This is a genomic window from Leifsonia sp. Leaf336 (assembly GCF_001423695.1).
Classification (GTDB): domain Bacteria; phylum Actinomycetota; class Actinomycetes; order Actinomycetales; family Microbacteriaceae; genus Leifsonia.
The window spans coordinates 1,234,618-1,291,704 of sequence record NZ_LMOZ01000001.1 but is presented as its reverse complement, the minus strand read 5'-3'; the positions used below and the strand labels follow the sequence as shown (position 1 = coordinate 1,291,704).

At 69.8% G+C, this 57,087-nt stretch carries 55 protein-coding genes (2 of these 55 cut by a window edge); 15 read left to right on the top strand and 40 right to left on the bottom strand.

Annotation, left to right across the window (positions count from 1 at the left end; all coding sequences use genetic code 11):
* The 13 genes from ASF88_RS06285 to ASF88_RS06225 form a co-directional block, all read right to left on the bottom strand.
* A protein-coding gene (locus ASF88_RS06285) for an FtsQ-type POTRA domain-containing protein (RefSeq protein ID WP_055915599.1) crosses the window boundary here: on the bottom strand, positions 1–549 show its 5' portion. The gene continues 492 nt to the left of window position 1, outside the view; the window shows 549 of its 1,041 coding nt (coding positions 1–549); it begins with the start codon at positions 547–549; its stop codon lies beyond the left edge, outside the window.
* 6 nt (positions 550–555) lie between these two features.
* Positions 556–1,968: a UDP-N-acetylmuramate--L-alanine ligase gene (gene murC, locus ASF88_RS06280; RefSeq protein WP_055915597.1), complete on the bottom strand. Its 1,413-nt coding sequence runs from the start codon at positions 1,966–1,968 to the stop codon at positions 556–558.
* Positions 1,969–2,088: 120 nt separating this feature from the next.
* The gene (locus ASF88_RS06275) at positions 2,089–3,159 is read right to left on the bottom strand and encodes a UDP-N-acetylglucosamine--N-acetylmuramyl-(pentapeptide) pyrophosphoryl-undecaprenol N-acetylglucosamine transferase (protein WP_055915596.1); all 1,071 of its coding nucleotides are present in this window, start codon (positions 3,157–3,159) and stop codon (positions 2,089–2,091) included.
* Positions 3,156–4,415 (bottom strand): putative lipid II flippase FtsW, encoded by a 1,260-nt coding sequence (gene ftsW, locus ASF88_RS06270; protein ID WP_055915594.1) that lies wholly within the window; start codon positions 4,413–4,415, stop codon positions 3,156–3,158. The genes ASF88_RS06275 and ftsW overlap by 4 nt, the downstream gene beginning before the upstream one ends.
* Positions 4,378–5,922 (bottom strand): UDP-N-acetylmuramoyl-L-alanine--D-glutamate ligase, encoded by a 1,545-nt coding sequence (gene murD / locus ASF88_RS06265; protein WP_157498249.1) that lies wholly within the window; start codon positions 5,920–5,922, stop codon positions 4,378–4,380. The genes ftsW and murD overlap by 38 nt, the downstream gene beginning before the upstream one ends.
* Positions 5,919–7,031 carry a phospho-N-acetylmuramoyl-pentapeptide-transferase gene (mraY, locus tag ASF88_RS06260; RefSeq protein WP_055915589.1) on the bottom strand — a complete coding sequence of 371 codons (1,113 nt, stop codon included), beginning with the start codon at positions 7,029–7,031 and terminating at the stop codon, positions 5,919–5,921. The genes murD and mraY overlap by 4 nt, the downstream gene beginning before the upstream one ends.
* On the bottom strand, positions 7,028–8,479 hold the full coding sequence (locus ASF88_RS06255) for a UDP-N-acetylmuramoyl-tripeptide--D-alanyl-D-alanine ligase (protein WP_055915586.1): 1,452 nt from the start codon (positions 8,477–8,479) through the stop codon (positions 7,028–7,030). The genes mraY and ASF88_RS06255 overlap by 4 nt, the downstream gene beginning before the upstream one ends.
* A complete protein-coding gene (locus ASF88_RS06250; RefSeq protein ID WP_055915584.1) occupies positions 8,479–10,023 on the bottom strand; it encodes a Mur ligase family protein in 1,545 nt (514 codons plus the stop codon). The genes ASF88_RS06255 and ASF88_RS06250 overlap by 1 nt, the downstream gene beginning before the upstream one ends.
* 43 nt (positions 10,024–10,066) lie before the next feature.
* Positions 10,067–11,809 carry a peptidoglycan D,D-transpeptidase FtsI family protein gene (locus ASF88_RS06245; protein ID WP_055915582.1) on the bottom strand — a complete coding sequence of 581 codons (1,743 nt, stop codon included), beginning with the start codon at positions 11,807–11,809 and terminating at the stop codon, positions 10,067–10,069.
* Positions 11,810–11,848: 39 nt separating this feature from the next.
* Positions 11,849–12,529, bottom strand: a complete 681-nt coding sequence (locus ASF88_RS06240) for a hypothetical protein (protein WP_235493303.1) — start codon at positions 12,527–12,529, stop codon at positions 11,849–11,851.
* Entirely contained in the window at positions 12,526–13,476 is a 951-nt protein-coding gene (gene rsmH, locus ASF88_RS06235) for a 16S rRNA (cytosine(1402)-N(4))-methyltransferase RsmH (protein WP_200935236.1), read from the bottom strand. The genes ASF88_RS06240 and rsmH overlap by 4 nt, the downstream gene beginning before the upstream one ends.
* Before the next feature lie 106 nt (positions 13,477–13,582).
* Entirely contained in the window at positions 13,583–14,014 is a 432-nt protein-coding gene (mraZ, locus tag ASF88_RS06230; protein WP_055916780.1) for a division/cell wall cluster transcriptional repressor MraZ, read from the bottom strand.
* Positions 14,015–14,263: 249 nt separating this feature from the next.
* Entirely contained in the window at positions 14,264–14,644 is a 381-nt protein-coding gene (locus tag ASF88_RS06225; protein ID WP_055915578.1) for a DUF3040 domain-containing protein, read from the bottom strand.
* Between the two features lie 78 nt (positions 14,645–14,722).
* Between ASF88_RS06225 and ASF88_RS06220 the strand changes: the two genes are divergently transcribed.
* Entirely contained in the window at positions 14,723–15,841 is a 1,119-nt protein-coding gene (locus tag ASF88_RS06220) for a polyprenyl synthetase family protein (RefSeq protein ID WP_055915576.1), read from the top strand.
* 39 nt (positions 15,842–15,880) lie between these two features.
* On the opposite strand, the gene ASF88_RS06215 is transcribed toward ASF88_RS06220, so the two are convergent.
* Positions 15,881–16,222 carry an Rv2175c family DNA-binding protein gene (locus ASF88_RS06215; protein ID WP_055915574.1) on the bottom strand — a complete coding sequence of 114 codons (342 nt, stop codon included), beginning with the start codon at positions 16,220–16,222 and terminating at the stop codon, positions 15,881–15,883.
* Positions 16,223–16,374: 152 nt separating this feature from the next.
* On the opposite strand from ASF88_RS06215, the gene ASF88_RS06210 reads away from it, so the two are divergent.
* Both ASF88_RS06210 and pknB read left to right on the top strand, forming a co-directional pair.
* A complete protein-coding gene (locus ASF88_RS06210) occupies positions 16,375–17,502 on the top strand; it encodes a LysM peptidoglycan-binding domain-containing protein (protein ID WP_055915572.1) in 1,128 nt (375 codons plus the stop codon).
* Between the two features lie 85 nt (positions 17,503–17,587).
* Positions 17,588–19,498, top strand: coding sequence for a Stk1 family PASTA domain-containing Ser/Thr kinase (gene pknB / locus ASF88_RS06205; protein ID WP_055915570.1), 1,911 nt, complete (start codon positions 17,588–17,590; stop codon positions 19,496–19,498).
* Between the two features lie 88 nt (positions 19,499–19,586).
* Here pknB and ASF88_RS06200 read toward each other — a convergent pair whose 3' ends face one another.
* From ASF88_RS06200 to ASF88_RS06190, 3 genes are all read right to left on the bottom strand, one after another.
* Complete coding sequence (locus tag ASF88_RS06200; RefSeq protein ID WP_157498278.1) at positions 19,587–20,915, bottom strand: class II 3-deoxy-7-phosphoheptulonate synthase; 1,329 nt, start codon at positions 20,913–20,915, stop codon at positions 19,587–19,589.
* Between the two features lie 149 nt (positions 20,916–21,064).
* Positions 21,065–21,751, bottom strand: a complete 687-nt coding sequence (locus tag ASF88_RS06195; RefSeq protein ID WP_055915566.1) for a lysophospholipid acyltransferase family protein — start codon at positions 21,749–21,751, stop codon at positions 21,065–21,067.
* A 43-nt stretch (positions 21,752–21,794) separates the two neighbouring features.
* Positions 21,795–22,742 (bottom strand): ROK family glucokinase, encoded by a 948-nt coding sequence (locus ASF88_RS06190; RefSeq protein WP_055915564.1) that lies wholly within the window; start codon positions 22,740–22,742, stop codon positions 21,795–21,797.
* A gap of 163 nt (positions 22,743–22,905) precedes the next feature.
* Here ASF88_RS06190 and ASF88_RS06185 point away from each other — a divergent pair, with 163 nt between their 5' ends.
* On the top strand, positions 22,906–24,735 hold the full coding sequence (locus ASF88_RS06185) for an AMP-dependent synthetase/ligase (protein WP_055915563.1): 1,830 nt from the start codon (positions 22,906–22,908) through the stop codon (positions 24,733–24,735).
* A 2-nt stretch (positions 24,736–24,737) separates the two neighbouring features.
* Here the strand turns inward: ASF88_RS06185 and ASF88_RS06180 are convergent, their stop codons facing one another.
* The 5 genes from ASF88_RS06180 to ASF88_RS06160 all read right to left on the bottom strand — a co-directional run bounded on the left by ASF88_RS06180 (position 24,738) and on the right by ASF88_RS06160 (position 31,946).
* Positions 24,738–25,541: a hypothetical protein gene (locus ASF88_RS06180; RefSeq protein ID WP_157498248.1), complete on the bottom strand. Its 804-nt coding sequence runs from the start codon at positions 25,539–25,541 to the stop codon at positions 24,738–24,740.
* A gap of 208 nt (positions 25,542–25,749) precedes the next feature.
* Positions 25,750–26,598 (bottom strand): NAD-dependent epimerase/dehydratase family protein, encoded by an 849-nt coding sequence (locus ASF88_RS06175; protein WP_055915558.1) that lies wholly within the window; start codon positions 26,596–26,598, stop codon positions 25,750–25,752.
* 21 nt (positions 26,599–26,619) lie between these two features.
* Entirely contained in the window at positions 26,620–27,111 is a 492-nt protein-coding gene (def, locus tag ASF88_RS06170) for a peptide deformylase (protein ID WP_055916776.1), read from the bottom strand.
* Positions 27,112–27,157: 46 nt separating this feature from the next.
* On the bottom strand, positions 27,158–28,483 hold the full coding sequence (locus tag ASF88_RS06165) for a MinD/ParA family ATP-binding protein (protein WP_200935235.1): 1,326 nt from the start codon (positions 28,481–28,483) through the stop codon (positions 27,158–27,160).
* A gap of 58 nt (positions 28,484–28,541) precedes the next feature.
* Positions 28,542–31,946, bottom strand: coding sequence for a pyruvate carboxylase (locus ASF88_RS06160; protein ID WP_055915554.1), 3,405 nt, complete (start codon positions 31,944–31,946; stop codon positions 28,542–28,544).
* Positions 31,947–32,016: 70 nt separating this feature from the next.
* Here ASF88_RS06160 and ASF88_RS06155 point away from each other — a divergent pair, with 70 nt between their 5' ends.
* Positions 32,017–32,835, top strand: a complete 819-nt coding sequence (locus ASF88_RS06155) for a ParA family protein (protein WP_200935234.1) — start codon at positions 32,017–32,019, stop codon at positions 32,833–32,835.
* A 99-nt stretch (positions 32,836–32,934) separates the two neighbouring features.
* Here the strand turns inward: ASF88_RS06155 and ASF88_RS06150 are convergent, their stop codons facing one another.
* From ASF88_RS06150 to ASF88_RS06135, 4 genes are all read right to left on the bottom strand, one after another.
* Positions 32,935–33,486, bottom strand: a complete 552-nt coding sequence (locus tag ASF88_RS06150; protein ID WP_055915552.1) for a MerR family transcriptional regulator — start codon at positions 33,484–33,486, stop codon at positions 32,935–32,937.
* 121 nt (positions 33,487–33,607) lie between these two features.
* A complete protein-coding gene (ftsR, locus tag ASF88_RS06145; RefSeq protein WP_055915550.1) occupies positions 33,608–34,309 on the bottom strand; it encodes a transcriptional regulator FtsR in 702 nt (233 codons plus the stop codon).
* Positions 34,310–34,320: 11 nt separating this feature from the next.
* A complete protein-coding gene (locus ASF88_RS06140; RefSeq protein WP_055916769.1) occupies positions 34,321–34,770 on the bottom strand; it encodes an FHA domain-containing protein in 450 nt (149 codons plus the stop codon).
* Between the two features lie 61 nt (positions 34,771–34,831).
* Positions 34,832–35,461 carry a CDP-alcohol phosphatidyltransferase family protein gene (locus ASF88_RS06135; protein WP_055915548.1) on the bottom strand — a complete coding sequence of 210 codons (630 nt, stop codon included), beginning with the start codon at positions 35,459–35,461 and terminating at the stop codon, positions 34,832–34,834.
* Positions 35,462–35,523: 62 nt separating this feature from the next.
* Between ASF88_RS06135 and ASF88_RS06130 the strand changes: the two genes are divergently transcribed.
* Positions 35,524–36,351 carry a DUF1295 domain-containing protein gene (locus tag ASF88_RS06130; RefSeq protein ID WP_055916766.1) on the top strand — a complete coding sequence of 276 codons (828 nt, stop codon included), beginning with the start codon at positions 35,524–35,526 and terminating at the stop codon, positions 36,349–36,351.
* Here ASF88_RS06130 and ASF88_RS06125 read toward each other — a convergent pair.
* The gene (locus ASF88_RS06125; protein ID WP_055915546.1) at positions 36,335–36,832 is read right to left on the bottom strand and encodes a hypothetical protein; all 498 of its coding nucleotides are present in this window, start codon (positions 36,830–36,832) and stop codon (positions 36,335–36,337) included. The genes ASF88_RS06130 and ASF88_RS06125 overlap by 17 nt on opposite strands.
* Positions 36,833–36,904: 72 nt before the next feature.
* Between ASF88_RS06125 and ASF88_RS06120 the strand changes: the two genes are divergently transcribed.
* From ASF88_RS06120 to ASF88_RS06110, 3 genes are read left to right on the top strand one after another with little or no spacing between them, the layout of a single operon-like run.
* Positions 36,905–37,405, top strand: coding sequence for a hypothetical protein (locus tag ASF88_RS06120; protein WP_055915544.1), 501 nt, complete (start codon positions 36,905–36,907; stop codon positions 37,403–37,405).
* On the top strand, positions 37,402–37,764 hold the full coding sequence (locus tag ASF88_RS06115) for an RNA-binding S4 domain-containing protein (RefSeq protein WP_055915542.1): 363 nt from the start codon (positions 37,402–37,404) through the stop codon (positions 37,762–37,764). The genes ASF88_RS06120 and ASF88_RS06115 overlap by 4 nt, the downstream gene beginning before the upstream one ends.
* Positions 37,764–38,573 (top strand): DUF72 domain-containing protein, encoded by an 810-nt coding sequence (locus ASF88_RS06110; protein WP_055915540.1) that lies wholly within the window; start codon positions 37,764–37,766, stop codon positions 38,571–38,573. Before ASF88_RS06115 ends, ASF88_RS06110 begins: the two co-directional genes overlap by 1 nt.
* A gap of 24 nt (positions 38,574–38,597) precedes the next feature.
* Here ASF88_RS06110 and ASF88_RS06105 read toward each other — a convergent pair whose 3' ends face one another.
* Both ASF88_RS06105 and ASF88_RS06100 read right to left on the bottom strand, forming a co-directional pair.
* The gene (locus tag ASF88_RS06105) at positions 38,598–38,987 is read right to left on the bottom strand and encodes a VOC family protein (RefSeq protein WP_055915538.1); all 390 of its coding nucleotides are present in this window, start codon (positions 38,985–38,987) and stop codon (positions 38,598–38,600) included.
* A gap of 727 nt (positions 38,988–39,714) precedes the next feature.
* Entirely contained in the window at positions 39,715–40,659 is a 945-nt protein-coding gene (locus ASF88_RS06100; protein ID WP_055915537.1) for a DnaJ domain-containing protein, read from the bottom strand.
* 135 nt (positions 40,660–40,794) lie between these two features.
* Here ASF88_RS06100 and ASF88_RS06095 point away from each other — a divergent pair, with 135 nt between their 5' ends.
* Positions 40,795–41,175, top strand: a complete 381-nt coding sequence (locus ASF88_RS06095) for a glyoxalase superfamily protein (RefSeq protein WP_055915536.1) — start codon at positions 40,795–40,797, stop codon at positions 41,173–41,175.
* 4 nt (positions 41,176–41,179) lie between these two features.
* Here the strand turns inward: ASF88_RS06095 and ASF88_RS06090 are convergent, their stop codons facing one another.
* The 6 genes from ASF88_RS06090 to ASF88_RS06065 are packed head-to-tail and all read right to left on the bottom strand — an operon-like array spanning position 41,180 to position 46,403.
* Positions 41,180–42,064 (bottom strand): prenyltransferase, encoded by an 885-nt coding sequence (locus ASF88_RS06090; protein ID WP_055915534.1) that lies wholly within the window; start codon positions 42,062–42,064, stop codon positions 41,180–41,182.
* On the bottom strand, positions 42,061–42,378 hold the full coding sequence (locus tag ASF88_RS20310; protein ID WP_055915532.1) for a lycopene cyclase domain-containing protein: 318 nt from the start codon (positions 42,376–42,378) through the stop codon (positions 42,061–42,063). Before ASF88_RS20310 ends, ASF88_RS06090 begins: the two co-directional genes overlap by 4 nt.
* Positions 42,375–42,767, bottom strand: a complete 393-nt coding sequence (locus ASF88_RS06080; RefSeq protein ID WP_055915530.1) for a lycopene cyclase domain-containing protein — start codon at positions 42,765–42,767, stop codon at positions 42,375–42,377. The genes ASF88_RS20310 and ASF88_RS06080 overlap by 4 nt, the downstream gene beginning before the upstream one ends.
* Complete coding sequence (crtI, locus tag ASF88_RS06075) at positions 42,764–44,383, bottom strand: phytoene desaturase family protein (protein WP_055915528.1); 1,620 nt, start codon at positions 44,381–44,383, stop codon at positions 42,764–42,766. Before crtI ends, ASF88_RS06080 begins: the two co-directional genes overlap by 4 nt.
* Before the next feature lie 11 nt (positions 44,384–44,394).
* Positions 44,395–45,297, bottom strand: a complete 903-nt coding sequence (locus ASF88_RS06070) for a phytoene/squalene synthase family protein (RefSeq protein WP_055915526.1) — start codon at positions 45,295–45,297, stop codon at positions 44,395–44,397.
* Positions 45,294–46,403 (bottom strand): polyprenyl synthetase family protein, encoded by a 1,110-nt coding sequence (locus tag ASF88_RS06065; protein WP_055915524.1) that lies wholly within the window; start codon positions 46,401–46,403, stop codon positions 45,294–45,296. The genes ASF88_RS06070 and ASF88_RS06065 overlap by 4 nt, the downstream gene beginning before the upstream one ends.
* Before the next feature lie 73 nt (positions 46,404–46,476).
* On the opposite strand from ASF88_RS06065, the gene ASF88_RS06060 reads away from it, so the two are divergent.
* Positions 46,477–47,034 (top strand): MarR family transcriptional regulator, encoded by a 558-nt coding sequence (locus ASF88_RS06060; protein WP_055915522.1) that lies wholly within the window; start codon positions 46,477–46,479, stop codon positions 47,032–47,034.
* Here ASF88_RS06060 and ASF88_RS06055 read toward each other — a convergent pair.
* Entirely contained in the window at positions 47,015–48,601 is a 1,587-nt protein-coding gene (locus tag ASF88_RS06055) for an SDR family oxidoreductase (RefSeq protein WP_082518771.1), read from the bottom strand. The genes ASF88_RS06060 and ASF88_RS06055 overlap by 20 nt on opposite strands.
* On the opposite strand from ASF88_RS06055, the gene ASF88_RS06050 reads away from it, so the two are divergent.
* Positions 48,600–48,941, top strand: a complete 342-nt coding sequence (locus ASF88_RS06050; RefSeq protein WP_055915520.1) for a DUF7882 family protein — start codon at positions 48,600–48,602, stop codon at positions 48,939–48,941. The genes ASF88_RS06055 and ASF88_RS06050 overlap by 2 nt on opposite strands.
* Before the next feature lie 87 nt (positions 48,942–49,028).
* Positions 49,029–49,214 carry a hypothetical protein gene (locus ASF88_RS06045; RefSeq protein WP_055915518.1) on the top strand — a complete coding sequence of 62 codons (186 nt, stop codon included), beginning with the start codon at positions 49,029–49,031 and terminating at the stop codon, positions 49,212–49,214.
* Positions 49,215–49,249: 35 nt separating this feature from the next.
* On the opposite strand, the gene ASF88_RS06040 is transcribed toward ASF88_RS06045, so the two are convergent.
* Positions 49,250–50,161, bottom strand: coding sequence for a sigma-70 family RNA polymerase sigma factor (locus ASF88_RS06040; RefSeq protein ID WP_055916755.1), 912 nt, complete (start codon positions 50,159–50,161; stop codon positions 49,250–49,252).
* Between the two features lie 268 nt (positions 50,162–50,429).
* Here ASF88_RS06040 and ASF88_RS06035 point away from each other — a divergent pair, with 268 nt between their 5' ends.
* Positions 50,430–51,848 (top strand): MFS transporter, encoded by a 1,419-nt coding sequence (locus tag ASF88_RS06035; protein WP_055916752.1) that lies wholly within the window; start codon positions 50,430–50,432, stop codon positions 51,846–51,848.
* On the opposite strand, the gene ASF88_RS06030 is transcribed toward ASF88_RS06035, so the two are convergent.
* The gene (locus tag ASF88_RS06030; protein WP_055915516.1) at positions 51,849–52,817 is read right to left on the bottom strand and encodes a DNA topoisomerase IB; all 969 of its coding nucleotides are present in this window, start codon (positions 52,815–52,817) and stop codon (positions 51,849–51,851) included.
* Positions 52,814–53,710, bottom strand: a complete 897-nt coding sequence (gene ku / locus ASF88_RS06025; RefSeq protein WP_055915513.1) for a non-homologous end joining protein Ku — start codon at positions 53,708–53,710, stop codon at positions 52,814–52,816. The genes ASF88_RS06030 and ku overlap by 4 nt, the downstream gene beginning before the upstream one ends.
* A gap of 104 nt (positions 53,711–53,814) precedes the next feature.
* Here ku and ASF88_RS06020 point away from each other — a divergent pair, with 104 nt between their 5' ends.
* The gene (locus tag ASF88_RS06020; protein WP_055915509.1) at positions 53,815–56,250 is read left to right on the top strand and encodes an ATP-dependent DNA ligase; all 2,436 of its coding nucleotides are present in this window, start codon (positions 53,815–53,817) and stop codon (positions 56,248–56,250) included.
* A gap of 10 nt (positions 56,251–56,260) precedes the next feature.
* Here the strand turns inward: ASF88_RS06020 and ASF88_RS06015 are convergent, their stop codons facing one another.
* A protein-coding gene (locus ASF88_RS06015; protein WP_082518770.1) for a bifunctional phosphatase PAP2/diacylglycerol kinase family protein crosses the window boundary here: on the bottom strand, positions 56,261–57,087 show its 3' portion. Its footprint extends 736 nt past the window's final position; only the last 827 of its 1,563 coding nucleotides appear in the window; its start codon lies off the right edge, out of view; it ends in the stop codon at positions 56,261–56,263.

Below are 57,087 nucleotides of genomic sequence, written 5' to 3'. Positions count from 1 at the left end.
ATCGAGCAGGGCGAGCGGCTTGCCCACCTGGTCGTCGAGCTTCGTCGCGATCGCCGCGGGGTCGAGGCGCGAGGCGCCCACGACCTCCACGTGACGCAGGGCGAGCAGCGGGGAGAGTCCGACCAGCACGACGCCGAGCACCAGGGCCACGACCACGCCCGCCCCACCCAGCCAGAGCATCCGGCGATGGCGGGAGCGTTTGGTGAAGCGCCGCACCTCGCCGCGCTCGACGCGCTTGCGCTCGGCGCGCGCCGCCCGCAGAGCGCGGGAGATCTCGCGGTTGCTCGGGATGCGGCCGATCGCCGCGTCGGCGTAGCGCCGCGCGGCACGGTCCGCCTCGGATGCCTCGCGTGGCGTCTCGCGCTCCGGCTCGCGCGGCGTCGCAACGACGTCCTGACGCACGATCGGGATGGGCTCCGTGACCGTGCCGACCGCGGCCGGGCGCTCCGGCGAGCTCTCCGGCGAGCTCTCCGGCGCGGCGGGGGCCGGAGCGTCCGGCACGCCCGCGCGCGGCGCGACGGGCCGGTCGAAACCCTGGGGACGCTTCACCGGCGACTACTCCCGGACGCGGCGGAGCGAGTCGAGGAGCTGCGGGACGATGCGGTAGACGTCGCCGCAGCCGAGCGTGATGACGAAGTCGCCCTCGCGGGCGATGCTGGCCGTGTGGTCGGCGGCCGCCTGCCAGTCGGCGATGAACGCGACGTGCTCGGGATGCTCGAAGCGGTCGGCGACGAGCGCGCCCGTCACGCCCGGCTCCGGGTCTTCGCGCGCGCCGTAGACGTCGAGCACGACGGTCTCGTCGGCATAGGTCTCGAGCGTCTCGGCGAACTCGCGGGCGAACAGCCGGGTGCGGCTGTAGAGGTGGGGCTGGTGCACGGCGATGATGCGTCCGTCGCCCACGACCGTCCGCGCCGCCGACAGGGCGGCCGCGACCTCGGTCGGGTGATGCGCGTAGTCGTCGTAGACGCTCACGCCGCCCACGGTGCCGTGCAGCTCGAAGCGACGCTCGGTCCCCCCGAACTCGGCGACGGCGGCCAGCGCGGCGGCCGGGTCGAAGCCGAGGCCCGTCAGGACGGCGAACGCGCCGCCCGCGTTGATGGCGTTGTGCCGCCCTGGCACGCGCAGACGCGCCGCGTACTCCTCGCCCCGATAGCTCAGCGAGAACGCCACAGGTCCGTCGGTGACGATCGAGTGGACACGGACGTCTGCGTCCTCGGCCTCGCCGAAGGTGATCACGCGCTTGTCGGGAGCGACCTCGCGCAGCCGGCGGTGCACGTGGGTCGCGCCGGCGTCGTCCGAGGACACCACGACGAACTCGTCCGCCTCCTTCGCAAAGGTCACGAAGGCGTCCTCGAACGCCTCCAGCGAGCCGTAGTGGTCGAGGTGGTCGGGGTCGACGTTGGTGATCAGGGCGACGGCCGTGTCGTAGAGCAGGAACGAGCCGTCCGACTCGTCGGCCTCGACGACGAACAGCTCGCCGCTTCCGGTCTGCGAGCTCTTGCCGAGCGAGGCGATCACGCCGCCGTTCACGAAGCTGGGGTCTTCGCCGAGCCCGAGCAGGCCGGTGATGATCATGCCCGTGGAGGTCGTCTTGCCGTGCGCGCCGGCCACCGCGACGAGCCGCTTGCGGTTGATCAGCCACGCGAGCGCCTGCGACCGGTGGAGCACAGGGAGGCCCTTCTCGAGCGCCAGCTGGTACTCCGGGTTGTCCTGCCACAGCGCACCGGTGACCACGACCGTGTCGGCGTCGCCGACGTTCGCGGCGTCGTGGCCGATCGTGACGGTGGCGCCGAGCGCGCGCAGCGCGTCGACGTTCGCCGAGTGCCGGACGTCCGACCCGGTCACCGTGTGACCCGACTCCAGAAACAGACGGGCGATGCCGCTCATCCCCGAACCGCCGATCCCGACGAAGTGCACTGCACCCAGGTCGTTGGGGATGGTGGCGCTGAGGTCGGGTTTGATCGTCACAGGTGCTGCTTTCGGTCCGCGAGTCGGTTGAACAGAGTACAGGCTACGCGGCGAACCTCAGGATTCGGCCAGGGCACTCCGATTAGCGCAGCGCACTCCGATTAGCGCAGCGCACTCCGATTAGCGCAGCGCACTCCGGATCAGACCGACCATCCGGTCCGAGCCGTCGCGCACGCCCGTGGTCGCGGCCCGTCGGGCCATCTCGTCGACCGCCGGCCGATCCGCCAGCAGCGGAAGCAGGCGCCCGTCGACCCACGACGGGAGGAACTCCGCGTCGTCGACCAGGATTCCGCCTCCGGCCTCCACGACGCCGGCCGCGTTGAAGCGCTGCTCGCCGTTGCCGATCGGGAACGGCACGTACACCGCGGGAATGCCGAGGGCGGCGAACTCGCACACGGTCGCCGCTCCCGCCCGCGCCACGGCGAAGTCGGTCAGCGCGAAGGCGAGGTCCATGCGGTCGCAGTAGTCGAGGAGGCGGTAGTGCTCGATGCCCGGATCGCTCAGCTCGCCGCGGCCACCCTGGATGTGCAGCACCTGCCACCCGGCGGCCGTCAGGGCGGCTGCACGATCGGCGATGGTCCCGTTGAGGCGCCGGGCGCCGAGCGAGCCGCCGGTGACCAGGAGGGTCGGGCGGTCGTCGACCAGCCCGAACTCGTCGAGTGCGACGGGACGTGCTGCAGCACGGTCGAGCTCCTCGATCTCCGGTCGAAGCGGCATCCCCACGAAGCGGGCGTGCGGGAGTCGCGTGCCGTCGAAGGCGACGCCCACCCAGGGCGTCGAGCGTGCACCGAGGCGGTTCGCCAGCCCCGGTCGCGCGTTGGCCTCGTGGAGGGCGTACGGAACTTTCGCGCTGCGCGCGGCCGAGTACGCGGGGGCGGCGGCGTAGCCTCCGAAACCGACCACGACGTCGATGCCGCGATCGCGGATCAGGTCGGTCACCGAGCGCACCGCCCGGCGGTACTCGCCGGGGAACCGCAGTGCCGCACCGTTCGGGCGACGCGGGAACGGGAGCTTGGGGATGGTCGCGAGCTCGTAGCCGCGGGCCGGAACCAGCCGCGACTCCAGCCCCTCCTTCGTGCCCAGCACGACGACCTCCGCCGACGGGTCGTCGCGGCGCAGCCGATCGCCGACGGCGAGCAGGGGGTTCACATGGCCGGCGGTTCCTCCGCCGGCGAGGAGGTACCGGCTCACGCGGCGGACCCCGAACGGACGGCGGATCCCTTGGCACGACGGGCGTCGCGGGAGTTCTGGCGGGCGAAGGACAGCACGATGCCGATTGCGATCATGGAACTGATCATCGCAGTCCCTCCCGCAGAGATCAGTGGGAGCGGGACCCCGAGCACCGGGATGACGCCGAGCACGACGGCGATGTTCACGAACGCCTGGAAGATGAGCCACACCATGATCGCCGCGGTCGTGACGCGCGGGAACGGGTCGGTCGAGGAGTGGATGATGCGCAGGAAGACGATGGCGAGCATCACGAACAGCAGGAGCACGACCACCGCCCCGATGAGGCCGAGCTCCTCCCCGATGATCGCGAAGATGAAGTCGGTGTCGGCCGCGGGCAGCCACGACCATTTGGAGTGCGAGTTGCCGAGGCCCACGCCGAACACGCCCCCGGAGGCGAGCGCGTAGAAGCCGTTGTCGATCTGCCAGTTGACGTCCGGATTCGCGGCGCTCGCGCCGCCGAAGAGCGCGGCGATGCGTCCCATCCGGCTGGCGCTGGACATCGCGACGAACACCGCGACGACCGCGACCCCGGCCAGCCCGGCGAACAGGTAACGGACCCGCACACCGGCGAAGAACAGTCCACCGAGCACGAACGCGGCCATGACGACCGTCGTGCCGAGGTCTCCGCCGAGGACGACCAGGCCGATGGCGCCTCCCGCGATCGGCAGGATCGGCAGCGCCACGTGCCGCCAGTCGTCGATGAGATCCTGCTTGCGGGCCAGCACGACCCCGAGCCAGACGACCAGTGCGAGCTTGATGGCCTCCGACGGCTGCCCCACGAACCCGCCGACGCGGATCCAGTTGCGGTTGCCGCCGATCTCGACGCCGAGGGGCGTGACCAGCACCAGCAGCTGCAGGAAGCACGCGGCGCCGAGGATGAACCAGATCGAGCGCTTCCAGAACGTCATCGGGATGCGCGAGACGATGAACATCAGCGGGAGGCCGACGAGGGTGTACGCCCCTTGCGACCAGAACCGCGAGAAGAAGTTGTCGGTGTCGTTGTGCGACTCGACCGACGAGGACGACAGCACCATCACGAGCCCGAAGACCACCATGAACAGGGTGATGCCGAGCAGGAGGAAGTAGTCGGAGGACTCGCTGTTCATGGCGCGGCCCAGCGAGATCCGCGCCGTCAGGGCGCCGATCCGCGACTCGGGCTCGCGTTCGGAGTCGGAGCCGTCAGGCGCCGGGCGGAGCCGAGGCGGAGTCGTCGTCATCCGCCCCACCTCCAAAAAACTCGTTGACGGCCGCCTGGAAGAGGCGACCACGTTCTGCGTAGTCGGCGAACTGGTCCATCGACGCCGCCGCCGGCGCGAGCAGTACGGTGTCGCCCTCGCGGGCGAGACCGCCGGCCAGCCGCACCGCCGTCGGCATGACACCTTCAGTCTCGTCGGCGTCCACCTCCAGCACCGGCAGCCCGGGGGCGTGTCGCTCGAATGCCGCGAGCAGTGCGGAACGGTCCGTACCGATCAGGACGGCGCCACGGAGCCGGTCGGCGTGCGCCGCCACGAGCTGCTCGACATCGACACCCTTGAGGAGGCCGCCGACGACCCAGACGACGGAGGGATACGCACGAAGAGAGGCGTCCGCCGCGTGCGGGTTGGTGGCCTTGGAATCGTCCACCCAGCTGACACCCGCCTCCACGCGGACCAGCTCGATTCGGTGGGAGTCGAGCCGGAACGCCGTGAGCACATCGCGGACGACCTGCGGCTCGACGCCGTAGGAGCGCGCGAGGGCGCTGGCGGCGAGGATGTTCGCCACGACGTGCGGCGCGGCCAGCCCGGCCTCCGCCAGCTCGTCGAGCGTGGTGAGCTCGATGGCGCTGTTGCGGCGGTCCTCCAGAAAGGCGCGGTCGCACAGGATGCCGTCGACGATGCCGAAGTCGCTCGGGCCGGGCACGTCGAGACCGAAGCCGATGGCGCGGGCGCCCTCGACGACGTCCGCCTCCTCGACCATCCGGCGCGTCGTGAGATCGGCGCGGTTGTAGACGCACGCGACCTGGGCGTTGTCGTAGACCTTCGCCTTGGCGGCGATGTACGCCTCCAGCGAGCCGTGCCAATCGAGGTGGTCGTCCGCGATGTTCAAGCAGGCCGCCGAGTAGGGCGAGAGCTCGCCTCCGCGATTGCGGTTCACCCAGTGCAGCTGATAGCTCGACAGCTCGACCACGAGCACGTCGAAGCCCTGCGGATCGCGGATCGCGTCGAGCACCGGCACGCCGATGTTGCCGCACGGGGCGACGCGGGAACCGCCGGCGAGCAGCATCGTCGCCGTGAGCTGCACCGTGGTCGTCTTGCCGTTCGTGCCCGTGACGCAGATCCAGTCGGCGGGGCTTCCGTCGGGGCCGGTGACCTTGTCGCGGAGGCGCCACGCCAGCTCGATGTCGCCCCAGACGGCGACGCCCTCCTGCTCGGCCCAGAGCAGCAGCGGGTGGTCCCAGTGGAATCCGGGAGAGACGACGATGAGCTCCGGCGCGAATTCGACCAGCCGCCCAGGTGGGGCGCTCAGGTCGGGCTCTTCGAGCAGCTCCGCCCCGATGACCTCCAGCAGCATCGCGCGCTCGGCGTCGGCGCGGGAGGCCACCACGAGGACCTCGGCCCCGAGCTCGGCCAGCGTGTCGGCCACCGAGAAGCCCGTGACGCCGAGGCCGAAGACGGCGACCCGCAGCCCGCGCCAGTGGTGGTGCCAGCTGGTGAGGGCCTCCAGGCGTTCGCTGACCGACGTCACGTCGCGAGCCACTCGAGGTAGAACGAGCCGACGCCCGCGGCGACGAGGAGGCCGCCGATGATCCAGAAGCGCACGACGACCGTGATCTCGGCCCAGCCCTTCAGTTCGAAATGATGATGGATCGGACTCATCAGGAAGATACGTTTGCCGTGCGTGAGCTTGAAGTAGGCCCGCTGGACGATGACGGATCCGGCCTCGATGACGAACAGGCCTCCGATGAGCACGAGCAGGAGCTCGGTGCGGCTGAGGATCGCGAGGGCCGCAACAGCGCCGCCGAGCGCGAGCGAACCGGTGTCACCGAGGAAGATCTGGGCGGGCGACGTGTTCCACCAGAGGAAGCCGACCACCGCTCCCACGATCGCCGTGGCGACGATCGCGAGGTCGAACGGATCTCGCACGTCGTAGCACTTGGCGATGTTCTCGGGGTTTAGGGTGGGGCTGGCGCACGACTGGATGGACTGCCAGAACCCGATGATGATGTACGCGCCGATCGCCAGGATGCTCGCGCCGGACGCGAGACCGTCGAGGCCGTCCGTGACGTTAACCCCGTTGGAGGTGGCTGCGACGATGAAGTTGATCCAGATCAGGTAGAGCCCGTATCCGACGAGGACACCGATCACGCCGAACTTGGTGATCGAGCCGAAGTCGATGGGCAGGTCCCGGATGAACGAGACGCTCATGGTCGCCGGCGTGTACCCGCGCGAGTCGGGGAACCGGATGGCGAGGAACGCCCACACGGTCGCGACCACGACCTGGCCGGCGACCTTGGCCCAGCCCGTGAGCCCGAGGCTGCGCTCCCGGCGCGTCTTGAGGAAGTCGTCCACGAATCCGACGACGCCGAGGCCGACCATGAGGAACAGCACCAGCAGCGCGGACACGCTGGTCTCGTCGCCGGTGAGCAGGAGCGCTGTGAAGTAGCCGAAGAGCGTGCCCAGGATGACGACGATGCCGCCCATGGTCGCCGTTCCACGCTTGGCGTGGTGGCTCTGCGGCCCGTCGTCGCGGATGAACTGGCCCCACTGGAGGCGCCGGAAGAGCCGGATGAAAAGCGGAGTGAGGAACAGCGTGAACGCCATCGACAGCGCGCCGGAGGTCAGAAGGGCTCTCACGAGAAGAATTCTCCCAGTCGGTCGCCGAGGAACCGGAGCCCCGCGGAGTTGGACGACTTGACGAGCACGGTGTCACCGGCGCGCAGCGTCGAGGACAGGTGGTCGAAGGCCGCGTCCTGGGTCTCGAAGAACAGCGACTCGCCGTCCCACGACCCCTCGTTGATGGCGGTGATGTGCATGCGGCGGGCGGACGGCCCGACGATCACCAGCTGGTCGATCCCGAGGCGGACCGCGAGGAGTCCGATGCGGTCGTGCTCCTCACCGGAGAACTCGCCCAGCTCGCTCATCTCGCCGAGGACCGCGACGGTCCGCTCCCCCGGCTCGGCGATCTGCGCGAGGGTCTTGATGGCCGCGGCCATGGAGTCCGGGCTGGCGTTGTATGCGTCGTTGATGACGGTGACGCCGCGGGCGCCGCCGAGCACCTCCATGCGCCAGCGTTCAGCGCGCTGCACGGTCTCGAGCGCGGCCACGATCGAGTCGATGTCGACACCGAGCGTATGTGCGGCGGCGGCCGCCGCCAGGGCGTTCATCACGTGATGCTCGCCCAGCACCTGGAACTGCACCGGGCGGGACTCGCCTGCGCCCTCTCCGCCGTCGACGGCGGGCAGGTGCAGGGTGAACGACGTCCCGCGTGACGTCGAGCGCACGTCGGTGGCCCGCACGGCCGCGCGCTCGTCGAGGCCGAACCACACCACCCGGGCGACCGTCTTGTCCTCCATGGAGGCCACGCGAGGGTCGTCGAGGTTGAGCACCGCGACGTCGGACTCCAGCAGGTCGCTGACCATCTCGGTCTTGGCCGCGAGCGTCTTCTCGATGCCGCCGAACTCGCCGGCGTGAGCCAGGCCGACCTTGAGGACGATGCCGATGTCGGGACGCGCCATGCGCACCAGCCGGGCGATCTCGCCGATCCCGCTCGCGCCCATCTCGGCGACGAGGTACTGGGTCTCCTCCGTCACCTCGAGCATCGTGACCGGGGCCCCGACCTCGTTGTTGAAGGAGGCCCGAGGGGCGATGGTCGGGCCGAGCTGCTCGAGGATCGCGCGCAGCAGGTTCTTGGTGGTCGTCTTGCCGTTCGATCCGGTGACGCCGACGATCTTCAGGGTGCCGAGCGCGCGGACGCGCGCGATGACCTCGGTGGCGAGGTCGCCCAGAGCGACCACGGTGTCGGGCACGAGCAGCTGCGGCACCGGCAGGTCGAGGGCATGGTCGACGACGAGCAGCGCCGCGCCGGCCTCGACGGCCTGGGGAGCGAACAGGTGGCCGTCGGTGACCTCGCCCGGCTTGGCGAAGAAGATCGTGCCGGGCACGACCTCCCGCGAGTCGGTGGTGGAGAGGCCGTCGACCAGAGTCTCGGGCGTCGCAGCAGTGCCGTCGGGCAGCAGGGCGCCGTCGAGCAGCAGAGTGCCGCGGGTCGCGGCGGCGATCTCGGCGAGAGTGAGGGCGATCACTACAGCCACCCGGCCTCTCGCAGCGCCAGTCGCGCATCGTCGCGGGCCGAGTACGGGAGGCGCTGGCCGGCGACCTCCTGATAGTCCTCGTGGCCCGGGCCGGCGTAGAGCACCACATCGCCTTCGCCGGCGAGGGCGAGGGCGGCGCGGAAGGCGGCGCGCGGGTCGGCGATCTCGTAGAGCTCCGCGTCGGGAACGGCGGCACGGGCGCCGTCGAGGAGGGCGGCGCGGATCACGGCCGGGTCCTCGGAGCGGGGGTGGAAGTCGGTGATGACGACCGCGTCGGCGCCGCGGGCAGCGATCGCGCCCATGTCGGCGCGCTTGGTCGTGTCGCGGTCGCCGTCGGCGCCGAACACCATGACGATCCGCCCGTCGGTGACCCGGCGCAGCGCGTCGAGGAGCGCCTGGAACGCGTCAGGTGTGTGGCCGTAGTCGATGAAGACGACAGGGCCGTGCTCGCCGGAGAGGCGCTCGGTGCGGCCGGGGACGTACGCGTCGATGCCGCCGTCGCGGTGGAGGGCGGCGCCGATGGCGTCGAGATCGTACCCGGACTCCACGAGCATGACGATCGCGAGCGCGGCGTTCGCGGCGTTGTAGGCGCCGAGCAGCGGCACCCGGGTCTCGAGGCGGCGGCCGTCGGGACCCGCCAGCTCGAACGCCGTCTCGGTGAGCGTCTCCTCGACGACCGTGAGCGTCCAATCGGCGTCGACGCCGGGAACGCTGGCCAGCGTGGAGACCTGGATGCGCGACTGCTCGACGAGAGCACGACCCCACTCGGAATCCACGGTGACGACCCCGCGGCGGGCACGGTCGGGCTGGAACAGCTCGAGCTTGGCGGCGAAGTAGTCGTCCATCGCGGCGTAGTCGTCGAGGTGGTCGTGGCTGAGGTTGGTGAAGCCGACGACGTCGAACTCGATCCCGTCGACGCGGTGCCGGCTCAGCGCCTGCGCGGACACCTCCAGCGCGACGGCGCGGACGCCCTCCTCGCGCATACGAGCCAGCAGAGCGTGCAGCTCGCTGGCCTCGGGGGTGGTGAGCTTGCTCGTGATCGCGTGCTCGCCGATCCGGCGCTCCGCCGTCGACGACAGGCCGGCGACGACGCCGAGCTGGCCGAGGATCGCGTAGAGCAGGTAGACGACGCTCGTCTTGCCGTTCGTGCCCGTGACGCCGAACAGCGTCGCCGCGTTCTCGTCGGTGCGGTAGATCCACGCGGCGACCGCGCCGAGGGCGGCGCGCGGGTCGGAGGTGACGATGACCGGGAGGCCGGAGTGGGCGGCGAGCTGCGCGCCCGCCTCGTCCGTGAGCACGGCGACGGCTCCCGCCTCGGCGGCGGCCGCGGCGAAGCTCGCGCCGTGCGCGTTCTTGCCTGGAACGCCGACATAGAGATCGCCTGGCTCGACCGCCGAGCTCGCGAGGGCGGCGCCGGTGACCTCGACGGCGTCGAGATCACCCCGCACGTCCAGCCCGAACTCCGCGACCAGCTGGGCGAGCGGGCGGGCGACGGGATGCTCGGGGCGCAAAGAGGAGGGCGCCGGTCCTGTCACGGGGCTCACTTTCAGTAGACGGGCAGTGCTCAATCGGCCGTTCTCAGTAGTACGGCGGGTAGTCGGCCGGGCTCGACGTCGAAGGCTTCACCCGGTAGGTCTTCAGCACCTGACTCATGATCGTGTGGAACAGCGGAGCGGCGGCTGCCGACGAAGTAATGGTAGTCGGGAACCCGAGGTTGACCGAAACGACGTACTGCGGGTCGTCCACGGGCGCGACGCCCATGACCGACACGTAGTACGACGGCAGGTAGCCTCCCTTGCCGTCCGCCTGCTGGGCCGTTCCGGTCTTCGCGGCGACGCGGTAGCCGGGGATCTGCAGCTGCTTAGCGAGCTCGCCCTTGGTGGTCACCGACTCCATCATCCCGAGCGTGGTGTTGGCGGCGTCGGCCGAGACCACCCTCACGGGCGTGGGCTTCGGGACGTCGGTCACGGTGCCGTCGGCCTGCTTGCAGCCCTGGACCATGGTCAACGGGATGCGGGTGCCCCCGTTGGCGAGCGCCTGGTATGCGCTCACCATCTGCAGCTGCGTCGCCGAGACGCCCTGGCCGAACATCGTCGCGTACTTGGTCTGGTCGTCCCAATCCTTGACCGGGTTCAGCTGGCCGGAGGACTCGTCGGGGTACGGGAGGCCGGTGTCGGACCCGATGCCGAACTTCTTGAGGTAGTCGTAGCGGGTCTGATCGGACAGGCGCTGGCCGAGCTGGGACATCCCGGTGTTCGACGACATCATCAGCACGCCCGTCAGCGTGAGCCGCAGCGGGTCGTGGTACCCGGAGTCGTGGAGGTCCGCTCCCTTGCCGGACTTCCACTCGTAGGGCGCGAGCACCTGGCTGGTCGGGTTCGCCTTGCCCTGATCGATCAGCATCGCCGCGGTGAGCGCCTTGAAGGTCGACCCGGGCTCACGCGGGTCGGTGAGGGTCTGGAGCCGCCAGTACGACGGGTCGGTCGCGTCGATGTTGTTCGGATCGAGCGCGGGCCATTGGGCGACCGCCTTGACCTTGCCGGTCTTGGCCTCCACCACCGTCACGTAGCCGAACTTCGACCCGGTCGCGGCGACCTGCTGCGCGAGAGTCTGCTCGGCGAACCACTGGAGGTCGCTGTCGACGGTGAGCTCGAGCGTCCCGCCGTCCTTGGCCTTGCTCTGCACGACTGTGCTGCCGGGGATGGCCACGCCGTCGGCGCCGCGCTGGTAGGTCTCCACACCGTTCTCGCCCGCCAGACAGCCGTTCTCGCTGTTCTCGAGGCCGCCGTTGCCCGCTTGCGAGACATAGCCGATCAGGTTGCCGGCCACCGCCCCGTTCGGGTAGCTGCGCGCTTGGGTCTTGCTGAAGGTCAGCCAGGGGTACGGGAGCTTGGCGAGCTTGTCGAAGACGGTCACGTCCATGCCGGACTTGATCAGCACGTACTTCGACTTGGCGTTCGCCTTGAGCGCGTCGTCGAACAGCTTGACGACCGCGTCGCCGCCCTGACCCGTGATGGCGCCGATCTTCGCGGCGGCCTCCACCATCTTGTCGCGGCCTCCCGCGATCGCATCGGACGGGGACGCCTGCGCCGTGTAGGTGTAGATGGTCGTCGCGAGGATCTTGCCGCTCGCGTCGACGATGTCGCCGCGGTTGCCGTAGAGGACGTTGGAGTCCTCCTTGGCGTTCACCGAGGCCCGTTGGAGGGCGTCTGCCCTCACCACCTGGATGTCGACGAGTTTGCCCCCGAGGATGGCGACGAACGCCGCGACGGCGACGACGGTCAGGGCCGTCCTCCGCCGCAGCATCTTCCTGTTGAGCATTGAAGGCCCGTCCCGTCGGCTAGCGCGTCAGTGTCCGTGTCAGTGCGTCACCGGTGTCGGCAACGCTCCCTGCAACGGTACGGACGGCTTGGGCGGAGTCGTGGATGCCGCTCCCGTGCTTGCGGAACTCCCAGCTTGCGTCGCCGCGGGCTGTCCCGCGACCAGTGGGACGCCGTTCAGCTGCGAGTTGGGCACCAGGTTGCCCTGGCCTCCGGTCACGGTGCCCGCGGCGCCGTTCGCCGCGACGGGCGCGCCGAGGACCGCGCCGTCGGAGAGCCGCAGGTAGGCGGGGTTGCTGTTGCTGACCATGCCGAGCGCGTTCGCGTTCGCGGCCAGGTTCTGCGGCGATGTCAGCCGGTTGAGGTCCTCCGAGGCGGCTTGGTAGCTGCGCTGCAGCTCCGTCTGCGTGGTCTGCAGGGAGCTCAGCTGGTACGCGCCCTGCGACACGCCGATGCTGAGGAGCAGCTGGGCCACCACGATCACGAGCAGAGCCGAGACGGCCGTGATCGCGTACAGCGTGCGGGGACGGGCCCTGCGCTGACTGCGGGTGGAGACGACCTCGAGGTGCGTGCGGCGCTCGCGTTCCGGCCGTTCCGGCCGCTGCGGCCGATCGAGTGCCGGCTCCTCCAGCAGGGGCGCTGTCGCGGCGGTGGAGGCCGGCACGTGCCAGCTCATGGTCGGACGCCGACGGACGCCCACCCCCAGGGTGTTGCTGCTCACGAGCCCCTCCTCACTCGTTCGGCCGCGCGCAGACGCACGGGTGTCGCTCTCGGATTGCGGGCCTTCTCGTCATCGTCGGCGAGCTCGGCCCCGCGGATCAGGAGCTTCAGCTCCGGCTGATGCTCCGGCAGCTCGACCGGGAGCCCGGCAGGTGCGCTGGAGCGCGACCGGGTCTGGAGCTCGCGCTTGACGATGCGGTCCTCCAGCGACTGGTACGACTCCACGACGATGCGGCCGCCCACCTCGAGCGCGTCGATCGCGGCCGGGATCGCACGCTCCAGCACCGCCAGCTCCTGGTTCACCTCGATGCGCAGCGCCTGGAACACGCGCTTGGCCGGGTGGCCCTGCCGCTGCACCGCGGCGGGCGTCGCCTTCTGCAGGATGTCCACCAGCTGGCCGGAGCGCACGATCGGAGCCGACTGCCGCTCCTCGACGATGCGCCGCGCGTACCGCGCCGCCAGCTTCTCCTCGCCGTAGTCGCGGAAGATGCGCCGCAGGTCGGCCTCGGAATACGTCGCCAGCACCACCTCGGCGGTCAGCTCGCTCGTGCCGTCCATCCGCATGTCGAGCGGTGCGTCCTTCGAGTAGGAGAAGCCGCGCTCGACGCGGTCGAGCTGCAGGGACGAGACGCCCAGGTCGAAGAGCACGCCGTCGATCCGGTCGATCCCGAGGCCGTCGAGGGCCTCCAGGATGCCGTCGTACACCGTGTGCACCAGGTGCACGCGGTCGCCGAAGCGCTCCAGCCGTGCTCCCGCGATGGCGAGCGCCTCGGGATCGCGGTCGAGGCCGACGAGCACGGCATCGGGGAAGCGCTCCAGCACGCCGGCGGAGTGGCCTCCCATGCCGAGGGTGGCGTCCACGAAGATCGCGCCCGGCTTCGCGAGCGCGGGCCCGAGGAGCTCGATGCAGCGTTCCAGGAGAACGGGGGTGTGGATGTCGTCCGTCATGTCCGCACCGGGAGGATCGTGCCCCTGGATCCGGATCCCCATCCATTCCGACCTGCCACCGGGGAAGTGGTGTCAGGGCGTATGGCTGGGAGTCCGACGCCAGGCGCTAGAACAGTCCCGGGATCACCTCCTCTTCCGTGTTCGCGAATGCTGCCTCCTGCTCGGCGAGGTAGGTCTCCCATGCCTCGGCATCCCATATCTCGGCGCGGCTGCCCGCGCCGATCACGACCAGGTCTCTGTCGAGGCCGGCGTACGACCGCAGCGGTGTCGGGATGGTGACCCGGTTCTGCTTGTCAGGAACCTCTGCGCTCGCCCCCGAGAGGAACACGCGCAGGTAGTCCCTGGCCTGCTTGCTGGTCACCGGCGCCTGCCGGATCTTCTCGTGCAGGGACTCGAACTCCCGCTGCGAGAAGACGTAGACGCAGTGCTCCTGACCGCGGGTCAGGACGAGGCCGGATGCGAGCTCATCCCGGAACTTGGCCGGCAGGATGATCCGCCCTTTCTCGTCCAGCTTGGGGGCATAGGTGCCGAGGAACATCGGTCCCACCCCCACTCTCCCGGCCACGGTCGCGGTACGCCTCCACTTTACTCCACTTCCAACCACAAAATCAGCCCAATCGGCTGTTTTGCCCCGTTTAGGGGTGTTAAAAGCCCGTGAATCCGCGGCAGAAGGCGGTGGAGGGAAATGGAGCGGGCTGGAGTGCCGAGGGAGCTTCGAAGGCACGAAAAAGGGCCGATCCGAAGATCGGCCCTGAGAAAGGGTGCGCTGTGGAGTGCGGTGGAGGGGCTAGCTCTGCCCGTCCTGCCGCTTGTCCCAGCGGTCGTTCATGCGATCCATGAAGCCGGGCTGCCCGCGCGTCGGCTTGCCCGACTTGCCCGCCGCGGCGGCGTCAGGATCGATCGCGACGCGTTTGCCCGGGGCGATGGCCAGCAGCACACCACCGAACATCACGACGAAACCGAGGATTCCGACGATCGGCAGCTGCACGAACACGCCGGTCACCAGCACGGCGACGCCGACGACGGCGACGAGGACGCCGAGGACGATCGAGCGATATGCAGGTCGTGCCCGCTTGCCTCCCACCTTGGCGACGAAGTCTGCGTCGTTCTGGTAGAGACTGCGTTCCATCTCTTCGAGGAGGCGCTGCTCATGTTCTGAAAGCGGCATCCGGATCCCCCTCTTTCTTGCGGGTTCTAGGCGTTGTGTGGCTGATTGTAGCCGCACCACTCTGACTAGGCTATACGTGTGTCCGAAAGCATCCGATTCGTCGACCTCATCCAGTCAAGAATCGATGGATTCTTCGATGCGCGTGCATCCATTCTCGTCTCCATCGCCGATGAACTCTCCCCGATCGCGGCTTTTTCGAGGGATTTTCTCAGCGGCGGCAAGCGCTTCCGTGCGCTCTTCTGCTTCTGGGGCTGGCAGGCGGTGCGCACCACCGGTGAGGAGGCCGCCAGCGGGCCGGTCACGGCGGGCGGTCCGCTCGACGGTGTCGTCTCCGTCGCCTCGGCCCTCGAGCTGTTCCACGCGGCTGCGCTCGTGCACGACGACCTCATCGACAACTCCGACACGCGTCGCGGGAAACCGTCGGCCCACCGGCGCTTCGAGCACCTGCACGAGCAGGAGGGCTGGCAGGGCTCCGGCGCCTCGTTCGGCACGGGCGCCGCGACGCTGCTGGGCGACTACCTCCTCATCCTCAGCGACGAGCTCTTCGACGAAGGACTCACCCAGACGGTGAGCGCCTCCGCCCGCCGGTCGGCCCGCGCCGAGTTCAACCGGATGCGACTGGACGTCACGGCCGGCCAGTACCTCGACATCTTCGAGGAGATCGGCTGGGCGGGCAGGCCCGATGCGGACCAGCTCGCCCGCGCGGAGCGCGTCATCGTCTACAAGTCAGCGAAATACTCCATCGAGTCACCCCTGCTGATCGGCGCCAGTCTCGCGGGCGCGACCGTCGGGCAGCTCGACGCCCTCCGCCGTTTCGGCCTCCCGCTCGGCATCGCCTACCAGCTGCGCGACGACCTCCTCGGCGTCTTCGGCGACGCGGATGTCACCGGCAAGCCGAGCGGGGACGATCTGCGCGAGGGCAAGCGCACGGTGCTGATCGCCCTCACCCGGCAGGCGGTCCCCGCGGGGGCGCGTGCGACCCTCGACGAGCTGCTCGGCGACCCGGACCTCACGCCGCAGCAGATCGAGACCCTGCAGATGACCATCCGCGAGTCCGGCGCCGTCGAGAAGGTGGAGCGGATGATCGCCGAGAACGTCGACCGCGCGATCGAGGCGCTCGACGGCGCGCCGCTGGGCGCCGCGGCGCGCGCGCAGCTGCGCGACCTCGCAGTGACGGTCACGCGACGCACCTACTGAGCCGGGCGCGCTGAACCGGCCGCTCGCGAAGGTGGTGGCTCAGGCCAGCGCCTGGGCGACCCTCCGCACCTCGGCCTTGCGACCGGCGCGCAGCGCCTCGATGGGCGCGGTGCCGAGGCTCTCGTCGTCGGACAGGAGCCAGTCGACGGCCTCCTCGTCGTCGAAGCCGTTGTCCGCGAGGACGATCAGCGTGCCATGGAGCTCGCTGAGGGGCTCGCCGTCGCGGAGGAAGACGGCCGGCACTTTGAGCACGCCGTCGACGCGCTTCGCCGCGAGATGACGGTCTTCGATGAGGCGGCGCACCCGGCTGACACCGAGTCCCAGCTGCTCCACAAGGTCGGGGATGGTGAGCCACTCGGTGGCCTGGACCTGCTCGTTCACAAGGACAAGCGTGCCACGACCGCGCGGCGAGCACGAGTCGGGACGAATGTTACGGTCATATTAACTGATGTCACATCCGTCACACTGGTTGACTCCTTACTCAAGGTGTGTCAGCGTGGGGAACGGCTTTGTCACTCACAAGGGGGTCGACCATGTCTGCGATCGAGAGCACGAAGCGTCCGCGACGGCCGCATGGCCGAGCGCGCGGCATGCTGGGCACCGTCCCGATCGCCGTCGCCGGCTCCATCGCCGTCACCCTCAACCTGTTGACCCCCGCGCACGCGGCCGCCGAGGCCGAACGCGAACGCGCGCCCGAGAAGAGCGACGCCACCGGGCCGCAGATCAGGATCACCGGCTCGTTCGGCCAGACCGCGACAGCGGCCTCCCCCGCCCAGACCGACACCGCCGCGGCGCCCGCGAGCTACCGCGTGCAGACCGGTGACACGGTCTCCACCATCGCCTCGCGCTTCGGCCTCTCGACCGCGGCCGTCCTCGCGCTCAACGGGCTCAGCTGGAAGAGCCTCATCTTCCCGGGGCAGATCCTCGCCCTCGGCGGCGCGGCGGCACCGGCGCCTGCGCCTGTGCCCGCCCCGACTCCGGCCCCGGCCCACGCGCCGTCTGCGACCTCGTACACGGTCGTGCGCGGCGACACGATCAGCGGGATCGCCGCCAAGTTCGGCCTGCACACAGCGGCCGTCCTCAGCGCCAACGGGCTCACCGGCGCGAGCGTCATCTTCCCCGGTCAGCGCATCGCCATCCCCGGCGTCGCGACCGCGGCGGTCGTCACGCCGAAGCCGGTCGCCGCTCCTGCGCCCGTCGTCACGGCGCCGGCGCCCGCTCCCGCACCCGCCATCCAGCCGGGGCAGGTGGTGGCGCTCACCGACGAGATGCGGGCCAACGCCTCCCTGATCGTGCGGATCGGAAAGCGGGAGGGCGTGCCCGCCCAGGGCATCGTCGTCGCGCTCGCGGCCGCGGCCCAGGAGTCCGGCCTGCGCAACGTCCGGTACGGCGACCGCGACTCGCTCGGGCTGTTCCAGCAGCGGCCGAGCACCGGCTGGGGCACCCCGGACCAGGTGCTCGATCCGACCCGCGCGACGCTCGCGTTCTACGGCGGCGCGAACAACCCCAACAAGGGACGGACGCGCGGGCTCCTCGACATCCCCAACTGGCCGGCGATGAGCGTCACCCAGGCCGCACAGGCCGTCCAGATCTCCGCATTCCCCGACGCGTATGCGAAGTGGGAGGCCTCGGCTCGCGCATGGCTCGCCCAACTCGGTTGAGCCGAAGGTCACAGCAGGGTCACAGCCCCGCAGCACACCGGTGTTTTGCAGAGTTCACGCACCCGCCGTTCCCTAGACTCGATCTGTGACCACGAGCCAAACCGACCCGATGATCGGACGTCTGATCGACGGCCGCTATCAGGTGCGCTCGCGGATCGCCCGAGGCGGCATGGCCACGGTCTACCTCGCCACCGATCTGCGCCTCGAGCGCCGGGTCGCGATCAAGATCATGCACGGCCACCTCGCCGACGACAACACGTTCAAGAGCCGGTTCGTGCAGGAGGCGCGCTCGGCCGCGCGACTGGCGCACCCCAACGTGGTCAACGTGTTCGACCAGGGCCAGGACTCCGACATGGCCTACCTGGTCATGGAGTACCTCCCGGGCATCACGCTGCGCGACCTTCTCAAGGACTACGGCAAGCTCACCCCCGAGCAGACCATCGACATCATGGAGGCCGTGCTCAGCGGCCTCGCCGCCGCCCACAAGGCCGGCATCGTCCACCGCGACCTCAAGCCCGAGAACGTGCTGCTGGCCGACGACGGCCGAATCAAGATCGGCGACTTCGGCCTGGCACGCGCCGCGAGCGCGAACACGGCGACCGGTCAGGCACTCCTCGGCACCATCGCCTACCTCTCCCCCGAGCTCGTGACCCGCGGCGTCGCCGACGCGCGCAGCGACATCTACGCGCTCGGCATCATGATGTACGAGATGCTCACCGGCACGCAGCCGTTCCACGGCGAGCAGCCGATGCAGATCGCCTACCAGCACGCCAACGACCCGGTGCCCGCTCCGAGCAGCGTCAACCCGGCCGTGCCTCCGGAGCTCGACGAACTCGTCCTGTGGGCCACCGAGAAGGACCCGGACCGGAGGCCCTCCGACGCCCGCGAGATGCTGGACCGCTTGATCGAGGCCGAGAAGTCCATCCGCGGCGACGCCGTGATGCAGCCCACCATGGTGCTGCCTCCGGCCTTCGCTGTGAACGACGGGGACACCCAGATCATCAACCCGGCCATCCGCCAGCAGGTCGCCTCGACGACGCCCACCGCGACGGACACCCTGACCCATGCCGCGCGTCGCCGCCGCGGCAAGGGCTGGTGGCTCTTCGCCCTCGTCCTGGTGCTCGCGGCGGTCGCCGGAGGGACGGGCTGGTACTTCGGCTCTGGCCCCGGATCGCTGGTCACCGTGCCGAACCTCGTCTCGCAGGCCCCCGCCGCGGCGACCGCCACGCTCACGAACCTCGGTTTCAAGACGGCGCAGGCGCAGGAGTACAGCGTCACGGTCCCCGCAGGTCAGGTGTCCAGCACCGATCCGAAAGCCGGCTCGGCCGCGGGCCGGGGCAGCACCGTCACGCTGCGCATCTCCCAGGGGCCCAAGCCCGTGACGATCCCGGCGCTGGCCGGCACGTCGCTCGACGCGGCCAAAGCCGCGATCACGGGCGTCGGCGCCAAGGTGGGCGACACCGTCCAGCAGTTCGACAGCAAGGTGCCGGCGAACACCGTCATCTCGGCGACCCGCGCGTCCGACGGCAGCGACATCTCCGGAGGCGGCGGCTACTTCGACGCGGCGACGGTGAACCTCGTCGTGTCGGTCGGTCCCATCCCCGACGTCGCCGGCATGTCGGTGAGCTCGGCCACGGCGGCGCTGCAGAAGGTCGGTCTCCAAGGCACCGCTGGCCCGCAGAGCTACAGCGACACGGTCGACAAGGGCGACGTGATCTCGGCACAGCCGCAGAAGGACGGGCCGGTACGGCCGGGCGACACGCTGGCGCTCGAGACCTCCAAGGGCCCCGAACCGGTGCCGGTGCCCGATGTCGTCGGCCAGACCTGGGTCGAAGCGAAGAAGGCCCTACAGAACGCCGGCTTCAAGCTCGACTACGACCCGAACGCAGATGTCGTGCCGTCTCTCGCAGTGGTTGCAAGCACCGACCCGGCCGCGACGACAGCGGTTGCGAAGGGCACCAAAATCAAAGTTACGTTCAAGCCTCTCTTTGGCTGAGTACTCAAAACCTCGAAGGGCACGTCGTCGTCACTTCTCGGCGTGAGATGCGACAACGACGTGCCCTTCAGCAGTCGTTCGTGACGGGTCAGCCCTGGCTGAGCTCCTCGGCCACGAGGAAGGCGAGCTCCAGCGACTGCATGTGGTTCAGGCGCGGGTCGCAGAGCGACTCGTAGCGCGTCGCCAGCGTCGCCTCGTCGATGTGCTCCGAGCCGCCCAGGCACTCGGTGACGTCGTCACCCGTGAGCTCGACGTGGATGCCGCCGGGGTGCGTGCCCGCCGCGCGGTGCGCCTCGAAGAAGCCCTTCACCTCGTCCACGACGTCGTCGAACCGACGCGTCTTGTAGCCGTTCGGTGTGGTGAGCCCGTTTCCGTGCATCGGGTCGGTCACCCAGAGCGGGTTCGCGTCCGAGCGCTTCACGGCCTCCAGCAGCGGCGGCAGCGCGTCCCGGATCTTGCCGGCGCCCATACGGGTGATGAACGTCAGCCGGCCGGGCTCGCGCTCAGGGTCGAGCGCGTCGATGAGCCGGCGCATGTCGTCGGCCGTCGTCGTCGGGCCCAGCTTGACGCCGATCGGATTGCGGACCCGCGACAGGAAGTCGACGTGCGCGCCGTCGAGGTCGCGGGTGCGCTCGCCGATCCAGACGAAGTGGGCCGACGTGTTGTACGGCGTGCCGGTGCGCGAGTCGATGCGCGTCATCGGGCGCTCGTAGTCCATGAGCAGCGCCTCGTGGCTGGAGTAGAACTCCACCCGCGTGAGCTCGTCGAAGTCCGCTCCCGCGGCCTCCATGAACTTGATGGCGCGGTCGATCTCGCGGGCGAGGCCCTCGTAGCGCTGGTTGGCCGGGTTGGCCGCGAAGCCCTTGTTCCAGCTGTGCACCTCGCGAAGGTCGGCGAACCCACCCTGTGTGAATGCGCGGATGAGATTCAGCGTGGAGGCCGCCGTGTGGTAGCCCTGGACGAGCCGGCGCGGATCGGCGGCGCGCGACTCCGGCGTGAAGTCGTAGCCGTTGACGATGTCGCCACGGTAGGCGGGCAGCGTCACGTCGCCGCGGGTCTCGGTGTCGCTGGAGCGCGGCTTGGCGAACTGCCCGGCCATGCGGCCCATCTTGATGACCGGCACCGACGCGCCGTAGGTGAGCACGACAGCCATCTGCAGGATCGTCTTGACCCGGTTGCGGATCTGGTCGGCGGTCGCCCCGGCGAAAGTCTCTGCGCAGTCGCCGCCCTGCAGCAGGAACGCGTCGCCCTGCGCCGCACGCGCGAGTCGCGAGCGCAGCTGGTCCACCTCGCCGGCGAACACCAGCGGAGGCAGCGTCGCGATCTCGGCCGACGCCGCGGCCGCGGCCTCCGGGTCGGGCCAGGTCGGCTGCTGCTTGATCGGGAGCGTGCGCCAATAGTCCAGACCCTCGATCACGGAGTCGTCAGCTTTCACGACGGGATCTGTGGTCTGCAGCACTGTTCTGTTCCGCTCGGTCGGATGGAAGGGGGATAACCGAGCCTATCGCGCCGGACAGGGGTCGTGCGCCGAGCGAGCGGATTGTGACGGGCGCACGCAGCGCGCGATCAGGTGAGCGCCGCGCGCTTCTCTTTCACAGTGCTCGCGTAGACGTCCACGTACTCCTGGGCGCCGAGAGCGTGCAGCGCGTACATGATCTCGTCGGTGACCGAGCGCAGGATGAAGCGGTCGCCCTCCATGCCCTCGAACCGCGAGAAGTCGAGCGGCTCGCCGATGATGATGCCGATGCGGCCGATGTGCGGCAGGCGTTTGCCGATGGGCATGATCTCGGCCGTGTCGACCATCGCGACCGGGACGACAGGGACGCCGGCCTCCAGGATCATGCGGGCGACGCCGGTGCGCCCCCGGTACAGCTTGCCATCGGGGCTGCGGGTGCCCTCCGGGTAGATCCCGAGGATCTCGCCCCGCGCCAGCACGGCGAGCCCGGTGTTGAGCGACGCCTCGGAGGCCTTGCCTCCCGAGCGGTCGATCGGGAGCTGACCGGTGGCGTTCATGAACGCCTTGGTGGCCCAGCCCTTCAGGCCGCGCCGGGTGAAGTAGTCGCTCTTGGCGAGGAACGAAACGTGCCGGTCGACGACCAGCGGCAGGAAGATCGAGTCGATGAACGAGAGGTGGTTGCTGGCGAGGATGACGGCGCCGTCGGCGGGCACATTCTCGATCCCGACGACCCAGGGACGGAAGATGCCGCGCAGGATCGGACCCGCGATCAGGTTCTTCATCAGCCAGTAGAACATCGAACGAAAGCCTAGTGCCCTGCGCGGCGGCGCGGGAGGTTCGTCAGAGCGCGGCGTGGACGCGCGCGAGGTCGGCGGCGCCGACCACACCGGCGTCGTTCACCAGCTCGGCGATCTTGAACTCCGGCTCCGGGTGGAACCCGCGTGCGGGCAGGTTCTCGAGGTACGCCAGCCGGATCGGCTCGAGCAGCAGCTCACCGGCCTGGGCGACGCCGCCTCCGAAGACGAAGAGCTGCGGGTCGAGCACCGCGCCGAGGCTCGCACAGGCCTGGCCGAGCCAGTCGCCCAGCTGGCGGAGGGCGGCGAGGGCGCCCGGGTCGCCGGCCATGATCAGCGCGGAGATGTCGGAGCCAGTCAGCGAGCCGTTTCGGCTGCGGACGTCGGCGAGCACCTGACCGATTCCGCCCGCGTCGGCGAGTTCGTTCGCCATCCGCTGCAGCGCACGCCCGGAGCCGTACTGCTCGATGCACCCGTGGGCACCGCAGCCGCAGGGCAGGCCGCCGGGGACGACGCGCATGTGACCGATCTCGGCGCCGGCGCCGAAGCCGCCGCGGAACAGCCGGTCATTGCTCACGATCGCGCCGCCGACGCCGGTGCCGATGGTCAGGATGACCATGTCGCTCACCAGACGCCCCGCCCCGTAGCGGAACTCGGCCCAGCCTGCCGCGTTGGCGTCGTTCTCGATGATGACGGGGAGGTCGATCCGCTCCTCGAGCTTCTCTCGGAACGGCTCGTGCCTCCAGTTGATGTTGGGGGCGTAGTACACGGTCGACTGCGCGGCGTCGATGAAGCCGGCCGCTGCGACACCGGCACCCGCGATCTCCTCCGGCCCGTCGGAGAGGCGCTCGATCATCGCGACGACCGCGTTCTCGATCTCTTCCGGACGGCTGGCATCGGTGGGCACGCGGTCTTCGCGGACGATGGCGCCGAGCTCGTCGACGACGGCGCCGGCGATCTTGGTCCCGCCGATGTCGATTCCGATGGCGTGCACAGGCGAGCCCCTTCCGGGTTGGCGCCGTCGGGCGCTGGGTGGGAGGCGCGGGACGAGCCGGTCGGAGGAGACTCTCTGCCGCACCATCTAGAGTGTAATCAACCACTGCGAGCCGAAGCCATTCGGCCCGATTACCCGCCCGCCCGGTATCGAGGGAGCTACCGTGAACCAGTTCGAAATCCCCGCACTCGTCCCCGCCGACCCGGAGGCCAACGCGACGGACCTGCTCGTCCAGCGTGTCGCTGCCACCCCGGACGCCGCGCTGTTCAGCCGGCCGGACGGCGACGGCTGGAAGGACGTGACGGCTGCGGAGTTCCACCGCCAGGTCATCGCCCTCTCGAAGGGCATCGTCGCCGCGGGCATCCAGCCGGGCGACAAGATCGGCCTGATGTGCAAGACCCGATACGAGTGGACGCTCATCGACTTCGCGGCCTGGTACGCCGGCGCGGTCCTCGTGCCCATCTACGAGACCTCCTCCCCCGCGCAGGTGCAGTGGAACATGTCCGACTCCGGCGCGGTCGCGGTGATCCTTGAGGACGCGGAGATGTTCTCGCGGTTCGACGAGGTGCACGCCGACCTCCCGCTCATCCAGAACGTCTGGCAGCTTCACCTCGGCGACCTCGAGAAGCTCGCCAACGCCGGAGCGGACGTGCCGGACGACGAGATCGAGCGCCGCAGGAACCTCGCCCGCGGCGAGGACATCGGCACACTGATCTACACGTCGGGCTCCACCGGCCGCCCCAAGGGCTGCGTGCTCACGCACTCCAACTTCGTCGAGCTGTCGCGCAACTCGGCCGAGGCGCTGAAGGAGGTCGTTTCGCAGCCGGGAGGCGCCTCCACGCTCCTCTTCATCACCACCGCGCACGTCTTCGCGCGGTTCATCGCCGTGCTGTGCGTCACCGCCGGCGTGAAGGTGGGTCACCAGTCCGACACCAAGCAGCTGCTCCCCGCGCTCGCCAGCTTCAAGCCGACCTTCCTGCTCGCGGTGCCGCGGGTGTTCGAGAAGGTCTACAACTCGGCCGAGCAGAAGGCCGAGGCCGGCGGTCGCGGCAAGATCTTCCGCGCAGCCGCGGAGGTCGCCGTCGAGCACTCGAAGGCCGTCGAAGCCGGGTCGGTGCCGTTCGGGCTCAAGCTCAAGTTCGCGCTCTACGACCGGCTGGTGTTCTCGAAGCTCCGCGCCGCCATGGGCGGCCGCGTCAAGTACGCGGTCTCCGGCTCCGCGCCGCTCGGGTCGCACCTCGGACACTTCTTCCACAGCCTCGGCATCAAGATCCTGGAGGGCTACGGCCTCACCGAGACCACCGCGCCCGCGACGGTGAACCGCCCCGACATGTTCAAGATCGGGACGGTCGGGCCTGTGCTCCCCGGAGTGGCGGTGCGCCTCGTCGACGACGGCGAGATCGAGGTCAAGGGCGTCAACGTCTTCAAGGAGTACTGGAAGAACCCGGAGGCGACGGCCGCAGCGTTCGACGACGGCTGGTTCCGCACCGGCGACCTGGGCACGATCGACGACGACGGCTACCTGACGATCACCGGTCGCAAGAAGGAGATCATCGTCACCGCGGGCGGCAAGAACGTCTCCCCCGCCGCGCTCGAGGACCCGATCCGCGCCAACCCGCTGGTCGGCCAGGTGATCGTCGTCGGCGACCAGAAGCCGTTCATCGCCGCGCTCGTCACGCTGGACACCGAGATGCTGCCGACCTGGCTCGCGAACAACGGCGAGGACAAGGACATGACCCTCGCCGAGGCCTCCGTGAACCCGGCGGTGAACGCCGAGATCCAGCGCGCCATCGATGCCGCCAACCAGGGTGTGTCACGCGCCGAGAGCGTCCGCAAGTTCGTCATCCTGGCCACCGAGCTGACGGAGGCCAGCGGCCACCTGACGCCGAAGCTCAGCATCAAGCGCAACGTCATCCTCAGCGACTTCGCGGACGTCATCGACGGCCTCTACAGCAACAACCCCAGCACCCAGGGCATCTCCCTCGCCCACTAGCCTCAGGATTCGTCACGAATGTCGTCTTTCGTGGCACGAATGTCGACATTCGTGACGAACCCTGCGAGGCGATCGCGGAACGCGTCGGGGTTTCCGAAGAGGTCGCGGGACGTGACCCTCACGACCCGCCGGCCCTCAGCCTCCAGGAGATCGCGACGCTCGATGTCCGCCTGCCACTGACGTGGATCCACTCGGTGCCCGTCGCCCTCGTACTGGAAGGCGAGGCGGCGATGCGGGAGCCTGAGATCCGGGTGCAGCACCAGCCGACCCCCACGCAGCAGGACAGGACGGTTGACCTCGAGGCCGGTGTATCCGTACTCCTCCAACAGCAGCCGCAGCAGGGACTCCGGCCGGGAATCGGCACCGAAACGGATGCGTGGGAGCGCCCAGACCCGCGAGCGGGATCCCTTCGTACGGTTCAGATCCGCAGCCGCATCCATGAGCTCGTCGATCTCGGCCAGAGGCTCGCGCCGGCGGGCACCGACGAGATGATCTCCCGCTGCGACCAGATCTTCCCGATCGAGTACCCCGGAGAGCTGGCACCACACCTGAGCGGGTGCGCAGACCGGCATCCCGTCGACGATCTCACCATGCACGCTTCCCAGGCTGTGCCCATGGACGCCCCGCCCGCGCGGCGGCGTGCGAGGGAACGCGACGGCGATGTGCAGAGGCCCCTCGGACAGCTGCGACGGGAGCGGGATACCGAGGAGCATCGCCGCGGTCTGATGGCTGAAGTACGCCGCCTCCGACAGCAGCGGCAGGTAGGCCCGGCACAGCTCTCGGACTCCGCGTGGTGGACTCGTCACATGCACCGAGTGGAACGGGCGGTGTCCTGATTGGATTCGCATCCTCACATCGTCGCGATAGCGTCTCCCGATCGGGCCCTCATCCGCCAATCTGTGGAGAACTGCGACCCCGCCGCACCCGGTGGACGCGTTGTGCACGAAGGGAGATTCGTGACGAATCTCGCGATTCGTGGCACGAAAGAACGGATTCGTGAAGAATCTGGCGCGTCTAGAGTTCGTCGCGCCAGGAGTGGCTGGGAGCGTAGCCGAGGACGCGGCGGGCCTTGTCGATGGAGAGGAGGGTTTCGTTGTTGTCGAGGTCGTCGCGCTTCAGCGGGACGCCGGGGAAGACCTCGGCGATGAGCTCGGCGTTCGGACGCGACATCACGGTGTCGGCCGCGGCGATGATGAAGCGGTCGAAGCCGGTCGTCTCCCACTCGAGCGCGCGCAGGATCGCCTGGGCGCCGTCGCGGGCGTCGATGTAGCCCCACAGGTTCCACTTCCGAGCCCGGGCGTCGGCGTCGTACGACGGGAAGGCCGCGTAGTCGGCCGGCTCCATCACGTTCGAGAACCGGAGGGCGACGATCTTGAGCTCAGGATCCCAGCGCACCAGCTCGATCGCCATCTGCTCCTCGAGGTGCTTGACCAGCGAGTAGGTGGACTCCGGGCGGGCCGGGTAGTCCTCGTCGACGGGGATGTATGGCGGCGGCACATCGAACGGGAGGCCGAGCACCGTCTCGCTCGACGCGTACACGACATTGTGGATGCCGGCGCGGCGTGCGGCCTGGAACACGTTGTACGTGACGCGGATGTTGTTGTGGAAGGTCGCGACGTCGCTCAGGATGCCCGGCGCCGGAATCGCGGCCAGGTGGACGATCGCGTCGAACCCGTCGTGGAGGTCGTTGACGCCGAGGATCGCATCCAGCGTCTGACCGTAGTCGGTGAGGTCGACGCGCACGAAACCGTGCCCGCGCTCCCCTGTCGCGTCCAGATTGACGACGGTGTGGCCCGCCGCGCGTAGTTCGCGAACGACGGTGCGTCCGAGCTTGCCCGATCCTCCGGTGACTGCGATGTCCATGCCATCGAGTCTAGACGGAGGCTAGAACCAGTCGCTCTCGCGCACCTGGCGCATCGCCTCGCGCCGGGTCTCCTTGTCGAGCCGGTCGAGGTACAGCTTGCCGTCGAGATGGTCGGTCTCGTGCTGCAGCGCCTGCGCCATCACGCCGGTGCCGGACAGCTCGATCTCGTTGCCGTCGAGGTCGACGCCGCGCACCCGGGCGAACGGATAGCGGGAGGTCTTGAACCAGAGCCCGGGAACCGAGAGGCAGCCCTCGTCGATCAGCTCGGGCTCGCCGGAGACCTCCACCAGCTCGGGATTGATGATGTAGCCGATCTCGCCGTCGACGTTGTAGCTGAACGCGCGCAGGCCGACACCGATCTGAGGGGCGGCGACGCCAGCACGGCCCGGAGGCACGACGCTGTCGATGAGGTCCTCCACGAGGCCGCGGACGCCCTCGTCGAGCTCGAGGACGGGCTCGGACGGGGTCTTCAGGACGGGATCGCCGAACAGGCGGATCTGGCGTTCGGTCACGGGGATCTCCTCGGGCGCGCGCACGGCGCGATGGAAACGGGCGGGGTCAGGCGCGCTCGGCCGGCAGGCCCTCGACGACGAGCGCGGCGAGCGCGCGGGCCGAAAGCTTGGTCAACGGCTTGAGGTCCTTCCAGGACACGACCGAGCCGGCGGCCAGCTGCGGGTCGTACGGGATGCGGACGATCTCGCGCACGCGCGAGCGGAAGTGCGACTCGATCTCTTCGAGCTTCACCAGGTTCGTGGCGTGGGTCGCGGTGTTGAGCGCGACGACCGCGTTCCGGACGAGATCCGTGTAGCCGTTGGCCTCGAGCCAGGTGAGTGTCTCGGAGGCCAGGCGGGCCTCGTCGACGCTGCCGCCGGAGACGATCACGAGCGAGTCGGCGCGCTGCAGCGTCGCCCGCATCACCGAGTGCACGATGCCGGTGCCGCAGTCGGTCAGGACGATCGAGTAGAACCGGGCCGACAGGTCGGCGACGACGTTGTAGTCGTTCTCGTCGAAGGCCTCCGACAGCATCGGATCGGTGTCGGACGCGAGGATGTCGAGCCGGGTCTCGTCGCGCGAGACCAGTGCCGAGAAGTCGGTGAAGCCGCCGATACTGGCGCCCTTGTGCACCACGTCGCGCACGGTCGCCCTGGTCTGCTTCGGCACGCGCTCCGAGAGCGTTCCGCGGTCGGGGTTCGCGTCGATCGCGATGATGCGGTCTTCGCGGGCGTCGGCCAGCGCCATTCCGAGCAGCGTCGTGACGGTCGTCTTGCCGACGCCGCCCTTGCGCGTGAGCACGGGCACGAACCGGGTGCCGCCCTCGAACTGCTTCTGGATGCGGTGGTCGAGCTCCTTGCGTGCGCGGACCTTCGCCGAGTCGCCCAGATTCACCGTGCGGAACGTGACGTTGTACACGAACCGCTGCCACGGCCCTTCGGGACCCGGACGCGTCTTGCGGTTGACCTCCAGCAGCCGGTCGGCCGTCAGCATTGCCGCGGGCTCGGGCTGCGGCGAGTGCTCGCCGCGGAGCCGGTCGCGCCGCGACTGACCGAACGCCTCGGCGTGCGTGTCGGCGCCGGGCAGCGCGGCCGTCTCGCCGCGGCCAGCCTCCGACTGCGTCGGCGTCGGAGCCGTCACCAGCCGGGAGGCCACGATCGCGACGGAGGTGGTCGTCGGGTCGGTCGGCGACTCCACGAAGCCCGGGTTCACGGGCACGTCGTCGATCGCGACAGCGGCCTCGTCCTCCGGGATCTCTTTCGGCGGCGTCGGCGGCAGGTCGACGGCGATGCTCAGGGTCGTGTCGACTTCGAGCGGCGACGGACGGAAGCTCGGCTTGTCGTCGGTCGGCTCGAGGTCGCCGCGTTCCGGCTCCTCCGGCTTGTCAGCCACGGTGGTCACTCCTTCTGCCGCTCGACGTGAGACGACTGCGACAGTTTATCGGGCCTGGTCAGGCGGGCGTGATGACGACCAGGAGGTCGCCCGCGTCCACCTGCTGGGTCTTCGGGATGGCGAGACGTTCGATCATGCCGGCGATGGGCGCGGTGATGGCCGCCTCCATCTTCATGGCTTCGATCGACGCGACCGACTGCCCAGCGGCGACGGCATCGCCCGGAGCGACCTGGAGGGTGACCACTCCGGAGAACGGAGCGGCGACCTGACCCGGCTTGGCCGTGTCGGCCTTCTCGGCGCTCTTGGCCTCCACGACGATGCTGCGGTCGCGCACGAACACCGGACGCAGCTGGCCGTTGAGCGTGGTCATGACGGTGCGCATGCCCTTGTCGTCGGCCTCGCCGATCGCCTCCAGGCCGATGTAGAGCCGCACGCCCTTGCTGAACTCGATCACGTGCTCCTCGCCGGCGCCCAGGCCGTACAGGTAGTCGACCGAGTCGACGACGGAGAGGTCGCCGAACAGCTCGCGCATCTGCTCGTAGATGCGTGTGGGGGCGGGGAACAGCAGCCGATTGAGCGCGGAACGGCGCGAGGAGCTGGAACCCTCCAGGGCCTCCGCGTCGGTCTGCGAGATGTCCTCGACGCCGACCTTCACGGTCTTGCCCGCGAGCACCTTCGTGCGGAACGGCTCGGGCCAGCCGCCGGGCAGCTCGCCCAGCTCGCCCGCCATGAACCCGACCACCGAGTCGGGGATGTCGTAGTTCTGCGGGTTCTCGGCGAAGTCGTCCGGGTCGGCGTGGACGGCGGCCAGGTGCAGCGCGAGGTCGCCGACGACCTTCGACGAGGGCGTGACCTTGGGGATGCGCCCCAGGATGCGGTTGGCGGCGGCGTACATGTCCTCCACCAGCTCGAAGTCCTCGGCGAGGCCCAGCGCCTTGGCCTGCTGACGCAGGTTGGACAGCTGGCCGCCCGGGATCTCGTGCTTGTAGACGCGACCCGTGGGGCCGGGCAGGCCCGACTCGAACGGGCGGTAGACCTGGCGCACGGCCTCCCAGTACGGCTCGAGGTCTTCGACGGCCGACAGCGAGATACCGGTGTCCCGCTCGGTGTGCGCGAGCGCGGCGACGAGCGCCGAGGCGCTCGGCTGGCTCGTGGTGCCCGCCATCGGCGCGCTCGCCACGTCGACAGCGTCGGCGCCGGCGCGCGCGGCGGCGAGCAGCGTCGCGAGCTGGCCGCCCGGGGTGTCGTGGGTGTGCACGTGCACCGGGAGGTCGAACCGCTCGCGGAACGCAGCCACCAGCTTCTCGGCCGCGGTGGGGCGCAGCAGACCCGCCATGTCCTTGATCGCGAGAATGTGCGCGCCCGACTCCACGATCTGCTCGGCGAGCCTCAGGTAGTAGTCGAGCGTGTACAGATCTTCGGCCGGGTCGAGGAGGTCGCCGGTGTAGCAGACCGCGACCTCGGCGACGGCGGTGCCGGTGGCGAGCACCGACTCGATCGCCGGACGCATCTGCGAGACGTCGTTGAGCGCGTCGAAGATGCGGAAGATGTCCACGCCGGTCGCCGCGGCCTCGCGCACGAACGCGTCGGTCACCTGCGTCGGGTAGGGCGTGTATCCCACGGTGTTGCGGCCGCGCAGCAGCATCTGGATGTTGATGTTCGGCAGCGCCTCGCGCAGGGAAGCGAGTCGCTCCCACGGGTCCTCGCCGAGGAAGCGGAGCGCGACGTCGTAGGTCGCGCCTCCCCACGCCTCGACCGAGAGCAGCTCGGGCGTGAGGCGCGCGACGTACGGCGCGACCGCGAGCAGGTCTTTGGTGCGCACACGCGTCGCCAGCAGCGACTGGTGCGCGTCGCGGAAGGTGGTCTCGGTGACCGCGAGCGCGGTCTGAGCGCGCAGCGCCTCGGCGAAGCCCTTCGGGCCGAGCTCCAGCAGACGCTGGCGCGAGCCGGACGGCGCCGGCACCGCGAGGTCGAGTCGCGGCAGCTTGTCGACCGGGTCGGCCACCTCCGGCCGCGGACCGTTCGGCTGGTTGACGGTGACGTCGGCCAGCCAGTTGAGCACCTTGGTGCCGCGGTCTTTGGAGGCGCGACCCTTGAAGAGCTCCGGACGCTCCTCGATGAAAGAGGTCGAGACATTGCCCGCGATGAAGTCCGGGTCCTCCATGACCGCCTGCAGGAAGGGGATGTTCGTGGCGACGCCGCGCACGCGGAACTCCGCCAACGCGCGCCGCGCGCGCACGACGGCAGCCGGGAAGTCGCGCCCGCGCGTGATGAGCTTGGCCAGCATCGAATCGAAGTGCGGACTGATCTGGGCGCCCGGGTTGATCGTGCCGCCGTCGAGCCGGATACCGGCGCCGCCCGGCGAGCGGTAGGTCGTGATCTTGCCGGTGTCCGGACGGAAGTTCGCCGTCGGGTCCTCCGTGGTGATACGGCACTGGAGGGCGGCGCCGCGCATCTGGACGCTGTCTTGACTGAGGCCGAGGTCGGCGAGGCTCTCGCCGGCGGCGATGCGGATCTGCGACTGCACCAGGTCGACGTCGGTGATCTCCTCGGTGACCGTGTGCTCGACCTGGATGCGCGGGTTCATCTCGATGAACACGTGCTGGCCGGCGCGGTCGCCCGCGGTGTCGAGCAGGAACTCGACGGTGCCCGCGTTCTCGTAGCCGATGGACTTGGCGAAAGCGATCGCGTCGCGGTACAGCGACTGGCGGATCTCGTCGGAGAGGTTCGGCGCCGGCGCGATCTCGACCACCTTCTGGTGGCGGCGCTGCACCGAGCAGTCGCGCTCGAACAGGTGGATGGTGTCGCCCGCGCCGTCGGCGAGGATCTGCACCTCGATGTGGCGAGGACGCAGGACGGCCTGCTCCAGGAACATGGTCGGGTCGCCGAACGCGCTGTCGGCCTCGCGCATGGCCTCCTCGAGAGAGGCACGGAGGTCCTCCTTGCGGGCCACCCGGCGCATGCCGCGGCCACCGCCCCCGGCCACCGCCTTGGCGAAGATCGGGAAGCCGATCTCGTCAGCTCCGGCGAGCAGCTCTTCGATGTCGCGCGACGGCGGGGTGGACTTGAGCACGGGGACGCCCGCGGCGATCGCGTGCTCCTTGGCCGTGACCTTGTTGCCGGCCATCTCGAGCACCTCGGCCCGGGGGCCGATGAACGCGATGCCCGCGGCGCGCGCCGCATCGGCGAGCTCCGGGTTCTCGGAGAGGAAGCCGTAACCCGGGTAGATCGCGTCGGCGCCGGACTCCTTGGCGACGCGGATGATCTCCTGAACGTCCAGATAGGCGCGCACCGGGTGGCCCGGCTCGCCGATCTGGTACGCCTCGTCAGCCTTGAGCCGGTGCATCGAGTTGCGGTCTTCGTACGGGAAGACGGCGACCGTGGCGGCGCCCAGTTCGTAGGCGGCGCGGAAGGCCCTGATGGCGATTTCACCGCGATTGGCAACGAGGATCTTACGGAACATGGGGACCTTTCGAGCAGGGGTCGGCACCACACAGCAAACGGTTAGGTACTCCAAGACTAGTGAAGGTAACGTGGCTGTCGTGCACGTACTCAGCGTTAGTTCCCTCAAGGGCGGTGTCGGAAAGACCACGGTGACGCTCGGTCTGGCCTCGGCTGCCTTCGCGAAAGGGCTCCGGACGCTCGTCGTCGACCTCGACCCGCAGTCGGACGTCTCGACCGGAATGGACATCCAGGTCGCCGGTCACCTCAACGTCGCCGACGTGCTCGCCTCCCCCAAGGAGAAGATCGTCCGAGCCGCGATCGCGCCCTCCGGCTGGACCAGGGGCCGCGCCGGCAAGGTCGACGTCATGATCGGCAGCCCGTCCGCCATCAACTTCGACGGCCCGCACCCGAGCATCCGCGACATCTGGAAGCTCGAGGAGGCGCTGGCCAACGTCGAGCACGACTACGAGCTGGTGCTCATCGACTGCGCGCCGTCGCTCAACGCGCTCACCCGCACGGCGTGGGCCGCGAGCGACCGCGTCGCCGTCGTGACCGAGCCCGGCCTGTTCTCGGTGGCCGCCGCCGACCGTGCGCTGCGTGCGATCGAGGAGATCCGCCGCGGCCTGTCGCCGCGCCTCCAGCCGCTCGGCATCATCGTCAACCGGGCCCGGGTGCAGTCGCTCGAGCACCAGTTCCGTATCAAGGAGCTGCGCGACATGTTCGGTCCGCTGGTGCTCTCGCCCCAGCTCCCCGAGCGCACGTCGCTGCAGCAGGCGCAGGGCGCGGCGAAGCCGCTCCACGTCTGGCCGGGTGAAAGTGCGCAGGAGATGGCGCACAACTTCGACCTCCTCCTCGAGCGCGTCCTCCGCACCGCGAAGATCGGTGAGTACGCCGTCGCCGGTTCCTGACCCGCGCCACGATCACGCGTCGAGCGCGCCCGGGCTCAGCGAAAAGCCGCCGAGTGCGCAGACGATTCGCGTACTCGACGGCCGGTTAGCCGAGGAGCTTCAGGAGGCCTTGGACTTGGAGGCGCGGCGTGCGGCCAGCTCGTCCAGGTCGTCGCCCTGCGTGTCGAGTTCGACGAGGGACGATTCCACCTCGCGGAGCACCTTGCCGACAGCGATTCCGAACACACCCTGGCCGCGGCTGACGAGGTCGATCACCTCGTCGTTGGAGGTGCAGAGGTAGACGCTGGCTCCGTCGCTCATGAGTGTGGTCTGGGCGAGGTCGTTGACGCCCGCCTCACGGAGCTGGTTGACCGCGGTGCGGATCTGCTGGAGCGAGATGCCGGTGTCGAGCAGACGCTTGACCAGCTTGAGCACGAGGATGTCGCGGAAGCCGTACAGACGCTGCGAGCCTGAGCCGGCCGCACCGCGGACAGTGGGCTCGACGAGACCGGTGCGCGCCCAGTAGTCCAGCTGACGATAGGAGATACCGGCAGCACGAGCGGCGACCGCACCGCGGTATCCGTTGGCGTCGTCCATCTCGGGCAAGCCGTCGGTGAAGAGCAAGCCCAGATCGTATCGGGCGGCGTCGCTGTCACGACTCAATTCGCTCATGCTGCTTGCCTCTCGCCCTGGGCTTCGGATCTGCGTCTCAGGATGAGCCGCTTCATCAACGGTACCCATCCCCCGGTCCCCGGGCAACGACATCCGGCAATCGTCGTCGGCGTGTCGGGGCTCAGGGACGAAGACGTTCGAGAGCGGCCCGGATGATGCTGCCTCGGACGACGTCGAGCTGACCGGCGATCTCCCGCGCCAGCTCGGCCGTCTGCGGCCGGGAGGTGACGTCGTTGCGCCGCGCGAGCGGCACCAGTGCCGTTTCGATCAATCCGATCTCGCGCTCGGCCGCCGCGCGGAATCCGCGCAGGTGGCGCGGCCCGATCCCGGTGCGGGAGAGCTCGGCCAGCGCGCGCAGCACGGTGAGGGCCTCGTCGCCGTAGACGTCGGCCGGCACGATCAGGGAGGCGCTCACGGCCTCCTGGAGGAGTTCAGGGCTCGCTCCGGCCTCGCGCAGCAGCTCGTCGCGCTGGTAACGGCGGCCGGCGGACAGCATCGACGCCGCACCCCCGGAGGTCGATCCTCCCGGAATCGGCGGGTCGCCCCCGGCGTCGACCTCGGCGAGATACTTCTTGATGACCTTGAGCGGGAGGTAGTGGTCGCGCTGCATCGCGAGCACCGTGTGCAACCGCTCGACGTCAGCCGGGGAGAACTTGCGGTAGCCCGACGCCGTGCGCGACGGGGTGACGAGCCCGCGCTCCTCGAGGAACCGGAGCTTGGACGACGACAGGTCGGGGAACTCCGGGGTGAGCCGTGCGAGAACCTGGCCGATCGAGAGCAGTGCCGGCGAGGCGGCCTGGGCTCTCGCTGCTTGCCGGGCCACGGAGAGCGGCCCTAGCCGTTCGCCGCGGTGGCGAGGTCTTGGCGGGACGCGTAGAACGTGAGCCGGAACTTGCCGATCTGGACCTCGGACGAATCGCTGAGCAGGGCGCTCTCGATACGCACGCCGTCGTAGTAGGTGCCGTTGAGCGACCCCAGGTCGCGCACCTCGAAGGCCGTGCCACGGCGCGTGAACTCGGCGTGACGACGCGACACGGTCACATCGTCGAGGAAGATGTCGGCGTTGGGGTGGCGTCCGGCGCTCGTCACATCGGCGTCGAGCAGGAAGCGCGCGCCCGTGTTCGGCCCGCGACGCACGATCAGCAGCGCCGAGCCGGACGGCAGGGCGGCGATGGCCTCCTGCTCCTCCGGACTGATCTCGCCGTCGACCGGGAACATCTTGGAGACGAACTCCTCGCCGAAGCGCGCAGTCGTGTCTTCGTTCCCCGTCGCGGAGTCGCGCAGGGGGTTCGCGGCGTCGCGACCGTTGTCGCCCTCGGCCGGATTACCGGCGGGGTAGTTCTGTTCAGGCACCGTCAACCTCCTCGCGGTCAAGCCTATCGGAATGTGGCCCGCTGTCATCGGCCGGAAGATGGATGACCCGGGCGGTCTCGCGAATGTAGACGATTCCTGCCCACCAGTAGAGGAAGGCTCCCCACAGCGCGAAGGCCCAGCCGAGCGGCAGGGAGTACGGAGCGAGGGCGTCGAACGCCTCACCCAGCATCAGCAGCGGGAGCGCCCAGAACAGGCAGAACGTGGCCGCTTTGCCGAGGTGATGCACCGGGAGCGGGCCGAACCCGTGGTTCGCCAGGATGACGCCGAGCACCGCGAGCATGACGTCGCGCGCGACGATCACCGCCACCAGCCACCAGGGGATGACCTCCCGCCAGGCGAGGCCGATGAGCGCGGCGAAGATGTACAGGCGGTCGGCCGCCGGGTCGAGGAGTTGGCCGAGCCGCGAGACCTGGTTGAGCTTGCGGGCCAGCCAGCCGTCGAGGAAGTCGGTGACGCTCGACACGATGAGCACGCTCAGAGCGAGCGCGTCCTCCCCCACGATCACGAACCACAGGAACACCGGGACCAGAGCGAGCCGGAAGAAGCTGAGAGCGTTCGGGATCGTCCACACGCGCGAGCTCACCGCGCCGACACCATCCACGATTCCACTCTAGTGACCGCCTGTCCCCCATCGCGCGAGGACGTCCCCCTAGGATGTGGATCGTGGAGCCCTTCATCGTCTGCCTGTGGATCCTCGTCGGCGTGTGCGCCGCCACCTGGGTGCTGTCGCTGGTCACCGGCGAGCACTCCTGGGTCGACCGGATCTGGTCGATCGTGCCTGTGGTCTACGTCTGGGTGTTCGCGGGCGCGGCCGGCCTCCAGGACGCCCGGCTCGACCTGATGGCGGGCATCGTCACGCTCTGGGGCGCGCGCCTCACCTTCAACTTCGCGAGGAAGGGCGGCTATGCGCCGGGCGGTGAGGATTACCGCTGGGAGGTGCTGCGCGATCGGATGAGCCGCGGGGCGTTCGCCCTGTTCAACCTGTTCTTCATCGTGATCTACCAGAACGTGCTCCTGCTGCTGATCACGTTGCCGGCCTGGACCGCGTACCAGCACCGGACTCCGCTGAACGCGCTCGACATCGTCTGCATCGTGCTCTTCCTGCTCTTCCTCGCCGGCGAGACGATCGCCGACCAGCAGCAGTGGGACTTCCACCAGTGGAAGAAGCGCGAGGCCGCCGCCGGGCGCACGCCGAGCCCGCGCTTCCTGCAGTCAGGACTGTTCCGGTTCTCGCGGCACCCGAACTTCTTCTTCGAGCAGGCGCAGTGGTGGGTCGTGTTCCTGTTCGGCTGCGCAGCCGCCGGCTCGATCCTGCAGTGGACGGTGATCGGGCCCCTGCTGCTCACCGGCCTGTTCATCGGCTCGACCGTGTTCACCGAGAGCATCTCGCGCTCGCGGTACCCCGAGTACGCCGACTACCAGCGGCGCACGTCGCCGGTCGTGCCGTGGTTCCCGCGGCGCGGCGACGAGGCGGTCACGGCGCGGTCGTGACGGCGCGCGCCGGGCGTGGGAAGGCCTCCCGCATGTGGTCGGAGTCGAGGTAGTCGGCGACGCCGATGAGGATGAGGCTGAACACGATCTGCTCGGTCACCATCCAGAACGGGTAGAGCCCGGGGATCGCCGCGATCACGAGCGTGACGACGGGGAAGATCTTGGAGAACAGCCGCAGGCGCGAGTACGCCCAGTAGTAGCCCTTCTGCGCGCGCCAGGCGAAGTAGAAGAGCGTCACGGTCATGCCGAGCACGACGACCGAGCGCATCCAGACGGCGAACGGCACCGCGGCGCCGTCGAGCGTGAGGACGAGGGCGATGACGACCGCTGTCGTGCCGATGACCAGCTCGGCGACCAGCAGCCAGGCGATGACGATGAACGCGCGGCGCGTACGCGGGTGGTCGCGACCCTCCTCGGGGACGGTGTAACCGGCGTGGCGTCCGCCCGCGATCCGGTCGAGCCGTCGGAGCAGCGATTCCATGCCTTCACGGTAACGCGACGCGGCTGGGAGATGCTTCCACCTTTCGATGGATCCAGCGCGTACGGTGGAGTCATGTCCTGCATCCGCTTCAACACCCCCGCTCAGCGCCAGGCCATGCGCGACCACAGCCCCGCGATGCTCACCGCGGAGGAAGCCGCAGCGCTGCATCCCGCGCCGGAGTTCACGGAGAGCAAGCTGCGGAGGCTGAGGCTGCTCGCGACGAACCCGAACCCGAAGATCCGGGAGGCCGTCGCCTCCAGCTACAACACGCCGGAGGATCTGTTCGTGACGCTCGCGAACGACCCCGACGAGGGCGTGCGCGGGTGCGTCGCCAAGAACGAGGCGACGCCGTGCGACATCCTGCGCTCGCTCGCGAGCGACCGCTCGGAGACGGTGCGCGGCTGGGTGGCCGTCAACTACTACGTGCCGTCCGACGTGATGGAGAAGCTGGCGCAGGACCGCAGCCGCACGGTGCGCAGCCTGGTGAAGTGGAAGGCGGAGCTCGCCGCCGAAGCGGAGAACGCGGGCGAGCCGCAGATCGCGCAGACCGCGGAGCCGGCGCTCCGGCCATGACGAGCGTCCGCGTCGACGCCTGGGCGTGGGCCGTGCGCCTGTACAAGACCCGGTCGGCCGCGTCGGACGCCTGCAAGGCCGGCCATCTGAAGGTGAACGGCGATCGCGCGAAGCCGTCGCAGCAGGTCAAGGTCGGCGACGAGGTGCGCGCCTACGTCGGCGGCTCCGAGAAGATCTACGTCGCGCGCAAGCTCATCGTGAAGCGGGTCGGCGCGGCCATCGCCGCCGAATGCTTCGAGGACCGGACACCGCCTCCCCCGCCGAAGACCGAGGCGCCGACGGACATCACCCGCGAGCGCGGAGCCGGACGGCCCACCAAGCGCGACCGCCGGTTGATCGAGCAGCTCCGGGGCCGCTGATGGCGGTGGCGCGGGTCGGTATCTCGGGATGGACGTACGCGCCGTGGCGCGGCGTGTTCTACCCGAAAGGGCTGCCGCACCGCGCCGAGCTGGAGTACGCCTCGTCCAAGCTCGACTCGATCGAGATCAACGGCAGCTTCTACGCACTGCAGAAGCCGTCGAGCTACCGCAGCTGGGCCGAGACCACGCCGGAGGGGTTCGTGTTCGCTGTGAAGGGCGGCCGCTACATCACGCACACCCTGCGGCTGCGGAACGCCCGCACGGCGCTGGCCAACTTCTTCGCGTCCGGAGTGCTCGCCCTCGGCCCCAAGCTCGGGCCGTTGCTGTGGCAGCTGCCGCCGAACCTCCCGCTCGACCCGGAGGCGCTTGACGCCTTCCTCGCCCTGCTGCCGTCCACCGCCGCCGACGCACGCACGCTCGCGGCCGAGACCACGCTCGAGGAGGACCGGGTCGACCTGACCTCCGGTGGCGACCGCCGGCTGCGGCACGCGGTGGAGGCCCGGCACCCGAGCTTCGCCGACCCGGCGTTCGCGCGCATCGCACGCGAGCACGGCGTCGCCGTCGTGCTCGCCGACACCGCCGGCCGGTACCCGGTGCTCCGGGAGGCCACCGCCGACTTCGTCTACGTGCGCCTCCACGGCGACGAGGAGCTGTACGCGAGCGGATACACCGACGAGGCGCTCGACCGCTGGGCCGCTGAGCTGCGCGGGCGGCTGGACGCCGGTCTCGACGTCTACGCGTACTTCGACAACGACATGAAGGTACGTGCGCCGTACGACGCGATGGGCCTCTGCGAACGGCTGCGCTGAAGCCGTGATGCCCGCTGCGCCGGGTCAGTCCTGCAGCACCGACATCACGTTGCCCGCCGGGTCGCGGAACCAGGCGATGTCCGGTCCGCGGTTCACGGACTTGCCACGGGCGATGCCCTTCTCGTCGGTGGGCAGCGCGTCGTCGTCGTAGATCTTGGTGACCACGCCCTTCGCGTTGAGCTCGTCGACCGCCGCGTCGATGTCGGCCACCACGAGGTTGAGGATGGTGAAGCTCGCGGGCTGATGGTCGGGCTTCGGATACACGAAGACGTGGCTGCCGGCGGGAAGGGCGATGTCGAGGTTGCCCATCGGGCCGTCCGTCACATCGAGGCCGAGCGCGTCCCGGTAGAACGTGCGCGCGGCATCGATGTCGTTCACGCTGAATCCGCTGAAGATCTCGAGTGTGGTGACCATGGCCTCCACTCTGCTCTCGGCTGACCGCGTCGTCTAGACCATGTCGCATCAAGCGCCCGAGTCTCCTCGGCTGATAGTAAACATCAGGAATGGAGCAAGGTGGTCGACGGAAATCAGAATCGATCCCGAGGTGATTGTGCAGGGTGATTCGGAACTGTCTGGCATCCGCTCCGCGCTGCCCTCAGGGCAGCTGCCCGCTGCCTCCCACGTGGGCGACCACGCCGTAGGTGCCACGCTCGAGCACCTCGAGGAGTGGTGGATCACGATGAACGCGGTCACAGCACAGGATGTCCGAGCACTCGCGCTGACGGTAGAGACCGTGACGACCGCGCAGGTTGCGAGGGATCGCGAGGCGGCGGCCCACCTGAACGCGAGTGGCGACCCGTTCGCCAGTTCGAGAAGCGGGACGTCTACGGCACCTGGTCGAATGACGGCTCGCAGCCGACCACTCTGGAATTCAAACGAAGTGGCGTCGCCGTAGTCTCCGGCTCCCCACTTCCGCATGAGCCCGGCCGAGAGGACCCGCGAGTCTACGGAGCTACCACCTGGAGGTTCTCAGCTAGTGCGGCAGCCGACGCGACGTGGGTCTCTATCGGTACGGCCCACGCGGTGAACCTCTATGCCGAGAACACAATTCTCTCGACATCGCTGGTCCTCTTTATCGGTGATCCGGATGACCCGAGGAGTCGCGTCAAATTCACGCGCATCAGCGGGCCATAGCCTCCGGTCAGACGAACCGGACCGCCTCCTGCAGCCGTGGCCGCAGTTCGAATGCGCGGTCGACACTTTCGCGGCCGGCCGCGTTGGCGCCGTCGCGCAGCACCTTGGGAAGCAGCGAGCGCCGCACCACCAGCGAGCCCGACAGCCGCCCGCGCTGCACGATGTCGAACGGGACGGCGAGGGCGTCGTCGGGTACGACGACGAGGAGACCGGTGAACCGCACGCCGGCCTGGCGGCCGAAGCTCTTGGCTGAGGCGTAGAGCTCGTGGAAGGGCTCCTCGTCGCGCCGGATGCCCGCACCGGTCAACTCGCCCTTGGCGAGCTTGACCTCGCCGCCCCAGTCGGCCGAGCGCACGGCGAACAGGCCGGCGGGGCCGAGCACGATGTGGTCGAGTTTGGCATCGGTCGCCGGGTGCACCGCGACGTCGTTCCAGATGGTGAAGCCGATGCCGAGGCCGGAGACGGCACGGGCAGTGGCCTCCTCGGCGAGTGCCTCCGCCAGCAGCATGCGGATCTCGCGCGGGGCCGAGCGGACCAGCGCGGGATCGTACGGATCGGCGTCGGAGCCGCGGCCCATCCACTCGCGCATGAGCGTCAGGAACCGCTCGCGCGCGCGTCCGCCCGGGTGCCCGTAGCTTCGCGCTCGCACGGTGGCCCCGCGTGCGGAGGCGCGGGTGGGGTGAACGGTCGCGCTGAAGCCCCCTCCGCCGGACTCGCCGGAGACGGCGTCGACCACAAGGCTCTCGCCGCGGTCGTAGCGTGCACGGTCCTCCGGGTCGCCGACGAGCTCCCACGCGGTCTGCACGGCCTGGAAGGCGGCCGCCGTTCCGCCGGTGTCGGGGTGGGTCGCGCGCGCCAGACGCCGGTAGGCGCGGCGCAGCTCCTCCTGGCTGACCGTCGCACTGACGCCGAGCACCTCGTAGGGGCTCGGCGCGGCAGGACTGTCGGTCATAGGTCACGACATTAGCGGGCGGATCCGCGAATTCCCTTGATTTCGGATGTGGACGAAATGTGATTGCGGCCGGAATGTGACCGCTTGCCCTTCTAGCCTGGAATCACAGAACGGAAAACCGAAAGGGCAGGAATCATGACCATCAGCGACTGGCGCATCGAGCTCATCGTCGTCCCCGTCACCGACGTCGACCGGGCCAAGGCCTTCTACGTCGATGCGCTCGGCTGGAACGCCGATTTCGACCACCGGGTCACCCCTACGCTGCGCTTCGTGCAGGTGACGCCTCCCGGATCGGCGTGCTCGATCGCGTTCGGCGAGGGGCTGACCGACATGGCGCCCGGCACGATGAAGGGCCTCCAGATCGTCATCCCCAACGCCGACGACGCACTGGCGCACCTGCGCGAGAACGGGGTGGAGGCCGCAGGCGTCGACGAGCAGGCGTGGGGCCGCTTCGTGTACTTCGCCGACCCGGACGGCAACGGCTGGAGCCTCCAGGAGCTGCCGCCGCGCGACTAGCCCGTCACGCGCTCCCGAGCGCGAAGCCGATCAGCAGCAGCGTGACGACGAAACCGCACGCGTAGTTGATCCAGAGGAAGCGCCGCCAGCCCCGGTTGGCGGCGCTTCCGCGATCGTCGGGCAGCGACCAGAACGGCGCGGCGGTCAGAAGGTACGGCACCGCGAGGATCGCTGCGAGCGGCCCGGGCCACGGCGTGCCGAGCATCGCAAGGCCCGCGACCGCCCACGCGGCCATCGCGAAGCGTGTGGTGCGGGCGGCGCCGAGCACCGTGGCGATCGACGCGATGCCGGCCTCCCGGTCGGGCACGATGTCCTGCACGGCGCCGAACGCGTGGCTTCCGACGCCCCACAGGAAGAACGCGAGCAGCACCAGCCACAGCCCGGGCGTGAACACGGCTCCGGCGAGCACGAGACCGTAGAGCGCCGGGCTGACGAAGTGGGTGCTGGAGGTGGCCGAGTCGAGGAACGGGACCTCCTTGAACCGCAGACCCTTCAGCGAGTACGCCAGCAGGGCGAACAGGCTCACGGCGAGCACGAGCCACGACAGCGGCGGGCCGACGGCGACGAGGAACACGAGGAAGGGGATGTTCGTAACCGCGGCGGCGACGAGCGTGCTCCGGTGCAGGCGCCGATCGAGCAGCGCGCCCTCCGCCCCGCCCTTGCGCGGGTTGCGCAGGTCGGACTCGTAGTCGAAGACGTCGTTGATGCCGTAGAGCGCGAGGTTGTACGGCACCAGGAAGTAGAGGGTGCCGATCACCAGTACGGCGTCGACGCGTCCGGTGGTGAGCAGATAGGCCGCGGCGAACGGGAACGCCGTGTTGATCCAGCTGAGCGGGCGGGAGGCCAGGAGCAGCTGGCGCAGCAGAGAGGGGGCGACGGTCGTAGTCACGCCGGCCTCCGCCGCAGCAGGACCCAGACGCCGGTGAGGATCAGGAGGCCGCCGACCGGATACGCCAGATCCTCGACCGGGACCAATCCGATCCGGGCGCCCGACACCGTGTGCGGAGCGTAGGTCATCAGGCCGGCGGCGATCATCGCGTTGTCGAACACGATCGTGAGCGCGAGCAGCACCACGCCCGAGACGAGCGCGGGCAGCCACCATCGCCGTACCAGGCGAGCGCGGTCGGACGCCCGGGCCAGCGCGACCGCGATGACAGCGGCCGCCACGGCGAGGAAGACCAGATCGATCAGGAGGTAGGTCATCGTCGCCGCCCCTCGTGGTCGAGGAGTTCCTTCCGCGAGGCCGTCCGGTCGTGCGACGTCCGAGTGCGGTCGCCGGCGACCCGGTCGAGCACGGTGCGGACGCCGAAGAGCAGGATGAGCGTCAGATAGCAGAGGAAGGCCAGGAATAGCGGCTCCTCCAGCGGGAGCTCCGGCGCGATCTCGATGCCGGTCATGAACGGCGAGCGCCCCCGTGCGAACACCCCGGAGACGATCCCGACGGCGTCCCACGCGAGGAAGAACGCCAGCGCGACGATCAGGACCACGGTGGCCCGCCGGGCGTCCCGCCAGAACACCAGGGCGAACCGCCGGTCCAGGAGCACCAGCGCGCCGGACGCGATCAGCAGGCAGGCGAGATAGGCGACGCTCACGGCACACGCTCCGACCGGGCGGCCGGGGCCACGGGCTCGGCCAACCGTTCGGCCGAGACGTCCCCGCGCAAGCGCTTGACGACCAGCTCGGCGCTGATGAGGCACATCGGAAGCCCGATGCCGGGGATGGTGGACGAGCCGGCGTAGAGGAGCCCGTCGACCCGGCGCGAGGCGTTGCCCGGCCGGAAGAACGCGCTCTGCCGGAGGGTGTGCGCCAGCCCGAGCGCGCCGCCCCGCCAGGCGTTGAACTGCTGCGCGAAGTCGTCGGGGCCGACCGTCCGGCGGACGACGATCCGGTCGGCGAGGTCGGGGACGCCCGCCCACGCGGCCACCTGGGCGATCGCCGCGTCGGCCGTGCGCTCGACGAGGCGGTCGCCCGCGCCGTCGACGCCTCCGGCCCCGATCGACACATCGGCGGCGACGGGCACGAGGACGAACAGGTTCTCATCGCCTGCCGGCGCGACGCCGGGGTCGGTCGCGCTCGGCTTGCAGACGTAGAGGGACGCGGGGTCGGGGATGCCGGGCCGCGAGCCGAACACGCGTGCGAAGCCGGCCTCCCAGTCGGTGGTGAAGAACAGGTTGTGATGGGTGAGCTGCGGGAGGCGTCCGCGGACGCCGAGCATCGCCAGCACGGCCCCCGGCCCGGGATCGCGGCGGCGCCAGCGCCGCTCGGGGTGCGTGCGCAGCGCGGGAGGCAGCAGCTGGGTCTCGGTGTGGTGCAGGTCGGCGGCGGAGACGACGAGGTCGGCCTCCGTGACGTGCCGGGTGCCGGCGGCGTCCACCCACTCGACGCCGGAGACTCGCGCGCGACCGCGACCGCGACCGCGACCACGACCACGACCGCTCTGCGTCTCGATGGCGACGGCTCTGGCACCGGTGACGAGCTCCGCGCCCGCGGCCTCGGCGAGCGCCGCGACCCGCGCGACGAGCTCGGCGAAGCCTCCCAGCGGGTACCGGACACCGTCGTCGAGGTCGAGGTGGCTCATCAAGTGGTACATGCTCGGTGCGCGCCCGGGCGACGTGCCGAGGAACACCGCGGGATAGCCCAGCAGCTGACGGAGACGGGTGTCGCCCACGAACCCGGCCGCGTAGCGGTCGAGCGGTTCCACGAGCAGTCGCACGAGCCGGCCGAGACGTCGGAGCACCGCCGGGTCGAGCAGCGGGCGCGGCGACGCATAGGTCGCGTAGAGGAAGCGGTCGACGGCGAGCCGGTAGGTCTCGGACGCGCTCGCCAGGTAGCGGTCGAGGGCGGCCGCACCTCCTGGCTCGACGCTCTCGAAGAGTGCGCGGTTCGCCGCGCCGCTGGCACGGATGTCGAGGGGCGCACGCTCGCCTTCGGCGAAGAGCCGGTAGCCCGGGTCGAGCGTCACCAGGTCGAGCTGCTCGTGGGTGCTCGTGCCGAGCAGCCGGAAGAAGTGGTCGAAGACCTCCGGCATCAGGTACCACGATGGGCCGGTGTCGAAGCGGAACCCGTCGCGCTCCCACGACCCCGCCCGGCCGCCGACCGCGTCCTGCTGTTCCAGCACGGTCACGGCGTGGCCGTCGTGGGCGAGCAGGGCGGCTGTCGCGAGCCCGGAGATGCCGCCGCCGATCACGACGACACGGCGCGGCTCCATGCGGCCCGTCGTCACCGCAGCGCCCCCGCCGTCGCCCGGACCAGGATGGCGAGCTTGGTTCGGGTCGGCACGCTCACGCGGCGGGCGATCAGGTCTGCCGCCGGTGTGACGCGGATGCGGTCGCTCAGCTCGGCGAACAGACCGTGCGCCGCCGCGATCGCGCGGCGACAGTTCTCCGGCAGCTCCGGGATGGCGTCGGCCGCGGCTCCCAGATCGCAGTCGATGTCGACCACGAGGGCGAGCTTCTGCCGCTCGGTCAGCCGGGCCGGATCGATGCCGGGGAAGTAGCTCCTGCCGAGCTCGGTGTAGTCGACTCCGAGATCGCGCAGGAAGTTGATCTTCTGGAACGCTGCTCCCAGCCGCCGCGCGCCGGCCTCCAGCCGCCGTCTGGTGGGTTCCGGCACGGGGGTGTCGTGCAGGAACACCGCGAGGCACATCAGGCCGACGACCTCCGCCGAGCCGTAGATATAGGCGCTGAGCTCGTCGGCGCTGAAGTCGACGGGGTCGAGGTCGCGCCGCATCGAGGCGAAGAACGGCCGGGTCAACTCGGGTCCGATGCCCGCGGCGCGTGCGGTGCGGGCGAAGGCGTGGACGACGACGTTGGCGCTGTACCCGACGCGCATCGCCCGCTCGGTGTCGTCCTCCAGCGCGTCGAGCATCGCCGCGATCTCGTCCGGCGACAGTCCGGCTTCGGCGGCCGCGCCGTCGACGATCTCGTCGGCGACCCGCACCAAGGCGTAGACGTCTTCGACCCCGGGACGGACAGCGGGCGAGAGCAGGCGGGTCGCCATCCCGAACGAGGTCGAGTACTCGTGGATGATCGTCGCCGCGCTGCGATGGGCCGCCTCCCCGTAGACCGTGAGGTCGGTCGGCGGTGTCGACGCGCCCGTGGGCGCCGGCGCGGTGCGGGTCATGACGGCCGCCCGACGCAGCGGAGCGCGAGCCGGGTGAGGGTCGCGGCGAGCTCGGCCGGGATCAGCGGCGACTCGAGCGCCTCGATGGCGGTCGAGACGTGCTCGGCGAGCAGGCGCTCCACGAACGCCCGTGCGCCGCAGAGCTCGAGAGAAGCGACCACCCGGGCCGCGTCGGCCGCGCTCAGGTCGGGGCGTCCGAGCAGCGGCTCGATGGCCGGCCATTCCGTCGTCCCGCGCGCGAAGGCGATGAGGGAGGTCTGCTTGCCCTCGCGGAGGTCGCTGCTCGCGCTCTTGCCCGTCACGGTCTCCTCGCCGAACACTCCGAGAAGGTCGTCGCCCAGCTGGAAGGCCGTTCCGACCAGCCGGCCGTAGTCGGCGAGGAGGTCGAGGACATCCTGGTCCGCTCCGGCGAGCGCCGCTCCGGCCGCGAGCGGCGCGGCTACGGTGTACACGGCGGTCTTCGCCTCGGTCATCGCGAGCACGTCGTCGATCCCGCTGTCGGACAGCCCGGTGGCGAGCCCGACGTCGGCCAGCTCGCCGGCCGCCGTCACGAACACGGCCCGATCGAGGAGGTCGAGGATGAGCGACCGCACGGGCTCGGACGCCGTGAGACGTGCCGCGCGCTGGGTGGCGGCGTGGAGCAGGAGATCACCGGCGAGGATGGCGGCCGACTGTCCCCAGAGCCGGGCGCGAGGCGCGTCGGTGCCTCGGAAGAGCGCGTCCGCGCTGAACTCGCCTGCGACGTTCGGGCGCCCTCGGCGCACGGTGTCACCGTCGATCACGTCGTCGTGGAGCAGGAACGCGGTGTGCAGGAGCTCGAATGCCAGAGCGGTCTGCACGGCGTCGGATCGGGAGCCGGCGCCGTTCATCCCGTGGTAGGAGGTCAGGACCAGCCGCGGACGGAGGCGCTTGCCACCGCGTGCGGATTCGGTGACGCTCTGCCAGAGCCGGCGGTACCCGTCGCCGTGATCGCCGGCCTCCGCCTCGCGCCTGGCGAGGAGCGCCGAGAACTCGTGCTCGACGATGAGCAGATCCGCCCCGATCGCCTGGGCGATCGTCTCGGTCGGGCTGCTGACGTCCGCGATGTCCGGATGGAGCTGGGTCATCCGACCCTCCCTTACCTAGCCAGGTTAGTAAATAACCTAGCACGCATCTTATGCACGGCAATAGGATGAGCGCATGAGTTCGAAGGACGAGGCGCGTCGCATCTCAGGAGCATTGATCGACCCGCGCGTCATCGACCCGCGACAGGAGCTCGTGCGCCACGACGATCTCACCGACGACGAGCTCCAGCAGATCATCGGCGTACTCGCCGCCGTCCGGCACTGGCGGGAGTCCGAGCAGCGCCTCAACCTCGAGTCGCGCACCGCCCTCCAGCTCAACGAGACCGACATGAAGGCGCTGCGGTACATCATCGCCTCGATGAACGCCAACGTCGCGGTGACCGCGGGCGCACTGAGCGAGCACCTCCACGTCTCGACGGCCTCCGTCACGAAGCTGCTCGACCGGCTGGAGCGGGCGGGGCACATCGTGCGGCTCCCCCACCCCACCGACCGCCGGGCGGTCACCGTCGAGATCACGCCCGAGACGCACCGGCAGGTGCGCCGCACCATGGGGTTGCAGCACGCGCGCCGGTTCGAAGTCGCCCGCGCCCTCAGCCCGGAGGACCGGGAGGTCGTCATCCGCTTCCTCGACGACCTCAGCGCCACAACGCTGATCAGCGCCCCTCCGGAGTGACGCCGGCGCCGGTCGCTTCGTCGGCATCGACCGACCGGTTCGTGGCGACCCGCTCGGCCTCCACGACGATCCGGTTGGCCATCCCCTCGAAGACGACGCCGTGGAACGGCAGCACCGCCAGCCAGTAGAGCCGCCCGGGAAGACCGTGCGGGAAGAACACGGCCCGCTGCCAGTAGCGGCTGCCCTCGCCCGCCGGCAGGACACCCAGTTCGAGCCAGGCGCGCCCCGGCACCCGCATCTCGGCGCGGAGCCGCACCGACCTCCCGCGCTCGAGGCGCTCGACGCGCCACCAGTCGAGCGCGTCCCCGGTCTGCAGCAGGTCGGCGTGGCGACGTCCCCGGCGCAGGCCCACGCCGCCCACCAGCTTGTCCGCCCACCCCCGCAGCGCCCAGGCGAGCGGGAAGGAGTACCAGCCGCGCTCTCCCCCGATCCCCTCGATCACGCGCCACACCTCCTCGGGCGCGGCCCGGCTCGTCCGCTCGCGGATGTCCGTGTACACCGTGTGGCCCGACCAGTCCGGATCGCTCGGCAGCGGGTCGCTCGGGGCGCCGGACACGGACGCGTCCTGCCAGCTCGTCTCGATCGCGCCGTCCCGCATCTTCGCCAGCGCGAGGCGGACCGCCGTGCGGTAGCCGGTGAGACCGCCGTCCGGAGGCGGGACCAGCTTGTCGATGTCGCTCTCGTGCCGCACGCAGTCGTACTGCAGCGACTCGATGATCGGAACGGCGAGCGCGCGCGGGATCGGCGTGACGAGGTTGACCCACTGCGAGGCCAGCCACGGGGTGAACACCGGGAGGGAGGCGATCGGCCGCTGCCGCAGGCCGGCCTCCACCGCATAGCCGTTCATCATCTGCCCGTAGCGCAGGATGTCGGGGCCGCCGATGTCGAACGCGCGGGAGACCTCCGGCGGAAGGTCGAGCGCCGCGATCAGGTAGTACAGCACGTCGCGCACGGCGATGGGCTGGATGCGGTTGCGCACCCAGCGGGGCGCGGGCATGTACGGCAGCACGTCGGTGAGCTGCCGGATCATCTCGAACGACGCGGATCCTGAGCCGATGACCACACCGGCCTGGAGGACCACGGTCGGAACCCCCGAGTCGATCAGGATGCGGCCGACCGCGACCCGGGAGCGCAGGTGCCGCGAGAGCGGGCCGTCGGGGTGGAGGGCGCCGAGATAGACGATCCGCCGCACACCCGCGGCGGCCGAGGCGTCGCCCACCGTCTGCGCGGCATGCGCCTCCTCGTCGTCGAAGTCGCCCGTGGCGCGCATCGAGTGCACCAGGTAGTAGACGGCGTCGATGTCGCGCACCGACTCCGCGACCGCGCCCGGGTCGCCGAGATCGCCCTCGACGACCTCCACGTCGTCGCGCCACGGTACGTCGGTCAGCTTGAGCGGGGAACGCACCAGGACGCGCACCCGGTGCCCGCGCTCAAGGAGGCGCGGCACCAGGCGGCCTCCGATGTAGCCGGTGGCCCCGGTCACGAGCACGTGCAGAGCGGTCACGGCCCGAACATACCCCTTCCCCCGATCACGGCATCCACCGACCGTCGGGTACGGTTCTGGCATGGGCAAGCTTGTTTACGGCGGGACGACCGAGATCGGGTTCGAGGATCGGGTCCTGGCGCACCTGCAGATCGTGGTCGGGCTCAAGCTCCGCCGCAAGGAGGGATTCTTCTTCTCGTGGCGCGACGAGCAGGGGGTCGGCGACGGCCGCAGCGCGATCTGGATCGATCCGGCGATCCCGCTGCTGTTCCGGTACAGCGGTGGGCGTCCGCCCAAGATCAACAAACTGTGGCTGGAGCAGCTCACCCTCTCGTCCAACAGCGCCCAGGGCCTGCAACTCACCGAGGAGATCGGTGCCCTCGGCGCGGACGAGGTCAACGCCGACACTCCTCCCGGCCGCTAACCGACAACTCGCTGAGAAAGACTCAGCGCGTCTTGATCGGCGGTGGCGACACTCCTATTGTTTGCGGATCGAGCGAGGGAGGCCACCATGGCTCCGGCAGAAGAAGACCCGGTCGCGGCACCCGCTGCACCGGCGGAGGCACCACCGGTCGACCCTACCGCCGCGCCCGCGGACGCGGAGCCGGGCGTCGACCAGGCCGACCCGGGTGATCGACCGGGAGACATCCCGTTCGACCAGGCGGTCGCAGAACACGAGAACCCCGAGCTCGCCTGAGCCCGGGGTTCCGCGTTTCGTATCCGTCGTCGCGCTTAGCGCAGGTACTCCAGCAGCTCGGGGCTGCGCAGCCGCTTGAGGCTGCGGGTCTCGAGCTGGCGAACCCGTTCGCGGGTGATTCCGTAGACCTCGCCCACCTCGTCCAGCGTCATCGGCTTCTGGCCGTCGAGGCCGAAGCGCATGCGCACCACCTTGGCGTCGCGCGGGGGCAGCTCGCGCAGTCGCTCCTCCAGGTCGCGGTGACGGAATTCGACCTCCACCGACTCCGACGGCCCGGGGGCGTCGCCGTCTTCGATCAGGTCGCCGAGCTCCGCGCCCTCGTTCTCACCGACGGGCACGGCCAGCGACACGGTCTCCGAGTCGCTCATCTGCAGCTTGTGCACCTCGGCAGGGGTCAGGTTGGCGGCCTCCGCCATCTCCTCCAGCGTCGGCGTGCGCCCGAGCTCGCCGCCCAGGTCGCGGCGGATCCGGTCGAGCTTGTCGATCTTCTCCACGGTGTGCACCGGGATGCGGATGAGACGAGCCGTGTCGGCGATGCCGCGGAGGATGGACTGGCGGATCCACCAGGTGGCGTACGTGGAGAACTTGTTGCCGGTGCGGTAGTCGAACTTCTCGACCGCGCGCACGAGCCCGAGGTTGCCCTCCTGGATCAGGTCCATGACCGCGAGGCCACGGCCCGCGTAGCGCTTGGCGATGCTGACGACGAGGCGCAGGTTGGCCTCGATGAAGCGCTCGAACGCGCGCTTGCCATCGTCGGCCAAGTACTGCAGCTCTCGCTTCTCGCGCGGAGTCAATCCGGGGCGGGTGGCCAGCCGATCGCCGGCGAGCACGCCGACCTCGATCCGCTTCGCGAGCGCGACCTCCTCGTCGGCCGTGAGCAGCCGCGTCCTCCCGATCGAATTGAGGTAGTCGCGTACTGGATCATTGGTCACTTCGAGCACTGTCATCGTGTCATCCCATCCCATCGTGCACAGAGTTTTTCTGCCTCGATTCGTGTCCAAGGGTAGACAGAATGAGCATGACCCCAACAAGGGGTTGACAAGGTGTGCGGGGCTCGCTAGGCGTGTCTCTTGCGCTCACGCAACTGGCCGGATGTCAAGGGGATGACGGCGATCGGGCCCTCCTCGTACCGTGACCGACGTGAACGCGCCTGCATCGAACTCCCAGGGAACCACAGCCGGTCTCAAGACCATCCGTACCATGATTCCCGCCCGGCTGGACCGGTTGCCGTGGTCGCATTTCCATTGGCTGGTGGTCGTCGGCCTCGGCACCGTCTGGATCCTCGACGGACTCGAGGTGACGATCGTCGGCGCGATCGCCAGCCGGCTCACGGAGCCGGACTCGGGGCTCGGGCTGACGACCAGCCAAGTGGGCCTGGCCGCGGCGATCTACGTCGCAGGCGCCTGCACAGGAGCACTCGTCTTCGGCTACCTGACCGACCGGTACGGCCGCAAGAAGCTCTTCATCGTCACTCTCGGGCTCTACCTCCTCGCCACCGTCCTGACGGCGTTCTCGGTGACGCCGTGGATGTTCTTCCTGTTCCGGTTCTTCACCGGCGCAGGCATCGGCGGCGAGTACGCCGCGATCAACTCGGCGATCGACGAGCTGATCCCCGCGCGACGTCGAGGCGTCGTGGACCTCGCCATCAACGGGTCCTACTGGCTCGGCACCGCCTTCGGCGCCGTGCTCACGGTCTTCCTGCTGAACACCGCGATCTTCCCGGCCAACGTCGGCTGGCGCATCGCCTTCGGGCTCGGCGCGGTGCTCGGCCTGGTCATCCTCCTGGTGCGCAGGAACGTGCCGGAGTCGCCGCGCTGGATGTTCATCCACGGTCGCGACGAGGCGGCCGAGAAGGAGGTCGCCGAGATCGAGCACGACATCGAGGAACAGCAGGGGTCCGCCCTCGAGACGGTGCCCGACGACAAGGCGATCGAGATCCACCAGCGACGCTCGACCGGATTCGGCGAGATCATCCGGGTGGGCGTGACGATGTACCCCAAGCGCTCCATCCTCGGGCTCTCGCTCTTCATCGGTCAGGCCTTCCTCTACAACGCCGTGTTCTTCACGTTCTCGCTGGTGCTCACCAAGCTGCTGCATGTGCCGACCGACGTCGCGCCGTGGGCGCTGCTGCCGATCGCGATCGGCAACTTCCTCGGCCCGTTCCTCCTCGGCCGGCTGTTCGACTCCGTCGGCCGCCGGTTCATGATCACCCTGTCGTACATCGGCTCGGGAGTGCTGCTGGTCGGCACCGGCCTCCTCTTCGACGCCGGCTTCCTCGACGCGGTCTGGCTGACGGCGTGCTGGATGGTCGTCTTCTTCTTCGCCTCGGCCGGGGCCAGCGCCGCCTACCTCACCGTGAGCGAGATCTTCCCGATGGAGACACGGGCGATGGCGATCGCGTTCTTCTACGCCGTCGGCACCGCGGCCGGCGGGATCGTCGGCCCGATCCTGTTCGGCAACCTGATCGAGGGAGGCATCCACTCGGTGGTGCTCGGCTACTACCTCGGCGCCGGCCTGATGATCGCGGCGGGCCTGGTCGAGCTGTTCCTCGGCGTTGACGCCGAGAACAAGTCGCTGGAGGACATCGCGGCGCCGCTGTCGGCCGGGACGCCGGCGCAGTCAGCTCGAAAGTAGTCAGCTCGAAAGCAGTTCGAGGAGCGCGGACTCCGGCGCGCGGCCGGCGGAGGTGTCGATGACCTCGCCGTTGCGGTAGCGGTCGAAGATGCGTGGATCGATGTAGCTGTTGCGCGCGATCGCCGGAGTGTTGCCCAGCGCCTCCGCCGCTTCGTTCACCGCCGCGGACACCCGCTTCTTGCGCTGGGCGTCGGAACCGGCCGTGCCCAGCGCGGCGAGCGCCTCGGCCGCGACGATCGTGCCGTGCAGGGTGCGGAAGTCCTTCGCCGTGAACTCGCCGCGCGTCTGCCGCCGGATGTACTCGTTGAGCGACGCCGGCCGGATGGTGTGCCAGGTGCCGTCCTTCCATGACAGCAGCCGGGAACGCTGCCCGCGCAGGGCCTGGATCTCGGCGAGCAGCTCGGCGAGGTCGGCGTCGGAGATCGTGCTCGTCCATTTCTGGGCCGACTTGGCCGGGAACGTGAGAGTGATCTCGTCCCCGTCGACCCGCGCATGCCGGCAGAGCAGGGTCGTGAGCCCGCGACTCCCGTTGGCGTGCAGGTACTCCTCGCTCCCGATCCGGACGCTGCCGAGGTCGATGATGCGGAACGCCGCGGCGAGGATGCGGTCGCGGCCGAAGCCCTCCTCGCGGAGGTCCATCGTCACCTTGCGGCGCGCCGACGGCAGCGTCTCGGCCAGCTGGGCCGCCCGCTCGAACTTGACGCGGTCCTGATGCAGCCGCCACGAGTCGTGATAGCGGTACTGCCGACGCCCGGCGGCGTCGGTCCCGACGGCCTGGATGTGCCCCCGCGCGTCCGGCGAGATCCAGACGTCCTTCCATGCGGGCGGGATGACCAGGGACCGGATCCGCTCGAGCTCGCGCTCGTCCACGATCCGGTTCCCGGCCTCGTCTTCGTACACGGGACCCTTGGCCGAGTCGCGCCGGGCGTACCCCGGCCCCGACGGGTCACTTCGCCGCAGGCGCGTCACGCGGGCTTCTTGGCCTTCTTCGCGGGGGCCTTGGCGGCCGCCTCCTTCTTCGTCGATCCCTTGGCCGAGGCCGTGGCGGGAGTCTTCTTCTCCGAGGCCTTGCCTCCCCTGCTGCGCTCGACGCTGCGCTGCAGCGCCTCCATCAGGTCGATGACCTCGCCGCCGCCCGCGGCCTTCTCCTCCTCTTCACCGAAGGTGACGGCCGTGTCGATGGTCTCGCCCTGCTCGAGCTTGGCGTCGATCAGCTTGCGGAGCTCCTCCTGGTACTCGTCGGTGAACTTCTCCGGCTCGAAGTCGCCGGCGAAGCTCTCCATGAGCGCGGCGGACAGCGACAGCTCGCGCTCGGTGATGCGCGGCGACGTCTCCAGGGCCGGGAAGTCGGCCTCCCGGATCTCGTCGTGCCAGAGCATGGTCTGCAGCACGAGCACGTTGCCGCGCACCCGGAGGGCGCCGAGGCGCGTCTTCTGGCGGAGGGCGAAGTTGACGATCGCCGTGCGGTCCTCGTCTTCCAGGGTCTTGCGCAGCAGCGCGTAGGCCTTGAGCGACTTGGAGTCCGGCTCCAGGTAGTAGCTTCGGTCGAACCAGAGCGGGTCGAGCTGGTCGTTGGGCACGAACTCGACGACGTCGATCTCCCTGCTGCGCTCGGCCGGCAGCGACTCCAGGTCCTCCGACGTCAGGATGACGGTGCGCTCGCCGTCGTCGTACGCCTTGGCGATGTGCTCGTACGGGATGGTCTTGCCGTCGATCTCGCAGACGCGCTTGTAGCGGATGCGCCCGCCATCGGCGTCGTGCACCTGGTGCAGCGCCACGTCGTGATCCTCTGTCGCGCTGTAGACCTTCACGGGCACATTGACCAGCCCGAAGGTGATAGCGCCCGTCCAAATCGCCCTCATGGGTCCATCGTGTCCGTCGAACCGCACAAACTCAATGGGGAAAGCCCGCAATGGTCGATCGCTGTCCCTGCCGCGGGACGGCGCGGCAGGCGTACGGTGATCGCATGGTTGCGGAGGACACCGAGACGGTCTCGATCGACGGCCACCGGCTGCGCCTGACCAACCTCGACAAGGTGATGTACCCGGAGACCGGCACCACCAAGGCCGACATCATCGGCTACTACAGCGCGATCGCGGACGTGATGATCCCGCACACGCGCGACCGGATCGCCACGCGCAAGCGCTGGGTTCACGGCGTCGGCACGCCGGAGAAGCCGGGCGACGTGTTCTTCCAGAAGAACCTCGACCCGGCCTCCACGCCAGGCTGGGTGAAGACGCGCACGATCAGGCACAAGACCAGCGAGAACACCTACCCGCTCGTCAACGACCGCGCCACGCTCGTGTGGCTCGCGCAGATCGCCTCCCTGGAGCTGCACGTGCCGCAGTGGCGGGTGGGCCGCGGCGATCAGCGCAAGAATCCCGACCGGCTGGTGCTCGACCTCGACCCCGGCGACGGTGCGACGCTTCTCGAGTGCGCAGAGGTCGCACGGCTCGCGCGGGCGATCCTCGCCGACATGGGCCTCGACCCGCTGCCGGTCACCAGCGGGTCGAAAGGCATCCACCTCTACGCGCCGCTCGACGGCTCGCAGACCAGCGACCAGGTCTCGGCCGTCGCGCACGAGCTGGCACGGGCGCTGGAGGCCGACCATCCCGACCTCGTGGTGAGCGACATGAAGAAGGCGTTGCGGACGGGCAAGGTGCTGGTCGACTGGAGCCAGAACAACGGCGCGAAGACGACGATCGCTCCCTACTCGCTGCGTGGGCGGTTCCGGCCGACGGTCGCGGCGCCGCGCACGTGGCGCGAGCTGGCCTCCAAGGATCTGCGGCATCTCGAGTACACGGAGGTGCTCGACCGGGTGAAGAAGCGCGGGGATCCGCTCGCCGACCTCTCCGCCGGCCGGGCCGCCGCCGAGCAGACGGACCGGCTCACCACGTACCGCTCCAAGCGCGACGCCGACAAGACGCCGGAGCCGGTGCCGTCGGTGAGCCCCGACGCGGCGGACGGTCGCTCCTTCGTCATCCAGGAGCACCACGCCCGGCGACTGCACTGGGACTTCCGGCTGCAGCACGACGGGGTCCTGGTCAGCTGGGCGCTCCCGAAGGGGCCGCCGAACGACCCGAAGCAGAACCACCTGGCGGTGCACGTGGAGGACCACCCGCTGGAGTATGGAACATTCGCCGGCGACATCCCGCACGGGGAGTACGGGGCCGGCCACGTGGACATCTGGGATCACGGCGAGTACGAGCTCGAGAAATGGCGCGACGACGAGGTGATCGCCACCCTGCACGGCCAGAAGGACGGCGGGCTGGGCGGCGTTCCGCGCAAGTTCGCGCTCATCGCCACCGCGCAGGGCGGCGACGAGAAGAACTGGCTCATCCATCTGATGAAGGAGGCGGATTCGCACGAGGGGACGGCGAAGAAGGCTCCGGCGAAGATGACTCCCGAGAAGAAGGGCGCACCCCGCCCGATCGACAGCCCGCCTGTCTCCCCCATGCTCGCGACCCTCGGCTCGCGGAAGGACATCCACGACGAAGCCGAATGGGCGTTCGAGATGAAGTGGGACGGCATCCGCGCGATCGCGGTCGTGCAGGACGGCGGCCTCCGGTTGACGACCCGCAACGGCAACGACGTCACCCGCACCTACCCTGACCTCGCCGGGCTCGTCGAGCTCGCCGACGGGCACGACCTCGTCGTCGACGGTGAGATCGTGACGCTCACCCGGCAGGGCCGGCCGGACTTCGGCCTCCTGCAGACCCGCATGGGCCTGACCCGGCCCGCGGAGGTGGAGGCGGCGGCCAAGCGCGCCCCCGCCCACTACTTCGTGTTCGACATCCTCGAGCTCGACGGCAATGACCTCCGTCGCGAGACCTACGATGACCGGCGCGCCGCTCTGGAGGCCGCCCTCACGCCCCCCAAGGACGACCCGGTGCAGGTGCCGCCCGCGTTCGCGGGCGACGTGGACCACGCCATCGCCTCCTCGAAGGAGCTGGGTCTCGAAGGCGTGATGGCCAAGCAGCGCGACGGCACCTACGCGACCGGCCGGCGCTCCCGCACCTGGATCAAGATCAAGCACCACCTCAACCAGGAGGTCGTCATCGGCGGCTGGACGCCCGGCAACGGGCGAAGGGCCAATGGGATCGGCGCGCTGCTGCTCGGCATCCCCGACGACGGCGAGCTGCGCTACGTGGGCAAGGTGGGCACGGGCTTCACCGACGCGATGCTCGACGACCTCGCGAAGAAACTGTCGGCGCACGAGCGCAAGACCCCTCCACTGACCGGTGTGCCGTCGCTGGACGCCCGCGGCGCGCACTGGGTGCGTCCCGAGTACGTCGGCGAGGTCGAGTTCGCCGAGTGGACGGCCACCGACCGCCTCCGTCAGCCGTCGTGGCGGGGCCTGCGGCCGGACAAGTCCGTCGACGAAGTCGTGCGGGAGTCCTGACGGCGGAGCGTCACGGCTCGCGCGGCGAGTAGACCTCCAGCGCCGCGGGGAGGATCCGCAGCTCGAGTCCCTCGCCCGGCGTCTCCACCGAGGCCTCGCCGTCATGCGCGTAGCCGGGGTCGACGTCGCAAGCGCGCACCGACAAGCCGTCGCCGGTGAACGCGTCGATCGCCGGCGGCCCTTGCAGGAACGGCAACCGGGCGACGAAAGCGTCGGTGCGGCCGCCGAACGCCAGCGCGACCGCTCCGCGGGTCTTCGGCTTCGGGCCCGCGGAGAGGATGCGGACGTCCAGCAGGCCGTCGTCGAGCCTCCGGCGCTCGATCGGCGCCACCGCCACCGGGTAGTAGCGGTCGATGCCGACGAACACCGACCAGATCGACCGGGTGCGGCCGTCGATCTCCACCTCGATCGGACTGGTGGAACGCACGACGCGGATGGCGGCGATCACCGCCGCCGCGGGCTTGCCCCACCGGCCCTCGTACTTCTCGCGCTCGGCGACGAAGGCCGGGTAGAGGCCGACGGAGGCCGTGTTGAGCACCGTCCGGGTCACGGCATCCCCGCCGCCGGCCGGGAAGCGCAGTTCGGCGACGTCGACGCGACGACCGGAGCCCGCCTCGAAGGCGTCGAGAGCCGTCTCGATCGACTCGAGCGCCGCCGCCTTGGCGAAGTGGTTGAACGTTCCGCCCGGCAGCACCAGCAGCGGCAGCCCGGCCAGCCTGGCCTCGTGCGCCATCGCGGAGACCGTGCCGTCTCCGCCCGAGATCCCGAGCACGCGCGGAGGCTCGGCCGAGTCGAGCTGCTCCTGCACGAGCGCGGCGATGTCGTCGCCCTCCTGGA

Coding starts and splice junctions, on each gene's coding strand:
- ftsW (WP_055915594.1), bottom strand. CDS start 4,415: ATGACGACGACTCCGCCTCGGCTCCGCCCGGCGCCTGACGGCTCCGAC.
- ASF88_RS06245 (WP_055915582.1), bottom strand. CDS start 11,809: ATGCTCAACAGGAAGATGCTGCGGCGGAGGACGGCCCTGACCGTCGTC.
- rsmH (WP_200935236.1), bottom strand. CDS start 13,476: ATGACGGACGACATCCACACCCCCGTTCTCCTGGAACGCTGCATCGAG.
- mraZ (WP_055916780.1), bottom strand. CDS start 14,014: ATGTTCCTCGGCACCTATGCCCCCAAGCTGGACGAGAAAGGGCGGATC.
- ASF88_RS06225 (WP_055915578.1), bottom strand. CDS start 14,644: ATGCCGCTTTCAGAACATGAGCAGCGCCTCCTCGAAGAGATGGAACGC.
- ASF88_RS06210 (WP_055915572.1), top strand. CDS start 16,375: ATGTCTGCGATCGAGAGCACGAAGCGTCCGCGACGGCCGCATGGCCGA.
- ASF88_RS06195 (WP_055915566.1), bottom strand. CDS start 21,751: ATGTTCTACTGGCTGATGAAGAACCTGATCGCGGGTCCGATCCTGCGC.
- ASF88_RS06175 (WP_055915558.1), bottom strand. CDS start 26,598: ATGGACATCGCAGTCACCGGAGGATCGGGCAAGCTCGGACGCACCGTC.
- ASF88_RS06160 (WP_055915554.1), bottom strand. CDS start 31,946: ATGTTCCGTAAGATCCTCGTTGCCAATCGCGGTGAAATCGCCATCAGG.
- ASF88_RS06150 (WP_055915552.1), bottom strand. CDS start 33,486: ATGAGCGAATTGAGTCGTGACAGCGACGCCGCCCGATACGATCTGGGC.
- ASF88_RS06125 (WP_055915546.1), bottom strand. CDS start 36,832: ATGGAATCGCTGCTCCGACGGCTCGACCGGATCGCGGGCGGACGCCAC.
- ASF88_RS06120 (WP_055915544.1), top strand. CDS start 36,905: ATGTCCTGCATCCGCTTCAACACCCCCGCTCAGCGCCAGGCCATGCGC.
- ASF88_RS06115 (WP_055915542.1), top strand. CDS start 37,402: ATGACGAGCGTCCGCGTCGACGCCTGGGCGTGGGCCGTGCGCCTGTAC.
- ASF88_RS06110 (WP_055915540.1), top strand. CDS start 37,764: ATGGCGGTGGCGCGGGTCGGTATCTCGGGATGGACGTACGCGCCGTGG.
- ASF88_RS06105 (WP_055915538.1), bottom strand. CDS start 38,987: ATGGTCACCACACTCGAGATCTTCAGCGGATTCAGCGTGAACGACATC.
- ASF88_RS06100 (WP_055915537.1), bottom strand. CDS start 40,659: ATGACCGACAGTCCTGCCGCGCCGAGCCCCTACGAGGTGCTCGGCGTC.
- ASF88_RS06095 (WP_055915536.1), top strand. CDS start 40,795: ATGACCATCAGCGACTGGCGCATCGAGCTCATCGTCGTCCCCGTCACC.
- ASF88_RS20310 (WP_055915532.1), bottom strand. CDS start 42,378: ATGACCTACCTCCTGATCGATCTGGTCTTCCTCGCCGTGGCGGCCGCT.
- crtI (WP_055915528.1), bottom strand. CDS start 44,383: ATGGAGCCGCGCCGTGTCGTCGTGATCGGCGGCGGCATCTCCGGGCTC.
- ASF88_RS06070 (WP_055915526.1), bottom strand. CDS start 45,297: ATGACCCGCACCGCGCCGGCGCCCACGGGCGCGTCGACACCGCCGACC.
- ASF88_RS06065 (WP_055915524.1), bottom strand. CDS start 46,403: ATGACCCAGCTCCATCCGGACATCGCGGACGTCAGCAGCCCGACCGAG.
- ASF88_RS06060 (WP_055915522.1), top strand. CDS start 46,477: ATGAGTTCGAAGGACGAGGCGCGTCGCATCTCAGGAGCATTGATCGAC.
- ASF88_RS06050 (WP_055915520.1), top strand. CDS start 48,600: ATGGGCAAGCTTGTTTACGGCGGGACGACCGAGATCGGGTTCGAGGAT.
- ASF88_RS06055 (WP_082518771.1), bottom strand. CDS start 48,601: ATGCCAGAACCGTACCCGACGGTCGGTGGATGCCGTGATCGGGGGAAG.
- ASF88_RS06045 (WP_055915518.1), top strand. CDS start 49,029: ATGGCTCCGGCAGAAGAAGACCCGGTCGCGGCACCCGCTGCACCGGCG.
- ASF88_RS06040 (WP_055916755.1), bottom strand. CDS start 50,161: ATGACAGTGCTCGAAGTGACCAATGATCCAGTACGCGACTACCTCAAT.
- ku (WP_055915513.1), bottom strand. CDS start 53,710: ATGAGGGCGATTTGGACGGGCGCTATCACCTTCGGGCTGGTCAATGTG.
- ASF88_RS06020 (WP_055915509.1), top strand. CDS start 53,815: ATGGTTGCGGAGGACACCGAGACGGTCTCGATCGACGGCCACCGGCTG.